The sequence below is a fragment of the Pseudomonas sp. genome (assembly GCF_051660785.1).
Lineage (GTDB): Bacteria > Pseudomonadota > Gammaproteobacteria > Pseudomonadales > Pseudomonadaceae > Aquipseudomonas.
In genome coordinates this window covers 1-54,570 of the sequence record NZ_JBOFQE010000087.1, presented here as the reverse complement: position 1 = coordinate 54,570, position 54,570 = coordinate 1, and the positions used below count along the sequence as shown (strand labels likewise).

Genomic DNA, 54,570 nt, shown 5'->3' with positions numbered 1-54,570 from the left:
TAGCGGATGCAGATGGCCGTGTGCGCCAAGCGGTGAATGGCTTGCTGGTGAATCAATCGGTAAAACAACGCCCCTGGTTTCAGGCCGGGTTGCGCGGTGCCTACACCGGTGATCCACACGAGGCAGTCTTACTGGCCAAACTGTTGCCGGGCACCGCCAGTGGCGAGCCTTTGCGCTTCATCGATTTCGCCGCACCGATCCGCAATGCCGAAGGCCAGGTTGTCGGCGTGCTGGGCGCTCATGCCCATTGGAGCTGGGTGACGCGCATCGTTGACGCGGCAGTGCTGCGAAAGGACATGACGCCTGAAGTGGAAGCGCTGATCGTCGACCACGACGGTAAAGTCCTCTACCCGGAACCGCTCATGGGGCAACTCGTGCCGAACATGCCGGTGGCCCGGGAAAACCATTCCGATACCTCTGGCTGGTCCGTGGGCAACGGTTACCTGACCAGCGTTGTCGCGGTGCCGACGCCATCGAGCACCGACCTTGCGTGGTACATCGCAGTGCGGCAACCCCTGGACATCGCGCTTCAGCCCGCACGCATCCTGTTTTACAAGTTGCTGGTATTGGGCGTGATTGCCGCGATCGTGTTTGGTCTGGTGGCTTACTACCTGGCGCTCTACCTCAGCCGCCCGATCGAGCAGTTGGCAAAGTCGGCCAAACAAGTGCAGAACCAACAACCCGGCGTGACCTTCCCCCGCGATCATTCGGTGCGAGAAATTGCCCAGTTGGGCCAATCCCTCCAGGGCATGACGCAGTCCTTGCTCGGCAAGGAGCGCGAGTTGCAGGAGGCCAATGCGTCGCTGGAAGCCACCGTCGCACAACGCACCGCCGCCCTCACCCGGGCCAATGCCGATCTGTTGAAACTGGCCACCCACGACGCGCTGACCGGCGTGTACAACCGGCGGCGATTCGACGAGAAGCTGGACGAGTGCAACCTGCTGTTTCAACGCACCGGACGGCCGTTTGCTTTGCTGTTCATCGACGCCGACCATTTCAAGCAAATCAATGACACCCATGGCCACGCGGTTGGTGACGAAGTGCTGCACCAACTCGCCCGGCTGATTCAGGACAACACCCGCGCCACTGACTTTGTGGCCCGTTACGGGGGTGAGGAATTTGCGGTGCTGTTACCGGAAGTCGAAGAGCCAGAGAGTCCCGGGGTCGTTGCCGAGAAGATCCGCGCTGCGATTGCAGAGGCCTCGTTTACCACGGTCGGACACGTCACCGTGAGTATCGGCATCGGGCTCGCCGAGTCATCGGACAGCAATACGACCGCGCTGATCAAACGCGCCGATCAGCAGCTCTATCAAGCGAAATGGTCGGGAAGGAATCGGGTAGTGCAGCAGGCTCGTATGACGGAACGCCACTGACCAAGCAACTCCCTCGCCACAATGACGTGCCCGTCGACAAGACCGGGTATAGCGCTTACTGAACGTTTTTCAGCTTGACCACATCACCGGAGATCTTGGTGGTGTAACCGGTCAGGACCCAGGCCCAGAACCAGTTTTCCTGCACCTGGGTGTTGATCATCGCGTCGCCGCCCTTGGCTTTGATCGCTGCATTCTGCGCGCGAACAAAACGGTTGTTCTGCTGGATTGGAATCACGCCGAACAGCAGCAGACCAGTGGCGCTTGCTTCGCTGTGACCCAGGACGGTGTATTGGCTGCTTTCATAATGCTGGGTGTTCATCGGCGTGCCGGTGCAACCCGCCAGAACCAGACCGAACAGGGCGACGGCAACTGCTTTACTGAGGTACTTCACTGAAAAACTCCATGAGATGTTGCCCGGGATCCGTTTCTCGGGCGGCGCACACTCTAACGGATGAGGTGGCCAATTGGTATCGTCAGCCACCGCGGCTCAGCGGCGGCTTTCGACAAGCCTTAGCCACCCTTCAGTCAATCGTGCACAACCACCATCTTCCCACCCGCCTCATTCGCTTCCATGACCCGATGTGCCTCACGAATCTCCTCGAACTTGAAGACCCGTGACGGCCTGACATCCAATCGCCCCGCCACTACATCTTCAGCAATGGACTGCAATGGAACGTCCGCCAAAGGGAAACCCGGGGTTCCGAAAACAAAGCTGCCAAAAAAGGTGAGGTAGACCCCACTTGCCATTTGCAGCAATGGATTAAACTCGGCGATCGGTTCCAGGCCGCCCAACCACCCCGCCAGGCACACCTTGCCACCGCGGCGAACCATCGAAAGCGAATCCAGTATTGTGCTGTTGCCCACCAGATCCAGCACCGCATCGAACTGCCCCGCTCCGGTGATTCGGCTCGACAGCTGCGGCCCTTCCCGTTCGACACTCACAGCGCCCAAAGCCTTCAGCTGTTCAAACCGCTCAGGGCTCCTGGACGTTGCGACAACCTGTGCGCCGGCATTCACCGCCAGCTTCACCGCAGCCTGGCCAAACGAAGACGTGGCGCCTCTGATCAGCACCCTCTGCCCCTCTTCAATTTGCAGATTGCGGAAAAGGCAGGTCCAGGCCGTTGCGTACGTTTCAGGTATTGCGGCGAGTTCTGCCCAAGGCAGATCAGCCTCGATCAACGCCACATTCGACACCGGCGCACGGGTGTACTGCGCATAACTGCCATTGATGGTGCGGCCCAGCCCACCCATGAGTGCAGCGACTTTGGCCCCTACCGGAAATTCGCCACCCGGGCATGACTTGACCAGCCCTACACACTCGATGCCTGAGACCGGAGCGGCTTCTGCCCACTCGCCACGACGCATGTGCATCTCCGCGTGATTGATTCCGAAGGCCTTGATCTCAATCACCACATGCCCGGGCATCGCCTCGGGTTCAGGAAGATCCTTGTAGACGAGGCTGTCGAGTCCACCGAATTTTTCAAGAACGATCGCTTTCATGATGTCTGTCCCGGGGAGGGAGATCCTGAACGAACCCGACCTCACCCTTAGCAAGTGGATTATTAGCGTTATCGCCGCCGGCAGGCCGTAACCACACCGAAGACATTTAAGAGGTTATGTCCATCCTCGTAACTTGTCAAATGAGTTTTGAGTGGTTACGCTGACCATTCATCCATCAACGTCTTCAGGACATTCCCATGAGCACGACTCCCCGCGGCCCGGCCATCTTTGTCGCCGATGCCGCAGCCCTCGATTTCCTGAATTCGATAGCGACTCCAGTCGATCAACCCGTTGACTGGATCGACGACGGTGCTGGCTGGCTGGAATGGCTGCAACAATCAGGCTGGGTAGAGGAATCGATACTCAAACGTCTTCAAGCGCAAGCGATGCCGGGAGAACTGGAGACGGTTGCTGCGCAGGCCAGGTCCTTGAGGGAGTGGTTTCGCAGTTTTGTCTTGAAATACAAAGGCAAACCGCTGGAGGCGTCGGCTCTCAAGGAGCTCGAGTCGTTGAATCGCCTGCTCGAACGGGACGAAAAGTTCACGGCGATCACTGTGCAGGAAGGCGATACACCGAAGCTGTCCTGGCAGCTTCAGCGCCGCTGGCGCGGCCCGGACTCCCTGCTTCTGCCGCTCGGCGAAGTGCTGGCGGAGTTCGTGTGCAAGGAAGATTTTTCCGATGTGAAATGCTGTGAGGGACCCGGTTGCACCCTGATGTTCGTCGACCACACCCGGGGCAGAAAACGTCGCTGGTGCAGCATGGCAGTCTGCGGAAACCGAGCGAAAGCCGCCGCACACCGCGAGAGACAAAAGAAAAACCTGGACGTCTGAAGTGTTTGCCCCCTACAAATAAATAACCTGTTTAAATTGATTTGACAGGTTATTAAAAGACTGCAAAAGTGAATCCTGCAAACCGGTTAAAACTCATCTGACCAGTTACGAGGGCACTCATCATGACTTTTTCCACGCCTGTCACGACCCCGATCAACTACACGTTTGCCGACGCCGACGGCATCCGCGTCTTCTACCGAGAGGCCGGCAACCCCGCGCATCCGACCCTTCTCTTGCTCCATGGCTTTCCGAGCTCTTCGCATCAGTTCCGGCAACTCATTCCATTGCTCGCGGAACACTTCCATATCATCGCGCCTGACCTGCCCGGCTTCGGCTTCACCGAAGTACCGGCCGAGCGTGAATACGTTTACACCTTCGATGCGCTGGCAGAATCGCTCGGCCACTTCGTAGACGTGCTGGGACTGAAGCGGTACGCCATGTATGTGTTCGATTACGGCGCGCCGACGGGTCTGCGGTTGGCGGTGAAGCATCCTGAACGGATGACCGCGCTGATCTCGCAAAATGGCAATGCGTATCTGGAAGGACTGGGTGATGCCTGGGCGCCCATCAGGACCTATTGGGCGGAACCTTCGGCCGAGAATCGCCAGGCCATCGCCGATGCGGTTCTTCATCTGGAGGGGACGCGTTGGCAATACGAACACGGTGTCAGCACGCCGGAAAAAATCGCACCCGAGTCGTACACGCTCGACGCCTTGTTGATGGAGCGGCCGGGGAACAAGGACATTCAGCTCGACCTGTTTCTGGACTACGCCAACAACCTCAAGTGCTATCCAGCGTTCCAGGATTTTTTCCGGGAAACGAAACTGCCGACGCTGGCGATCTGGGGTAAAAATGACCCGTTCTTCATACCGCCCGGCGCCGAAGCCTTCAAACGCGATAACCCCAATGCCGTTGTCGAGTTGCTGGACACCGGGCACTTCGCGCTGGAAACCCATGCGGACCACATCGCGAAGCGAATTATCGAAGTCATTCATAGCGCTGTTTAGCGGCGTGACAGGCGGACGCCAGCGTGTGTCCGCCTCTCGCTTTACGACTGAGTTACAGCGGCTTGTGAATGCGCAGATGAAACAGGCTCGGGCGCAGGTTCATCGTCCAGTTTGATAAACATTGCCAGCACCGGCCCCATCAAAACCACGACGATGGAAGCGCCGAACGCCACCGCCCAGTTGTTCCCCGTGATGTCCAGCAACCAACCGATCACCACCGGCGACACCGCGCCGGCCAGGGCCATACCCGTAAACGTGCAGGCACTGGAGGTCGCGGAGTGTTCGTGGGACACCTCGGTGCCTATGACCCAAAGCGGCGAGTCGGCCAGTTCCGAGCAGAAGAACGAGAAGCTCAGGCCGCAGGCGCAGATCATCAGGTCGTGGGTGAACATCAGCGGAATCAAGCCAATGATCGAGGCCAGGAAGCCGAAAATGATCAGGTCGCGACGTGAGCGCAGACGGTTGCCGGTGACCTTGAAACGCCAGTCAGAGAGCATGCCGCCCACCGCGGTGCCGACGGTTCCGCCCAGCAGCACAAAGGTTGAAAACAGCGCGGTGTGGGTCAGGTCCATGCCGTAGCGCTGGGTGAAGAACGACGGAATCCAGTTGAGGAAAAACCACAGCACCCAACCATGGCAAAAACAGGTGGCAGCGGCCGGCCAGACTTTGCGCAGCATCTGCGGCCAGTTGACCGGTTTGGCCGCCACGGGTGGCAGTGGCACGGCGGCGGTGGATTCGACCAGTTTCTTCGATTCGCTCAGGCTGAAGTACATGATGAACATGTAGATCAGCGTCACCACGCCGAGGATGACGAACGTCAGGCGCCACGAGAACTGGATGATCATGAACGTCACGATCAACGGCGCCAGTGCGTTGGCCAGGCGTCCTGACGCATGCATCATGCCCTGGGCCGTGCCGCGCTGGGTGATGGGGATGGCGCGGGCGATCATGCGCGCCGCTGTCGGGTAGATCGGCGCTTCGCCGATACCGACCACGAAGCGTGCAATCACCAGCACCACCAGACCACTGACCAGCCCCGTGGCAATGGTCGCCGCCGACCAGATAATGCCGTAGAGCAGCATCGCCTTGCGTGAGCCGATACGGTCACTGAACCAGCCGCCGGGAATCATGAAGCAGCTGTAGGCGATGGCGAAGGCGGAAAACATCATGCCCAGGTTGGTGTTGCTGAAACCCAGCTCCTTGCTGATCGTCGGTGCCGCGACGGCCAGGTTGGTGCGGTCCACGTACATGATGAAAGCCATGATGCAAAGCAACACGAACGTCAGCGTTGCCCTGCGTTTTTGCGCAAGCGTAGTCGGAATCATTTTCTCCACCTTTTTTTATAGTTGTAGTGGGCAGGCGGTCATCCCGGACCGCCTGTCATTGCGTTACTTGAAGAAGCCGTGCAACACCTCGTAGGTCTCGTCCGGACATTCTTCCTGCAGGTAGTGGCCCGAGGGCACAGTGGCGGTCTGCACGATGTTGGTGGCGTAGCGGCTCCAGATTTCTGCAGCGTTATGGTTGCGGCCAACGCCGCCCTTTTCGCCCCAGAGAATCAGCGCCGGGTTGTCGATCCGGCGGCCCGCATCGAAGTCGGCGGTGTCCATGTCCAGGTCGATGCCGAAGGTCGCGCGATAGTCTTCGCACATCGCATGGGTGGTGGCCGGGTTCTTGATGCAGCGGATGTAATCGGCCAGTGCTTCGGGTCCGAAGAAACTGGTGCCTTGATCAGTCTTCGACAGTTTGCGGCGGATGAAGAACTCCGGATCGGCGTTCATCATGCGCTCAGGTGTCGGCGCGTCCTGGGTCATGAAGAACCAGTGCCAGGAGAATTTGCCCCACTGGCGTGTCACGTTGTTCAGCAAATAATGCTGCGGCAACATGTCGACGAAACCCGCCTTGAGCACTTTGTCGCCGTGGTCCAGGCACATGCGATGCAGCACCCGTGCACCACGGTCATGACCAGCGGCATAGAACTGCTCGAAACCCAGCGATTGCATGACTTCAACCTGATCCTGGGCCATGGCGCGGAAGGAATAATCCGAATGATCGCCACCGCCTTCCGGTTTGGAGCTGTCGCCGTATCCGCGCAAGTCGGTGCACACCACAGTGAAATCTCTGGCCAGGCGCGGCGCAATTTTGTGCCAGGACAGGTGATTGAATGGGTTGCCATGCATCAACAGCAACGGCGGGCCTTCGCCACCGACGACGGTAACAATCTCGGCACCGCTGGTTTTGGTGATGGTCTTGGTGAAATTCTCGAACATGGTGTCAGCCTCGATTCTTTTCTCGATCACTTAGCGTTTGGATTTGCGCGCGGCCGCGTTATCAGCAGCGACACGGAACGCGGCAGCCATGGCACCGACATCTGCAATGCCTTTGCCGACGATGTCGTAAGCCACGCCGTGCGCCGGGGTCGCGTACACAGTCTTCAAACCACCGGTCAGCGTCACGCCTGAAGAGAAGCCCAGCAACTTGGTCGCGATCTGGCCCTGGTCGTGATACATGATCACCACCGCGTCGAAATCGCCGTTGCGCGCTTTGATGAACACCGTGTCCGACGGGAACGGCCCTTCGCAGGCCAGGCCTTTGAGGCGCAAGGCTTCGAGCGTCGGGCGGATGATCGTGATCTCTTCGTCGCCGAACAGACCGTTCTCGCCGCCATGGGGATTGAGTGCCGCGACGCCGATCCGCGGCGCGTTATTGCCCAATGCACGCAACGTGTCGTGGGCCAGTTGCAGCGCACCTTCGATGCGGTCCGGTTGCACCATGTCGACGGCTTTGCGCAGCGCCACATGGGAGGTCACGCGGAAAGTCGAGAACTGCGGGATGATGTTCACTTCGCCGAAGTAACCGACGTGCTCGGTCCAGGCGGCAAACATCTGGTGTTCGTCATGGTACTTCCAGCCACCGCGATGCAGGCCGGCCTTGTTGAGCGGCGCGAAGCAGATGCCATCGAGTTCGCCGGCCAGGGCCATGTCGGTCATGATCTTCAGGGTTTCGCCCGTTAGACGGCCCGACTCCGCATTGACCAGGCCACGCTCATACAGCGCAGGGTCCACGTTGTGTAAATCGATCAAGGGAACGGCGGCCTGGGAATGGTCGGCTTCGCGCAGGTGCACAATCTTCTGGTACGGAATGCGCTGACCCGCGTCACGCATGCCGAGCTCGAGCACACGCTCGTCCCCAATGATCACCACATCCGCCCGCTCACGTGCCTCAGGCGTCGACAACAGCTTGACGACCAACTCAGGGCCAATGCCGGTGACATCGCCCAGCATAAGTCCAATCAGGGGTTTCATCAGTTTTTCTCCTGTCCAGGCAAGGTGGGTTTTTTATTGTTATGGGGAGCGCCGATGGCGTAACGCAGGCCGAATATCCGGTGCAACCACTGAGGCCCATCCTAGGCCGACGGGCTGGGGCTTCAAGGTGCGAAACGTGGGGTGGGGGTTCACAGAATGTGGTTTGAGAAGGGTGTGGCCGGGAAGATCTTCGGATAGCTCTTACGGATAGCGACGAAGCACCCTACACGCGCCTGAAAACAAAACGAGAAATATCCTACTTATGACAGCTTATTAGCGACAAAAAAAACCCGTCCCAGCCGAAACTGAAACGGGCTTTTCCCCACATCAACGACCGTTACTTCAGGTCGTCAAAGTGGTCTCGCAGGAATTCGTAAAAGCGAAACGCTTTCAACAATCTCCATACGAGGCTCAGCGTACGCAGCAATAGCTTCATACGTTTTGGCCTCCAGGTAGGGGCCAAACCTCCAGCGCACTTACCGGATCACGCGAGCCTTAGGGACGACACGCTAGTATCTCCCATGAGGCGGCCGGTTGAGTTCCCTCCGAACCATCATCCCGGCACGGGTGCAAAACCGTGTCAGAGGGCGTGAAACTGTTATGTCACCGGCCAAACCTCACAGCCGCACCAGCCTGTGAGCGCCGGCATATTAACCTAGAAACTCAAGCGCAGCGGCTGGTCTTTAGCGTTTCAAGGCAAAGGGACGACGTGTTTTTGTAAAACGTTATTTCTGTCAGGTTCTTGCTATCGCATTGAACACCATAAGTCACTACTGGTGCCTTCAGATGACGTAAATCAACCGAAGTAAAATAACGTTGCAGGGATAAGCAAAGCTCAATATTATGCCCCCACGCTAGTGTCTCCCATGAGAAGCACCAAGTCCCAGCCGCAAACTGAGGCTTACAAAAGAACCGCCCCGCAAAGGCGGTTTTTTTTCGTCTGCCGTTTGCCAGCGCTGCGACCTCGCCGAGCAGCGGGCCGTCTTCGTCGCTGGCGGTGCTCTTTTCAGAATATTGAGTGGCTACATGTCGGAGTTGTAGGCAAAATCCGAGAGCTGCGTAAGGGGGTACGCTTTGTGCTCTTTTTGCCTTGCTGCCGCCTTGTTGGTCCTCTCTTTGTCGGGATACTCTCCAGACGTCGCTGCACATTCAGCGACCGGGCGTGAGACCCCGGAGACAATCAAGGCGCAAAGCGCCACAGAACCAATTGCGGCGTTTTTTTTCGTCAGCGATCAGGTTTTATGGCGGCTGTGCGTGGAAGGCTTTCGGGCCTACCGGTTACCTTGATTGCCGGGTCTCACACCACGCACGGCTGCCACCCACGCTTTTGAGACAGCTAAGTGGCAGTTCCTCCAATCAAGGGAACTGATAATGAACAAAATAAATCCGTCCGAAATACGTCTTCTCACCCACCTGCCTTCTGCGCGGTGCTGTTCGTCACCTATTCACCTTTGCGTCTATGGAGGTGATCAATGACCGAACCAACAGAAGCAAAAACCATTGGCTTCACCCCCTGCATCTATTGCGTCGACCGCCCACTGTTCCACGTCAGCGCCGGCGTTCCTGTCGATGCAGCACTGGCAATGGCTTCAGATCTACTGTTCTTGGCCAAGGCGCTAACAAAAGACGCCGCCTATGACAGAGAAACGGACCGTTTTTCGTGGGCTGCGCACTATTTGACGGCAATGGGGAAAGCGGTAATTGATGATGTGGTCAAAGCGGTTACGCCACGACCTGATAGAGCGAGTCTGAAAGTCGCAAAATAGCGGCTAATCACTCCAGATGTTTGCCCCGACTTCGTCGGGGCCTCTGATCAATTGCCGCAGTATGAGCAACGACCCTACCTGCAAAGACAAACCTACATTTTTGCGCACATCTCGACGTCAGCCTGTGTCTTCACTTCCGTTTCAATGCCCAATCTGTATTTGCAGTAGTCAATGATGTCCTGGCGTAACTCATCGCTCAGCTTCTCTACCTTCCGGTAGTCACCGTCGTTGGCGTGAATGTTGAAGAATTTCATTCTCAACGTAGGCGTCTTTTTCACAAAGAAGATGGTGTTGACCTCACCATCTGAAACTTCGTTGTAGTAGCCAATGTTTAGCACCACCAGCAATGCAAGCACGCCTGCTAATAGAAAGTACTTCATTCTACGGCCGGCCGAGGCGGTGGCAGAAGCTGCGTTTTAGTGCGGATATTCCTTACCAGCTCCATGCCAATATTCCCCGGACAAATCTTGCCGTCTCTGTCTTGACCTGGAAACTCTCGATGCCCGCCAAACCGCTCAATGACAAATACACTTTTCAGGGCTTCCACTAGGTGCAGCAGAGCGTCTATTTGCGTCGCAGGTATGACATTCGTTGTGCTATAGCCCAAGTACTCAAGGGTTTCACGCCCTTTGGCAACGATGTCTCCGCCCTCTTCTGCGGTCGTTAGATTTTCCAGAAGGACGATGCCAATAACGCCTGTGTTAAATAGCTTGACACTGGATGCCTGTAACCGGATATCACGCCCTTCTAAAACGGTACCGTCACAGGCGATGCCATAGTGATAGCCGATGTCGTCGTATTTGTTACCCATGTGGTGTGCTTGAACGCCCTGCATCTGTTTGACTCCACCAGGCGTGCATTCATATGACCGGCCAGCATGGTGCAAGGCGATCATTGTGTAGTCCCAGTCTTTCACCATATCCGGTTTTCCTTTCAAAGCCCCCCATTCTGAGCGCTCAGTGAAAGTGTGCCCAAGCGATTGGACCTTTTTGATGATTGCCTCGCGAGTGGCAGCACGGTCATTAATGGTGATCGGCACCGGGCACATGAACTCGCCAGGCTTGATCTCCTTAGCGGTCGCCTCGGTAGCAAATTTGGCGCCCATTCAAACGCCCTCCGACATTTCATGGAGAGTACGCGCGGGCGCGCTGAATTTAATATGCAGGGAGATTATAGAATCGGGGGACGGCGCCTTGACATGTGCGACCCCGTTCGCATCGGTCACTCCCGGGGTTTGCACACCATCAACGGTGGCGACAAACTCCCGTAAAGCCAAAGGCTGCCCAGTTTCGCTATCGCTAACGCTGAATGATTGCCCGAATACTTTTTGAAAGGACAACGGGAGTGGCGCAATGAATGGGGCTGGGGTGTGAGAGCTTCCAATGATGATGGTTCCGGATCCCGCTGTGACGGAGTTCCCATGAGTTCCAGTGCTCCCCACAGTCGCGGCATTTAACCCGTTAATGAAAACAGTAGCGGAGACATCACCAACCAACGCGCTTCCGCACGCGCTCGTGTCCGATTTTCTGGCTGCAGCCAGTCCATCAAAAAAAACATCGGGGGAGCCGGAAACGATCGGATTTGTATTATGCCCAGGCAAGGGGCACGCGGTAGGATCATTGATGCGGGCGGCAGGCTTTGCCATCTCAGATTCCTTTCTGGTTGCTCTTAATGAGGGCAGCAATGTACCACCGGGCGTTCCGAAAGGCTCGCCAGCTGCAATTGCCCCCTCGGCCCCTGGCGAGGGTCTCGCCCCGCCAATCACTCAGCTCCTTGATTCTCGCGTCTATCAGCGAAGAGGCATCTTCCCCTTCTCCTTCCTTTGCGCGAAGGCTTCCTTCTTCATGGGGTTGCCACCTCTGTCAGGATGGTTTCGCCCGCTCCAGGATAGTTGCCGTTTTCCCGCCGCTTGAGTCTCGCTGACTGACGGTTTGCGCCTAGGTAACGCCAGGCGTGCAGCACCCAGTCAGTGCCTGGCCATCAACCCATGCAACACCCCAAGTCTCAACCCGGCTTCAGAAGGTGTCATCTGCGCGATACCAAATACCTTGAACGCGGCCAGCATGACCACCAGACCGCCCGGCAAGGTACTCAGGCGATGAGTTTGCAAACCCGCCAACCTGAGTTGATTGACATGCCCCGCTTCAAGCAGGCGCAACGACAGGCGCAGCAGGCCGCCGTAAGTGATTCCGCTGTGGCCATCGTCATTCAAGCCGTTGGCCTTGAGGACTTTGGCGAGCATCCGCGCGGTGCCTGAAGAGCCGATGGCCTGCTGCCAACCCAATGCCCGATAACGTCGTGCAATCTTTTCAAACTGCACCGTGGCGACACGCTCGGCTTCCAGAAGAGCCTGAGTCGTAATGCACCCGCCCTGAAAGTAACGTGTACCAAAAGTGCCGCTGCCAATGGCGATGCTTTCGGTCAACAGCGGCTGAGTGCCCTGCCCCAGAATCAACTCGGTTGACCCGCCGCCAATGTCCACGACGAGTCGCATACTCGCGGCACTCGGTATTGTATGGGCAACGCCGGCATACACCAGCCGGGCTTCTTCATGCCCGGAGATCACGTCAATCCGAAAACCCAGGTGGCGCTCGGCACTGGTCAGAAACAGTTGGGCATTGTCGGCCTCGCGCACCGCGCTGGTGGCCACGGCGCGCACCCGCCCGGCCTCGAAGCCGCGCAGTTTTTTGCCGAATCGCGCGAGTGCCTGCCATCCCCGATCCAGCGCCAGCTCATCCAGTGCGCCGCCCTGAAAACCTTCCGACAAACGGACCGGCTCGCGCAGGGTTTTGACTTCCTGGATCACGATCTGCTGGTTGCGTCTGACCGACTGGCCAATCATCAGGCGAAACGCATTGGAGCCCAGGTCAATGGCCGCAAACAGGGAGGCGTCTCCTTTCATGGTGGGGCATCCTGGCAAATTCACGGGTGTTCAAGACGGTTTGTGATGATCCTGCCACGCCTTACGTGACACCAGGATGACACCGCACTTTATTGGCCCCGCCCCGTCATCGTCACCTCTCCGTCATATCCCCCGGCCTAGCATGGCCACTTCCACCTTCGTCAGGAGTTCCAGCCATGCTTCTAACCAATGACACCCTGGTGCAACGCATCCATCGCGAGCTGCTCGATCACAGCGATGAAGAACTGGAACTGGAACTGCTCGAGGACGGACACGACCTGAACGCGCTGTTTGACGAACACCTGAGCGACAACAACGAAAAGGAAGAAAGACGCCGCTACTTCAGCGAACTGTTCCGCCTGCAAGGCGAGCTGGTGAAGCTGCAGAGCTGGGTGGTCAAGACCGGGCACAAAGTGGTGATTCTGTTTGAAGGACGTGATGCGGCGGGTAAAGGTGGAGTGATCAAACGCATCACCCAACGACTCAATCCCCGGGTCTGCCGGGTAGCCGCCCTGCCCGCGCCCAATGACCGCGAACGCACGCAATGGTATTTCCAGCGCTACGTCTCGCACCTGCCGGCCGCGGGTGAAATCGTCCTGTTCGACCGAAGCTGGTACAACCGCGCCGGTGTCGAGCAGGTCATGGGGTTTTGCAACGCCGACCAATATGAAGAGTTCTTCCGCACCGTGCCGGAGTTCGAACGGATGCTCGCCCGCTCCGGTATTCAGTTGATCAAATACTGGTTCTCCATCTCCGACCAGGAACAGCACCTGCGCTTTCTCAGTCGGATTCATGACCCGCTCAAACAATGGAAACTCAGCCCCATGGACCTCGAGTCCCGTCGACGCTGGGAGGCCTACACCAAGGCCAAGGAAATCATGCTCGAACGCACCCACATCGCCGAAGCACCGTGGTGGGTGGTGCAGGCCGACGACAAGAAGAAAGCCCGGCTCAACTGCATCAATCACCTGCTCAAGCAGATGCCTTATGAAGAGGTGGAACAGGCGGTGATCCAGTTACCGGAACGCGAGCGCCAGGAAGACTATTCGCGCAATCCGACGCCACCGGAAATCATTGTGCCTCAGGTTTATTGAGGCCGGCTAGACGGGGTAGTTTGCGCTTGCGGCAGTCTCAATAGAGACTGCCGCCTCCATACCCGTGGGACGCGATCAGGCTTGAGTGGTGTCTGGTGGCGCAACGCCAGCCTCTGCGCTTGAAGGGCGAGTCTTTACAGTGACGAACATTTTGACGCGATCGTGAATTTCCTGGAGCGCATGACGAAAGGGCTCGTGCCGCTCACTGCTTGCCGGATCCTCAAAGTTCCACGTTATCACCTCGCCGGGAAACGACATCCTGCCTGCCTCTGCTGATGACTTGTCACACAACGTGATGACATAGTCGAACGCCTGCCCCTCAAACTCTTCGATTGATTTGCTGCGCAACCCGCTTATATCGATGCCGATATGGTCGAGCGAATCCCACGTACGCGGGTCGACCTCGCTGCTCTCCAGGCCTGCGCTGAACGCTTCAAAGTGATCGGAGTCGGTATGCTTGAGCAAGGCTTCCGCCATCAATGAACGAATGTCATTTTTTGCGCAGACGAACAGAACACGGCGTTTGTCGGTCATGGTCATTTCCCCTTTTTATTCGGTGGTAAGAGTGAACTGGAAGAGGGTTGCGCTGATTAGAGTAGAGCAGCGTTTCTGCTTGTGGGGAGACTTGTCCGATAGGACGCACTTTCACATGCACCACACTGACAGGCTAATGTGACAGGCAATCCGAAAAGACTTTCGGCCAGACACGCGGGTATGATCCGGGATCCCCCCCTTACAGCCCCCTACCTATGCCAGCGTCCAGAACCCGCCCCTCTCCCGCGCCCTTACTCCAGCCAGGCGAAACCGTGGTCTTGTTCGACGGCGTGTGCAAGCTCTGCAATGGCTGGGCGAGGTTCTTGATCCGTCATGATCGCCATCGACGCGTGCGTCTCGCGGCAGTGCAATCGCCCGAGGGGCAAGCGCTGCTGGCGTGGGCAGGTTTGCCCCTGGATCAATTCGACACCATGGCCGTGATCCGCGACCGGCACTACTGGGTGCGTTCGGATGCCGTGGTCGAAATCATCGCCCAATTGCCGCGTGCCTGGCGTCCACTGGGACTGTTGCGCGTCTGCCCACGCACGCTGCGCGATTGGGCCTACGATCGCATTGCACTGAATCGCTATCGGCTTTTTGGAAAATACGACACGTGCCTGTTGCCCAGTCCCGACCATGAACGTCGATTCTTGAAAACGCCCACGTGAGCGCCTTGAAACGCACCCACTGGATCGCCCGGGGAAGCCTGGCGTTCATGTTTGCCTACCACGGTCTGGTGCCCAAGCTGCTGTGGCTGAGTACTGGCGAGCGGACCATGATTCAAGCCCATGGTATCGATCAGGTGGAGTTGTTTGCCTATGCCGCCGGGGTCGTGGAAATTGCCCTGGCCTTATGGCTATTGCTCGCGTCGCGCATTGCCTGGCCGCTGATTGTCGCCTCGACGGCACTGGCTGGCCTGCTGCTGGATGTCGCGATTTTTAACCCGTCCATGCTCAGGGATGCCTTCAATCCCGTCACCCTCAATGTGGCCGGCCTGGCGCTCTGTGCGGTGACCTGGAACACCAGGGCTTGAGTGAAAGTGGCGCCGGACGCCAGGTCGTACAGGTGGCATAATCGCAAACTGTTTATAACAGGGGCGTATTAATGACCGCTGACAGTTACGACCAACTTGCGATCTTTTCGGCCGTGGCACAGGAGCGCAGTTTCACCCGCGCCGCTGCCAGACTGGGCATGTCGCAACCCGCCTTGAGCCGGGCCATGCGGCAGTTGGAGGAGCGACTGGGTGTTCGTTTGCTGTCTCGCACCACCCGCAGCGTCTCCCCCACGGAAGCGGGCGAACATCTGCTGCGAGTGATCGCCCCACGCTTCGAAGAGATCGACAACGAGCTGGCCTTGCTCAGCGAATTCCGCGACAAGCCGGCGGGCAAACTGCGTATCACCGCTGGCGAGCATTGCGCGATCACGGTCCTGCAACCTGTGCTCGCGAAGCTGCTGCCTGACAATCCCGACCTCAACATCGAAATCATCGTCGACTACGGCCTGACCGACATCGTGGCGCAAGGCTTCGACGCCGGGGTGCGGTTAGGCCAACAGGTGGCCAAGGACATGATCGCGATGCGCATCGGGCCCGACATGCGCATGGCGGTGGTCGGCTCCCCGACGTATTTCGCACGGTACTCGAAACCGAAAATCCCCAGCGATCTGATGCAGCACAATTGCATCAACCTGCGCATGCCGACTCACGGCGGCCTGTTCCTCTGGGAGTTCGAGAAGAAAGGGGAGGAATTGAAAGTACGCGTCGAAGGCCAAATGGTGTTCAACAACATCGCCATGCGCCTGGAGGCCGCGCTCCAGGGGTTGGGCCTGGCCTACATGCCGGAAAACGTGGTGCAGGAGCATGTCGCGCAGGGCCGGTTGATTCGCGTACTCGCCGATTGGTGCGAGCCGTTCTCCGGATACCACCTCTACTACCCGAGCTGGCGACAAAGTTCACCGGCCTTTACGTTGCTGCGCGAAGCCCTGCGCTACACCTGACTCAGGGCCGCCCCGCCGCCGCAGCCAGATGCTTGTCCAGCGCCTCGCCAGCCCGTCTGGCCGCCTCGGCATCGCCATGGTCGGCCAGTCCCTGGATCAGTTGACGCAATTGCCCGACGCTCAAACCGACCCGCAGGCTGGCGGCCATGTGTGAACGCAGTTGCGCCTCTACGCCGGGGGTGGCGGCCAGGGCTGCGACGGTGGCCAGCTCACGGCTTTGCCAGTCCAGGTTGTCGCGCTCGAAGATGTCGCCAAACAAATGCGCCTGCAAATATTGGTTGATGACCGGTGCGAAATCGAACAGCGGGCCCTGCACCGGCGCTCCGGAAATGCGCGTCTGGTTGGCCTTGCCCACGGCGAGCAATTCGTTGCCGGTGGGAATGACACGACCGGGCTCGCGTCCCGGGTCGTCCTGAATCCCGCGTTGCTTGCGCGCCTCCACCACCTTCATCAACTCGCCGAGGGCGTTGAGGCTGCGCGGAAAACCGCTGTAGGCATAGAGTTGCACCAGGATTTCCCTGGCCTCGCTGACGGTGAGGCCCGCATCCAGCCCCTGGTTCAAGGCCGCATTGAGTTTGGGCATGTTGCTCGTGGCCATTGAAGCGGCAATCAACGGGATCGCCCGTTGCCTGGCTGACAGCACTTCGGAAACTTTGTGTTCGGCGGACGTTGCTGGCAGCGTTACCGGACCTGGTGCGCTGCTGGGGTAGTCGGTGACTTTCTCCAGCCACTGCACGCTCTTGCCTTCCACCACGCCGGTCACGGCCAGATGAGTCATGGCGCTAGCCGGTGCGGCACCGTGCCAATGCTTGACGCCCGGCGGGCAGACGATCACATCCCCCGCACGGATTTCCTGCACGGGCTTGCCCCACTCCTGAACCAAACCCACACCGGCGGTCACCACCAATCGCTGGCCTGCGGGATGGGTGTGCCAGGCCGAGTGCGCACCGGGCTCAAAGGTGACGTAAGCACCGGATGCGTTGATTTCATTCGTGACGGTAAACAAGGGATCGACGCGTACCCGCCCGGTGAAATAATCCGCCAGCCCCGCTGCCGAAGCCTGAGTGCCTGCACGGCGGATCTGCTGGGAAGTCAGGGATTCACTGGCGTTGTCGGCTGATCCGGCGGCGCTGGCGAAGGGCGCCGCGGCGCACATCGCGATCCCGAAAAGGGTTTTGTTCATGATGACGGCTCCTTGAAGTCAGAGCGTTCTGGCGTAGAACGCGGTCAGTTGGTCCATGGCGACGTCGACGTAGGCAGGCACCCAATAGGTTTCGATATGGGTCGCGCCATCGATCTTGAACAACGATTTGTCCTTGGTGCCGGTGGCCTTGGAAAAGGCTTGCTCCGACATGTACAGGCTGTCGGCCTTGCTGCCGGCGATCATCAGCAACGGCTTGTCGATCAGTTCGATCTGGTCCGTTGCATCGAAGCTCATCAGGTCCAGCAAACTGCTCAGGGTGTATCTGAACGTCGAGTTAGGGTGAGCATGGGTTTTGCCGTAATACTCGAAACCCTGTCGATACAGATCAAACGGCAACTTGGCGATTTGCTCATCGGTCAGCTTGGCATCCCCGGTGTACAGAATCTCGCCGCCGGCCGCTTCCTGCGCACGGGCAGCGGACGCTTGCTGCAAGCGTTCCTGAACCGTGGACAGTTGCGAATCCCGGTAGCCATTTCGGCGAACCAGACCTGAATTGAACATGCTCAAGGTCGCGATCGACTGGAAACGCTTGTCGCTTTGCGCCGCCTTCAACGAATAGCCGCCACCGCCGCAGATGCCGAGCAGGCCCAGACGCGTGCTGTCGACGCCAGGATAGCCGGCGATGAAGTCTGCCATGCCGTGGATGTCCTCGACGCGATACGCGGGTTTGTCGACATTGCGCGGCTCACCGCCACTGGCGCCCTGATACGCCGCGTCCGCGGTGATCGTGATGTAGCCCTGATCAGCCAGACGCTGGGCATACAAACCGGCGACTTGCTCCTTCACCCCGCCATTGGGATGCGCCACCACGACCACCGGATATTGCTTCGCCGAGTCATAGTTCGCGGGCGTGTAGACGTTGGCGGTAATGTCCAGGCCATTGAGCTTGTAGGTGACCGGATGAATGTTGACCTTGCCCGGCTCGTTCTTGGTCAGCGCGCCGCCGTAGGTCAAGGTGAATGGATTCTGCTTGTAGTCAGCGGCCTCGGACTCGGCTGCTGACAGTCCGATCATGGCGGCCAGAACGGTGGCCTTCAGGGTGGTTCGTGTCATCTGAATAATCCTGCGAATTCGACTTCTGAGGGGCACGGCGACGCTCGCCGCGCGTGTTCAATCCAGGTCATTTTCTGCGAGAAACTTCGAAACGAGATCTGCGATCTCGACGTTGTTGAGGTCCGAAAAAGGAAAGTGGGAATTGCCCTTGATCCCGATCTCCGGCAAGTGAATGAGCCTGACGTCACCGCCATGCCGATTGACGGTATCTCGCCACAGACGCGCCATCTCGAGCCGGGCTCGCCAGCTGTCTTGCGCGGGCAGACGCACAGGTTTTTCGGGGATGTTGTCGCCATAGAAAATGACGATGGGAAGGCGAGTCAGCGCTTCGAACTGCGCCTTTGAGACGACCTGGGCCGAGAGCGTGTCGAACGCGCTGGGAATCGGCTTGGGGGCTTCGCCCTCGGGAAACACAAAGCTGCTGCCCGGCTCGAACGCCACAATGGCGCGCACATTGCGGCTCTTGATCGCCGTCAGCCAACCGGGGCCGCCACCCTGCGAATGGGTGAACAAAATGGCCGGCCCGGTCTTTTCCAGCAGCGCGGAGACGCCATTGGAAATCACCTCAATGTCATAAGGACCGGTGTTGGGCGCCATCGAACGGAAGAATTGTTCCTGCGCCTCCTGCCCAAGTGGAAACTGACTGCCCTCGAAGTGGTTTGGCCACACACCAATGCGAAACTGGTTGAACCACAGCTGCTCGTCCGGCACCGGTTTGATCGTCGTTCCAACCAGGCTGCGTCCCGCATCGCCACGGCGCGGCTGGTCGATCAGATAGGTGGCAAAGCCGCGCCGCAGGAAGAGGTTCTGGAACCCTTCCCGACCATCGGCCGTCGTCTCCCAGGACTTCGCGGACTGCCCGGCACCATGCAGCATGACAATCGGCAGCGGCCGAGCGTCGACCGGCACCTGGTAGAATGCATACAGGTGATCGCCGTGGAAGGTCTGGCCGTCGGGCTTCATCGGTGTGTACGGATCGAAGACACCCGGTTGGGTCATCACTGCGCCGCCGGCCGTCAGGCTGCCCTGCTCCTTGATGACCAACGGACTGCGCTCGCTCGCCTCCGCGACCGCGGCCGTGCACAGCGCGAAACACAGGGTGCCGGCCTTCGCCATGGCGGGCACACATTTGCGGATGAGGTGATGGGTCATAGGCTGCTCTCGGCTTGGAATCGCTGAGAGGCAACTTACCCTTCGAACATTGATGGATAAACAGCACCAATTGAATAGCACTGATACCAGAATCACATAAGTGTGAACCCGTTTGCGCGAAAGGCGTATCACGCCCAATGGACCTGTGTCCGCTGAGGGGAACGTCAGTCACGCCGATATTTAAAGGCACCAAAGACTGTGTATCAGAGTGTGTATGGCTATCCTCTTGATACATCAGTTTTCACCCGGCTTGCACTTCGACACAGGCCAGATACGTCACCGCGCTCAAATGTATCCAAGGTTTCAAGGGGATCAGCCAGACCCCCTGGCCAACGGCTTGCAACGGAGACATCACAATGAAGATGGCAATGCATAACAACATCGGCAGCACTCGCCGCCGCTTGGTCAGCGCGTCGATCCTGGCGTTTGCCCTTTTTGGCGCTCTTGGGGCGGCCCACGCACAAACGCCCGCCGCCCCACAGCCGGCCACGATCAAGGCCGATGTCACTTATGCAGCGCCCTCCCCATTCGGCCCGCTGAAACATGTCAATGCCGGGTTGCTGAACGTGGCGTACGCCGAAACGGGCCCGGCCAACGGGCCTGTGGTGATTTTGCTGCACGGCTGGCCGTACGACATTCACAGCTATGACGAGGTCGCGCCCTTGCTTGCCGCGAAAGGCTATCGAGTGTTGATGCCGTATGCGCGTGGTTATGGCGATACGCATTTCCTGTCCGACAAAACCCTTCGCAATGGCCAACCGGCTGCGCTGGCCAGTGACGTCATCGACTTCATGGATGCGCTGAAGATCAAACAAGCCGTGCTCGGTGGCTATGACTGGGGCGCGCGCTCGGCCGGCATCGTCTCGGCGCTGTGGCCAGAACGGGTCAAGGCGCTGGTCTCGGTCAGCGGTTATTTGATCGGCAATCAGGCGGCCGGCAAAAACCCGCTGCCACCCAAGGCTGAATTGCAGTGGTGGTATCAGTTTTACTTCGCCACCGACCGTGGTCGCGCCGGGTACGAGAAAAACACCCACGACTTCGCCAAGTTGATCTGGCAACTGGCCTCGCCGAAATGGGCGTTCGACGATGCCACGTTCGACCGTAGCGCCAAGGCGCTGGATAACCCCGACCACGTCGAGATCACCGTCTTCAACTACCGTTGGCGTCTGGGCATGGTGCAGGGCGAACCCCAATACGAAGCGCTTGAGCAGAAACTGGCCACGGCGCCGTCCATCAGCGTGCCGACCATCACCCTCGAAGGCGATGCCAACGGCGCGCCGCACCCTAAGCCTGAGGATTACGCCAAGCGTTTCACCGGCAAATACGAGTTCCGGCTGATCAGCGGCGGCATCGGCCACAACCTGCCGCAGGAAGATCCAAAGGCGTTTGCCAAAGCGGTGATTGACGCGGATCACCTCTGACGCCGATCTGAAACAGCACGTTCACAACGACGGCTCGTTTTATTAACGAGCCGTTTTTTTGTGAAGATGCGCTGGTGACCCACGCACTTTTAAATCACTCCAGCAGCGAGACCAGGCGCGGTTCCATGGAAGTCCCGAGCACCTCCAGCACAGCCAGCGTTACCGGCAACTTGAACCGCCTCCGTCCCGCGCTGCCAGGATTTAGATAAAGCTGATCGCCGCGCCACTCGATGCGTGGCTTGTGCGAGTGACCGGTGATGACGAGCTTGATGGCGGAGTCGAGCGCGACCGGCACATCGGCGATGTCATGCACCAGCAGCGTTTCCCATCCGTTGAGATCGAAACGAAGCAGGTCGGGGATCTTTTCTGCCCACGGGGCGCTGAGGTCATTGTTCCCCCGCACGACGTACAGCGGGGCAATTGCCTGTAGTTGATCGAGAATGTCGGCGTTGCCGATGTCACCCGCGTGAATGATCCGCTCACAACCCGCCAGGGCCGCAAGGGCTTCAGCGCGGAGCAAGCCATGGGTATCGGAAATCACGCCAACTTTCATGTTCGGCTCCGCAGCAGCTTCAGGAATCGGAACAGCGTGTAACCCGGTGAGGACAAGCAGCTTTGACGTGGCGGGCCGCTGCACCCGGCATTAACCGGGTTGATCGACGACCCTGATCCGCGTCAGCCCCAGCCGCTCAGCCTGTTCCAGAATCTGCTCCGGTGTCGCGTCCGCAGTGGGCATGATCAGGCTGTTTTCAGCATCCCCAAAATGCAGCTGTAGCAAGTGCATCGCTGCTTCATGGACAGGCAGCTGAGCCTGCTCCACTTCGAACAGGTGGCTGCGGGGCTCATCGTGGAACAGGTAGTCCAGGGTGCATTTATGCATGGGGAATCCTCTGCGAAAAAACAGTACGGCTTATTATCCCGACTCAACGGTCAGCGCTTGGTTCAACTGTTCGGTCAGGAAACAGCCATACCAGCCCCCTTCTAATTCTGAGATTGCCGTCGTTACCATGGACACCGGTTCGACAGGAGAAATGCAATGGAGCTGAAATTCAGTCACGTCGACGTACTGGTCATGAATCTCGAAGAAGCCTGTGCGTACTACGCACAGATACTCAAAGCCAGAATCTCTAAAACGCTCGTATGGGAACGTGGTGGTCTGCACGTGCGCTACGCGATTGCGTTGATCGGTCAGGAGCGTTTCATGCTGGTGCAACCACTGGCGGGAAACCTGAAGGAGCTCCTGGACGCCTCGGGCGAAGGCATGATTTACCGCCACTGCTACTCCACACCGGACATCGAGAAAGCCTACGACGAACTGATGGCCGCGGGTGTTCAGCCCGAGGACGAAAATGGAGAACCACTCGCCCGCGCGAACCTGCAATCCCCGTCCGGGGCCCGCATCATCTGGTTGCCCAAGCGCTTCGGACACTTCTCCATCGAGATATTGGAAGACAAGGCGCTGGAAGCCTTTATCGAGGATGCGTTTGCGTGAGATGAGCGGTGCTCTTCTACATCACATCGTTGAAAACCGCTTCCAATAATCCTTTACTTTTTTTCGTTTTCAAGACCAATGGGCCAGCTGCCAACTACTGGCAAAGACAGGGTTGGCAGCTCAGGTCTGATATCGATCGCTATTCGTTTACCCGGTCGGACAATGAGAACGTATGACCGAGTGACTACATTCATTCCCATGGTGTGGCCGCCTCACCTGTAAGCCTTTAACTGCCCATCCAAAACCTGCACAATCGCCGGCTTTTTTCGCGACAGGAAGTCCCCCCATGCAACGGATTGTCATTCTGGGCAATGCCGGTAGCGGCAAATCTACCTTGGCCCGCGCCCTCGGCAAGCGCCTGAACCTGCCCGTGGTCCACCTGGACACGCTGTTCTGGGAGCCTGGTTGGGTCGAGCCTGATGCTGAGCAATTCCGCGCACGGGTCCGCGCAGCGATCGCACCGAATGCCTGGATTTGTGAAGGCAACTATGCGCGGCGAACCTTCGACCTTCGCCTGCCCCATTCCGACCTGATCATCTGGCTCGATACGTCGCGCCTCACCTGTTTCACCCGGGTGATCATGCGCAGCGTAATGAATCGCCCTCGCGCTGACCTTCCAGCAGGCTGTACAGAGAAGCTCGATCGGGCGTTCCTGACCTTTCTGAACTTCGTGTGGAATTTCGATCGTGGCTATCGCCCAGGTATCGAGGCGGTGCGCCAGGCCATAGGCCCGCACATTCCTACACTGCACTTGCGCGGCACGCGGCAGATTGCCGCGTTTCTCGATAGCTTGCCCGCAACGACTGAAACCTCCGTCCAGCCTACATCCCCTGCGCGAGCGGGCTGCCTTGGCCTGGACGGAGGCCCGGACCGAACAACCGGTCAGTAGTCCCAGTAGGCCGCTACCCAGCGAAACGCATCACCGTCGATTGCCACTCGGCCAACGGAGGGAAACGGCAGGTGAGTGGCCACAAACAGCTCGCCGCTCGCCGCCGCCTCTTGCATAAGGCGCACCCGGACACGCACCGATTCCTCAGGGTCATGTTCAAAGCCGTTATGCCAATCGGGGTGTTCGAAGGCGACCGGGAACAGCGCGTCGCCGGCGAATGTCAGCCGCTCGCCGCCGGACGTCACGTAGACCACGCTGTGCCCCGGGGTGTGGCCGCCGGTGAGTTTGACGAGCACTCCCGGCGCCACCTCATATTCGTCTTCGAACGTGCACAGCTTGCTGTGGAATTCGTTGATGAACTGTTCGGCGGTTGAGCGCAAGACGTCCGGCACCGGTGACGGCATGGTAGTGAGCGAGAAGTCGGGGGACGCCCAGAACGCGACCTCGGTTGCCGAAACGTGGATTCGCACGTCCGCACGCAATCGGCTCTTCACGTCGTCGACGAGCAGCCCGCCAATGTGGTCCATGTGCATGTGGGTTATCACCACGTCGGTCACGGACCCAAGATCGATGCCGGCAGCCTCCAGTCGCTTGGGAAACATCCCGGCCCGCGGAAAGCCAGGGAACTGCCCTCCCAGTCCGGCGTCGACGAGTATGGTCTGGTCGCCGCTACGCAGCACCAGCACGTTCAGTGGCCAATCGAACGCGTCCGGTCCCAGGTACTGGTCCTTGAACCAGGCCGCGCGATCGGCAGGGTCGACATTGGTGGACATCGTCGAGGTCGGCAACGGTAGTACCCCATCACTGATCACGATGACGTCAATCTCACCGACCCGCAGTGCATAGCGCGAAGAAACCAGTTCCTCGACGCCTGATCCGCCGGCGTATGAGGTGCTGTCGTGCTGACCGATCCTTTCCTGGTGCGATCCATCCTTTGGGATGGGGAAGTTCAGATGCGTCGTCATGCTCATTCTCCGATTGCCTGGTTCAAGGAATCTTGAGCGAAAGCCGCGCTCTCGGTGCGAGAGGACGGATCGCCTGGAGCCTGAGTCTGCATCGCGACGCACCGCGCCAGCTACCATACCTGGGTATGGTGGGCATGCACTTTAGCGTGATCGCTTCATGCAAAAGGGTGTGAGAAGCCTGACCCTGAACCCGGCTCAAGCCAACAGTTCGGTGATCCAGCGGGCCTGCCGCGCGAGGTCCTGCACCTTTTCCTCGGGCACGGCCTGCCGCGCCCGGGCGAAGTGGGACAGGGTCTGCTGCTTGTGGCGCAGTATGCGCCGCCACTTGCCCAGGAATGCCGGGCTGCGCGCCTGCATCTGCAACGGGCCGAAGTACAACTCCTCGGCGGTATACAGGACCGGCCCGGCGCGCTCGGCGACGATGATTTCGTAGTCGAAGCGGTTTTCCCGCAGTACTTCCTCGCAGAGGATGCGGTAGCCATTTTCCATCAACCATTGGCGCAATGGCTGCTCGCCGCCGTTGGGCTGCAAGATCAGGCGTTCCTGCCCGCCAAGGCGCGCTTTGCCGCTGTCGAGAATGTCGCGGATCGTCTCGCCGCCCATGCCGCAGATGCTGATCGCCGTGATCCCGTCTTCCGGCTCGATCGCCGCCAGGCCATTGGCCAGGCGCACGGTGATGCGCTGGTCCAGGCCGTTCTCGCGCACGGTACGTTGTGCCGAATGGAACGGTGTCAATGCCACCTCGCCGGCCACCGCTGTCGCGATGATGCCACGGCGCATCAATGCCACCGGCAGGTAGCCGTGGTCCGAGCCGATATCGGCCAGGCGCGCACCGGCTGGCATGTGGGCTGCCACGCGCTCCAGGCGCATGGACAATGTCTGTTCGTTCAACTGCAGTTCCTTTTCACCACGATGTCCGGCACGCCTGGCATGGGTGCGGGGGCCCATGATGCTTGGTGAGGGAGGCAGGGTAAAGCACCCGCGTGGGCTGCGCCCGTATTCATTCGCAGACAAAAAAAGCCCCGCGACCGAAATGCGGTGCGGGGCAGAAAATTGGTTGGTTGCGGCCAACCAAAGGAGCGCTTGAAAAACGTTTACGGGCCGGTGTCAGATGCAATCCTGTGCGGCGCGTCCAAAACTCGAAGGCAGAAAGCTTGAAGCCAGCAACTGCCGCTCGTAGATAAACACCTTGCCACCACTGCCAGTCTTGTAGGCTTCCAGCACGTTGTCCGCGGAGACTTTGCTCGGCACCACGATCCGGTAGCTGCGCTGGGTCTGCGAGACGGTCGGGTTCAACGCACTGCCCTGCAATTTCGGTACGACGCAGTCGGCGTATTGAGCGGGTGTCTTGCTGGTCTGCAAGGTCAGCGTCGGGTCGTTCGGCGCAGAGGCGCAACCGGCGAGCAACAAAGAGGCAAACGCCATGGCAGGCACAAATAACGGGCGCATGGATGTCATCCTGAAAATAAAAAGTCCGGTTCAGCCAGTGACGAGACAGCGTCAGGGCCGGTGTTCGATGGGGGCGATTCTCCGGTGATTGCCGACAAAGCAGAACTTGTGTTTGGTGATTGTCACTATTACTTCACGCAATAGTTGCGCGCCGTGCAGACTCGTACACACTCCATCACAACCGAAAAATACTGATGAGGCCTCTCCTTGAGAACGTTTGACCTGATCCGCGACGCCGTCCTGCCCGATTTCCGCGACCGGGTGAGCGAGTATTTGATCGAGTACGAAAGCGTACTGATGAGCGAAAACGCGCCCGACCCGGAGCGAACGCGTGCCACTGCCAATCAGTTGCGCGGCTATCTGCGTGGGTTGAACACTACGCGGGTGTTGGGCATGGCGGATTGGGAGGAGCTGGATCGGCGGGTGGTGAGTACGTGGCTTTTAGCGCCTGACCAATGACGGGTTCGGCTTGTGGTGGCTGTGCGCGGGACACCTTCAGGTGTGCCGGATTCCTTCATTTCCGGTCGGTCAACCCGCGAACAGCTGCCACCGTTTCGTTTGACCGCGAAGGGTGGCGGCTCCGTTAAGTAGACGTTGGCCACAGACGCCCACTTTGTGGCGAGGGGAATTATCCCCTCGCCACACAAGCTCACTCGTACTCAACTGAAGATAGTTTTCAAGCGAATAGCATCAGCCTCAACCGGACTTAATCGGGGCTGAAGCAATAGGCCGCCAGTTTGTTACCGTCCAGATCACGGGCATACGCCGCGTAGGCGTTCGGTGCCCAGCCGCGCGGTCCCGGGAGGCCTTCACAGGTACCACCAGCAGCCAATGCGGCGGCATGAAACGCGTCGATGGCGGCACGGGTCGGTGCCTCGAAACTCACGGTCACCCCATTGCCAACGCTGGCAGGTGCACCGTTCGCCGGCTTCAGAACAAAGAAAGCCGGCGAGTTCTCGCCCCAGATAGAACCGTTGTCGCCGAGGTCGGCGATACGTTTCTGGCCAAGTTCGCCCAGTACGTTGTCGTAGAAACCGCGGGCCTTGCTCAAGTCATTGGTGCCGACTGTAACGTGAGTGAATACGCTCATTTTTATAGCTCTTCGTCAGGTTGAGAAAGACGCGCAGTACGGCGTCGGGGTTCGGCAAAGAATGTGCCCCGGTCCTTTGAAAGAACAGTGATGAATCGGTATTAATCCGATGCGAAGAGCGCATAGACACAGCGGTGCCCTTCACAACAGCTGACATTGACTGACGGGGCGGAACTGACGCTGTTCATCTGGCGTGAATTTGGAGAGAGCCCGGAACCGCCGGCAGTGCAAGGGCCGTCAATCGACCGGGTTATAGATGATTTACGTAAAGCATTCAGATAGGGGCAGCGAGTTTGTTTGCTCTGCTCGTAGCGTTCACTTGCCAACCCGGTACCGCGCAGCTACTGTCAGCTCTATGAATCAACCACTAATTATCTTGACCACGACTACCACGACCGCCAAGGGCGGGTCGTGAGAGGTGTCGTGAGCCAATAACGCACGAACTTCAAAGGCCCGCCAGCGATGGATAGGGCCTTTTCTTTTGCCCTTGTGTCGCTGGCCAAAACGCATGGAAAAGCACTATGTATGCACTGTTGATTCTCGATATGCAGGTTGGATTGTTTCATGGCGCGGATAAACCGTGGGCTGGCGACGCGCTGGTAGACACGTTGAACAATCTGTTGAATAAAGCCCGGAGTGCGGGCGCCCCCATTTTTCTCGCCCGCCACATTGGTCCACCTGGTTCGCCAATCGAGCCTGGGAGCCCGTTGACGCAGCTGGTGCAGGAACTGGTGCTGCAGGGCGACGAAGTGATTTTCGAAAAAAGTCGACCCAACGCCTTCACCGAGACAGTTCTGGCCGATCAGCTACGGGCTTGTGGTACTCAGGGTGTGGTCATTGCCGGAATGAAGACCCAATACTGTGTCGACAGCACCTGCCGCGCCGCACGAGACAATGGTTTCGATGCGGTGCTGATCGCCGATGGTCATTCCTGCACGGACACCTCTTTGCTGAAGGCCGAAGAAATTGTCGCTCATCACAATGCGACCCTCGCGGGTCCATTCTGTCGTGTTGTAAACGCTGAGGGCTGGTGTTTCTAACCGCCATCGACGGACCTGTCCGAGTCAGAGCCGATCCGTCCGCATTGTGTCGATTGCCACCCCTCACGACACATATTGATCAGGTCAAAAGCGTTTAATATCGCTGCGCTTCGTCTACCCTCACAAAGCGCCAGGCAGCAATCAGCTGTGCGCGGCGCATCGATATTCTTTTTGTTCATTTCACCGGAGAGCTTCCATGCTCAAGCGTACCCTGGCATTGGCCGTCGGCTTTACCCTGTCCTTTGGCAGCCTGTTGGTGCAAGCCGCCGACACCCTGAAAGTCAGCGCGATTCCCGATGAAGCCCCTACCGAACTGCTGCGCAAGTTCAAGCCGCTTGGCGCCTATCTGGAGCAAAAACTGGGCATGAAGGTCGAGTTCGTACCGGTGAGTGACTACCCGGCCGTGGTCGAGGCGCTCGCCACTGACCGCATCGACATGGCCTGGCTGGGCGGCTTCACGTTCGTGCAGGCGCGGCTGAAAACCGGCAATGCGATCCCGCTGGTACAGCGCGAACAGGACGCCCAGTTCACCAGCAAATTCATCACCGCTGACCCTAACGTCAAGTCCCTCGCCGACCTCAAGGGCAAGACCTTTGCCTTCGGCTCGGTGTCCTCGACGTCGGGCAGTCTGATGCCGCGTTATTTCATGTTGAAGGACGGCATCAAGCCGGAAACCTACTTCAGCCGCGTGGGCTACTCCGGCGCTCATGACGCCACCGTTGCCTGGGTCCAGGCTGGCAAGGTTGACGCCGGGGTGCTGAACGCCAGCGTGTGGGAAAAACTGGTCGCGGCCGGCAAGGTCGACACCAACAAGGTCAAAGTGTTTGCGACCACCCCGGCCTACTTCGATTACAACTGGACGGTGCGCGGGACCCTCGACCCGGCGCTCGCAGCGAAAATAAAAGCAGCCTTCCTCGCACTCGATCCGGCGAACCCGAAGGACAAGGAAATTCTCGATTTGCAGGCTGCCAGCCGGTTCATCGAAACCAGTCCTGACAATTACAAAGGCATCGAGGAAGCCGCCCGCGCCGCCGAACTGCTGAAATGACATTGCGTCTGACCCAGGCCAGCCTGACCCACGTCAACGGCGTCCAGGCGTTGCGCGGCGTGGACCTGCACATCGGCGCAGGCGAACAGGTTGCCATCATCGGCCCGTCCGGCGCCGGCAAGTCGAGCCTGCTCAACCTGCTGGCCACCGCCCTGCGACCTGACAACGGCGAACTGCAGGTGCTTGGCGAGCACGCGTGGCAACTGTCTGCCCGGCAGCGTCAGCGGCTGCGCGCACGCATCGGCCTGATCCACCAATCGCCGCCCCTGCCTCCGCGTCAGCGCGTGGTCACGGCGGTGCTGGCCGGGAAGCTGGGGCAATGGGGTTTGGGCAAGAGCTTATTGAACCTGCTGCATCCGCTGGATATTCCGGGCGCTCGCGCGGCATTGGCCAGGCTGGACCTTGGCGACAAATTGTTCGCGCAATGCCAGCAACTGTCCGGCGGACAGCTTCAACGCGTGGGCATTGCCCGCGTGTTGTATCAAGCGCCCGAAGTGTTGCTGGCGGATGAGCCGGTTTCGGCGATGGACCCGGTGTTGGCCGAGCACACGCTTTCGGTACTTTGCCGCCATGCCCGGGAGCACAGCGTCACTCTGGTCGCCAGCCTGCATGCGGTGGAGCTGGCGCTGGCGCACTTTTCGCGGATCATCGGCTTGCGTGACGGGCAGATCCTGTTCGACCTTGCGGCTAACGAGGTCGACCGCGAGCTGCTCGACAAGCTCTACGCCAACGAACAACTGCAATCCTCGCCGGTACCTCCCGTTTTCTTGAGTGTGCAGATTCCCCGATGCTGACGTCTGCCACCCGCGATCCTGCCACCCTGCCCCGTCTGCTGCTCAGCCTGCTGGCGATCGCCCTGCTGTGGCCGGGCATCCACTACAGCGAACTGGACCTCAGCGTTCTGGTGGCGAGTGACAGTCAGAGCGAGATGGGCCGGTTTGTATCGGCCTTCTGGCCACCGGCCCATGACGGGGAGTTCATTGAACTGCTGTTGCAAGCCACCTTGCAGACCCTGGCCATCGCCACGGCCGGCATGGCCCTGGCGTTGTTGTTGGCTGTTCCCGCCAGCCTGCTGGCCAGTCGCGCCCTGTCGCTGTCGGCGGCCTCCCGCGCCGGTCGCCCAAGCTTCGGCGGCCAACTGCTGCGCTGGCCGGTACGCGGGTTGCTGATCTTCCTGCGCAGCGTGCCGGAAATCGTCTGGGCGCTGCTGTTCGTGCGCGCCGTCGGCCTCGGCCCGACGGCCGGGGTGCTGGCGATTGCGATTACCTACAGTGGCATGTTGGGCAAGGTCTATGCGGAAATTTTCGAGTCGGTGGACCAGCGTCCAGCCCACGCGTTGCTGCGTTCAGGCAGCGGGCGGCTTGCCGCGTTTTGCTACGGCATCCTGCCCAATGTCGCGGCGGAGTTGATGTCGTACACGGTGTACCGCTGGGAGTGCGCGATCCGCGCCTCGGTGGTGATGGGCTTTGTCGGTGCTGGCGGTCTGGGTCAGCAAATGGACCTGTCGTTGCGCATGTTCGCTGGCGGTGAAGTGGCCAGTCTGTTGCTGACGTTTCTCTTGCTGGTGCTGCTCGCCGATCAACTCAGCCGCCTGCTGCGCTGGAGGCTGGCATGAATCGCCTGATCAACCTGGGCCTGATCCTGGGCATCGGTGCAGCCGTGCTCGCCTCGTTCATCTACCTTGGCATCGACCTCGGCGAACTGGGCGGCGCCGGCAACCTGAAACAGATGGGTGCCTATGCGCAGCGTTTTCTCAGTCCGGACCTGAGCGCGGGTCATCTGCAAGCCATTGGCCACGGCGCGCTGGAAACCATTGCCATGTCCGCCCTCGGCACTCTGCTCGCGGCGGTGTTCGGTCTGCTATTGGCATTGCCTGCGGCCGGGCGTTTCGGCTGGCCTTTTCAGAGTGCGTCGCGTCTGGTCCTCAATGCCTTGCGCGCAGTTCCGGAGCTGGTATGGGCCGCGCTGATGGTGCTTGCCGCCGGACTCGGCCCCAATGCCGGCACCCTGGCATTGGCCCTGCACACCACTGGCGTGCTCGGCCGGCTGTTTGCCGAAGCACTGGAAAACACCCCGCCCGAACCGGCCGAAGCCATCCGCTTGCAGGGCGGTAATGCCGTCTGGGCGTTCTGTTACGGCACGCTGCCCAACCTGTTGCCGCAACTACTGGCCTACATCCTGTACCGCTGGGAAAACAACATCCGCATGGCCAGTGTGCTTGGCTTCGTCGGCGCTGGTGGCTTGGGGCAAATGCTTTATGTCAGCCTCAGCCTGTTCCAGGAAGCTCAAGCCAGCACGGTGATACTGGCCATGCTGCTGCTGGTGTTCGCCGTCGATTCATTGAGCAGCTGGAGCCGTCAACGCTGGGTCAAGGCTTGATGGATGCCTGGGGGTCTACTCCTCAGAACGCCCCGTCCCCTCCCGATCGTGCTCGTAATGTCTGGCAAGCGGAAACGCTGGTAGCCAGCTTTCGCGACGCACGATCCAGCTTTCGTAAGTTGGCATCAGTTGGTCAGGTGCATCCAGAGATCCCAGGTTCACTTCGACTTCGTCGGCAGTGCGAGCGAAAACGGACGAGCCGCAGCGAGGACAAAAATGCCGTCCGGCGTAGTCGCGTGTTTCACCCACGATCTTCACCGCCTCTTGAGGAAATATCGCGCTGGCGTTGAAAAGGGCCCCGTGATGCTTGCGACAGTCGAGACAGTGGCAAAGACCAACCCGGTAGGGTCGCCCTGACGCCTCGATTCGTACATTGCCGCACACGCAGCCGCCGGTGAATCGGTCCATGTTGCGTCTCCTTTGAGTCCATCTTCGAAGGCTCGTGCAGTCCGCATCAAGCCGTTGACATGGCAAACGTGATGAACCCCGTCGTAATGGTGGTCAAGGTCAGTCCGAGCAAAAAAAGGCCGTCGGCAATTCGCTCCAATTGATAATTGCGCTTGGCCTTGCGCGTCCGTAGCGCCCAATAGGCAATCAGGCACGTCGTCAAATAAACGATCGCGTTGATCGCCAGCAGGTTCTGCCCGATAAGGTCCTCCTGGCGGACGTTGATCACCACCCGAAGAATCCCGACGACGGTGAGGCAGACACCCACCATCGCGCCGGATGAAGCGAATATGTGGACACAAATGTCGTCATCCAGCGTGGTGTTTCGTTCGGAAATCATCGAGTCACCTCGTCATTGCAGGTGCTGATTACTGCTGCACGCAGTGGGTCAGGTTCAGCGTAACCCAGATGTCAAAATCGGCATTCTGCGACCCGGGAAATCAGATAGTCGGCGCAATGACTCACGCCTGTTGAACAAGCGACCGGCGGGTTGGCAATAGCTGGCGATAACACCTATTTTTTCAGCTCCGATTTACACGACAGAGTTGACGAAAAGGAGCCATCAAATGCGATCCCTCAAAGCAATTCTCGTTACATCACTGCTAGGGGCTGGCCTGATTGTTCATATGGGCATCGCGAATGCCGAGGGTGACATTGCGAAAGACGTCAGAGAAGACGTTCGTGATGTGGATAAAGATGTCGACCGCGACGGAAAAGACATCGATAAAGAAGCAAAGGAGTTGGATAAAGAGCGACATAAAGAAGATCGTCATTTGGATAAAGAAGAAAAGAAACACCTCTGATGCTTGTCCAGACGTGCTGCTCATCACCTGGATGCTGTGCCTTGGATCCCAAAACTTGCGCGTAACGAGAATTGTTCTAAACTGCGAAAAGTTGCGCGCAAAACCCCTCAAAGCCACGCAGGACATGGCCTTGCGCATTTGCGCGGTGTCTTCTGATCACCCTTCGGCAACGCACAGGCGGACTGCGCACGCAGTTCCTCGCCAAGCCACCGAAGGTCGCGATCATGCCCAGAGCTTTCAGCGTCCGCCCCTTTGCACTCTGCGCGAGTGTATTTGCGCTTGCACTGACCGGTTGTGCGACACAGCAATCCACTGAACCTGCGTCCCGACCGCTGCGCCAGAACCCCGAATTCTCCTACGATGCCAGCGGTGTGACCCACGCCACGCTGACGGCCGCCGAACAGCAGGTCAACGTCGGTAATGAGCGTTACGTGTCCCTGGTGTTCAACGGCGACTACGATTCGCCACTGATTCGAACGCGACCAGGCGGGACTATGGCGATCCGTCTGGATAACCGCATGGACGAAATCACCAACCTGCATTTTCACGGCATGCAGGTCTCGCCTCTGGACCAGGGCGACAATATTTTTCGCGTGACCCAGCCCCATCAGGTCGGCGAGTACAACGTCAAACTGCCGCTCAACCACAGCCCTGGCGCCTACTGGTATCACAGCCATTTCCACGGTGGCTCCCAGCGTCAGGTTTCCGCCGGGATCGCCGGACCGATCCTCGTCGACGGCATGCTCGACCCGTTTCCCGAACTCAAGGGCATCAAGGAACAGGTCCTGGTGCTGCGCAACTTTCAGAAAACCCTGACCGGCAAAGTCGCCAGCGAAATCATCACCAGCGCGCCGTCGATTCGTACGGTCAACGGCCAGGAAGTGCCAATCATCGACATCAAGCCTGGCGAAACCCAGCTCTGGCATTTCATCAATATTGCGGCGAACCAGTATTTCCGGATTCGCATCAACGGTCAGTCGGTGCAGGTGCTGTCCCGCGATGGCAATACCGTTACACGCAGAGTTGACGCCGATCAGGTACTGATCGGGCCGTCGGCGCGGTTCAGCGTGTTGGTGGTCGGGCCTGCGGCAGGCTCCTACGAAGTCGAAACAGGCTCCGGCAATACCGGTCCGGCCGGCGATGATTACCCGGCGGCCAAACTGGCGATCTTGCGCTCCAGTGGTGAGCGCGTTGCGACCCGGCAGATCACCAGCGCGTATCCGCCGGCAGAGGACTTCAGCAAGATCGCGGTGAACAAGACGCGTCAGTTCGCCTTTCAGGATTCGGACACCGACCCCAACGCGTTCTTGATCAACGGCACCCGCTTCGAACTGGACCGGGTCAACACCACGGTCAAGCTCGGCGACGTGGAAGAGTGGCGGCTGTTCAACCCGTCCCAGGAATTGCACCAGTTTCACATTCACCAGGTGGATTTCCAGGTCACCGAAATCAATGGCAAACCGGTGCAGTTCAGCGGCTATCGGGACAATGTGTTCATCCCCGCCACGGGTTCGATCACCGTGCGAATTCCGTTTCGCGATCCGGTGATCCTCGGCAAATTCGTCTACCACTGCCACATCCTCGAACACGAGGACGGCGGCATGATGCAGGCGATACAGGTGGTCAAGCCCGAGGACTACGAGCAGGCCGTCAAGCTCGAACCCCTGGGCGGGCTGTACGGTGAAAACAACCAGTTGTGCTCCTACCTGCGCAACACCGGACAGGACCCGAAAGCGTCCAGCCCTCTGATCAAGTAAAAGGGGCAATGCCATGTGCAACTATCGCTTGGCTGTTTTGCTTGTGGGATCGGTGTGTGCCGTTGAATCGACGCTGGCCGACGACGGGCAATACCCCAACGTCGGTATGGATTACGACGCGACCTTTCAGTTTGACCATGTGCATGCCGATTCGCCTCAGGGCGGCAATCGCAACAGTTCGGATGCTTACCCGGACATCAACAGCACGTTTTACTTCCGCTTCAGCCACGATCAGCAGATTCAGTTTTCCACCGAGATCAATCCCGTGGAAGGTCCGGAACCTGGACAGAAGCGTTTTTTCGAAGACGTGGGCCTGGTGATCAACGACCTCAACTATTACCAGAACAACGCCAACTCGGCCTTCATGGTCGGCAAATACCACGTGCCGTTCGGTCGCGCCCAGGACCAGGCGCCCGGTCTGTACACCGAAGACTTCGTCGCCACTTACGATCTGGACGGCATGCTCGGCGGCACGGTGGCGTACCGGTTTTTCGATCAGCGCCTGGGCATGATCGAACCCAATGTCAGTCTCTACACCGCCGACAATTCGTTCCTCGGCCGGCCTTACCTGCGCCATGGCGAGAAGCTCCAGCGCAGCGATGGCGGCCCGTCGAACACCGGCAAACTCGACTCCTATGCGCTGACGGTGAACTGGTTGGCCATTCCGGCAGTGCCCTATCTGGAAATGCAGGCCGGCTACATGTTCAACAAAAAGGCCGAGGACGAGACGCAAGCCAATCCGCCTGGCGAAGACGATGAAACCATCAAGATCGCCTCCGCCCGCTATATCTGGGCCTACTCGCCGAGCACCGACCTGGAGCCGACGCTGGCGGGGCGTTACTTTGATGTCGTGCCCTTCATCGAATTCGCCGATGTCGACAATGAAGATGGCATCAAAGGCAATGACACCCGCTACCTGACCACCTCGCTGACCTTCGATTTCGGTGACTGGGCGTTGGGCGCGACACGCACCGACAAGCATCGCGAATCCACGGGGGGCGCGGATCGACAGGATTACCTCAACGAGCTGAGCCTGACCTACAACATCACCGGCCAGCTCAAGATCGGCGTGTCCGCCGGCACGCAGAAACAGGATGGCCAGATGTCAGAACTGGTCGGGCTGGCGTTGACCTATTCGGGAGGGTATTGATCGATGAACAGGCTGCGCACGGCAGGCCTTCTGTTGCTGATGGGGTTGGCGGCCAATGTTACCGCGGCGACCCGTACCGACATCGGCGGGCCGTTTCAACTGACCAATCAGAATGGCCAGCGCGTCACTGAACGCAGTTTTGGCCAACCGGCGTTGCTGTATTTCGGGTTCATGACATGCCCGGCCATTTGCCCGACCGACCTGGCAAAAATGGCCCGTATCAGTCGGCAGCTACAGCAACAGCAAGGCATCACGGTGCGACCGATCTTCGTCACCATCGACCCCGAGCGCGACACGCCGAAAAAACTCAAGGAGTACGTGAGCTACTTTGCCAACGACTTCGTCGGTTTGACCGGCTCGGCGCAAGACATCGTGCGCATCACCGACGCTTATCACGTGTATTACAAGAAAGTGCCGTCCGGCGACACACCGGACCAATACATGATGGACCACTCGACGATCCTGTTTCTGCTCGACAGCCAGGGCCGCTACCTCAAGCATTTCGGTCGCGGCATGGATGAGAAGGACATCGAGAAACAGGTGGTCGCTGCACTGGCCGATGCAGCGGCCGCACGCTAGATAAACCTCCCGCTGCCGGATGTCAGTGTGGCCAGAGGTCGATCGGAAAGTACTTCTGGGAAATCTGCGTGTACTTGCCCGAGGCATGCAATTGCGTGAGCGCCACATCGATTCGCTCTTTGAGAGCGGTGTCACTCTTGCGCAGGCCCGCCCCGACACCCAGGCCATAGAGCAACGGGTCCATCTTGACGCTGCCGGTGCCCTTCTCCTCGTACGCCAAACCGTCCCTGGACTTCAGGAAATCGATGTCGCCCAGCTTGTCGAGGAACATGACGTCGATACGCCCCGCCAGCAAATCGGCGTTGCAATCGTCTTGCGTGGTGTAGATACGGATGTCCGAGGCCTTGCCGTAAGCGCTGCGGATGAACTCGGCGTTGGTGGTCGAGCCCTGCACACCGATGGATTTACCGGCCAGGCCTTCCGGTGTCAGCGTCAGGTTGACGTCCTTGGCGGCGACAAAGATCCCGGTCGTCTCGTAGTAGGGACGCGAGAAAGCGATGACTTTCTGCCGTTCCGGGCTGATGCCCATTGAGTTGAACAGTACGTCGAACTTGTTGGCGAGCAACGCCGGAATAATACCGTCCCAGGCCACTTCCTTGATTTCGCACTCGGCCTTCATCTGCTCGCAGAGCGCACGGATCAGGTCGGGCTCGAACCCGGTGTATTGCCCGGTGGGTGTCTTGACCAGAAACGGTGGATACGGCTCGGCGGCCACACCGAAACGCAGCTTGTCGTCTGCTGCGCTGGCCGGAGCCGTAAAGGAACTCAACGTCAAACCGATTGAGGCCAGTAAAACCAGATTGCGGAATATTCGTTTCATGGTCGATCCCTTTTTTTCAGGAGGATGGTTGCGAATAAAACGATTCAACAGCAGCACAAAAAAGCCTTTCTAAGCCCCGGGCACAGGCAACGGCAGCCATCCCTGGATCGCTTGCCAATCTGGTTCGAGCGCCGCAAAACGTGAGAGCGAGAACGTCGACAGGTCGGCGAAACTGCACTCACCGTCGACCACCAGATCGCGGATGGCATGACCGCTCGCCGGCGAGAGGCCGAAACCGACACCGGACATCGTCGCAACGGTGACGTTATCCAGCGCCGCAGGACGGTCGATGACGGGGCGACCGTCCGGGGTGTTTTCGATAAACCCGGCCCAACTGCGAATCACCCGCTTGTGCGCAATCTTGGGAAACAGTTCGGCCAGTCGCTTGGCGATATTGCATTGCAGGGGTGTCGACTGCGGACGTGTGCCGCGCAGATCGGCGAGATCGACCCATTCGTGCGGGCCGCCACCGTACGCAAGGTTGCCACGCAGGGTTTGCCGGCCATACAAACCATTGCCATCCACACCTCCGACCTCCAGTAACGGCAGCGGCTCGGTCACGATCATTTCGGCGCGCGCGGTGACCAGCGGAATGTCTACGCCCAGTTGCGCCGCCAATTCACCGGTATGCGGGCCGGCGGCAATCACCAGATGGTCGCAGGCGATCACACCTTGTGCCGTGCGCACACCCGTCACGCGGTCGCCCTGGCGTTCGATGCTGACGACCGGCGTGTGCTCGAGAATGCGGCCGCCCAGATTTTGCAGCGCCCATGCGTAGGCCTGCAGCGTGCGGTGCGGATTGGCGTGGCCGCCGAAATGGTAGTAGTAGCCCGCCAACACGTTATCGCCCGCGAAGGGCACGAGTTCCCGAACCTCCTGAGGGTCCAGGAGGTCAGCGCGCAACCCATAATACTTGGCTTCGTCGACGACTTTTTTGTCGAGTGACAACTGGTGTTCGGTGAGATCGATGCTGATGCGATCCGGGCGATATTCGGTCGGGTAACCGAGCAGTTCGTCCATCATCGGCCACAGCCGCTGTTCTTCCAGAAACAGCGGACTGTGGTGATGCGAACACCCGCCGCCGTTACGGCCCGAGGCGCCCCAGCCAATCAGATTGGCATCGAGGACCAGCACGTCGACGCCATCGCGGGCCAGCCACCAGGCGGCGCTCAGGCCGGTCACGCCGCCACCGACGATGACGACGGACGCACGGTTGGATGATCTTTTGACTGCGTGCATGGTGTCAGCCCTCGGTCTGCGACGGATTCAGGTGATCGGTGACATCCTGCGGGCGCCTGGCGACTGTGGGCTGCCCGGTACATAGCCAGAACGGCGTCCACTGTGACGGCATGTCAAACCAGGCATCCCAGCGACGATGCATCGACGAGGTTTCCTCGACCTGTCCGATCTGGTGCAGTGACAGCGGGCGGACTGGCGGACGAAACGAGGCCAGCGCAATCTCGCCGACGCTCAGTCCGGCGCCGATGCCGAGCAACGCCGCCACCTGTTCGCGGCAACGTCGTCCCTGGCAGGGCCCCATGCAGGCCCGAGTGAGACGCTTGGTCACATCCGGGTGGGGCGAGTCGTTGCTCATGGTGTTTTGCAAGGCTGGATCAGCGGGTGTCCAGTCGAGATAACGCGGCGGTTGCTGTCCGAGGATCTCGCTGGCCGTGACCTCTTCGCACAGGCAGACGAAGGGTTCGTTCTGCGCATGGACGGTGGACGCGCGCACCCAGGCCTCGCGATGGGCGGCAACGTCACAGACAGACGCGTCAGGCAACGAGACCCTGTCGTTCTGCGCAATGTCGACACCCAACGCAGCCAACGCGGTGTGCGCGGCGATCCGCCCTTCGCGTCGGGAGATCGTCTCTTCGAGGCTTTTCGAGGCCCAGACCCCGGCACAATCACCCGCCACCAGAATGAACGGCAACGACGTGCGCTGTGCAGAGTCCGCGTCGGGGACGTGGCCGCCTCGGTCGGCCTGAAATGCCGTGCGGCACCCGGCGGCCTCGACCAGTTCGATGGCGGGAATGGCCGCTATCCCCAACAACACCGTATCGCATTCGATCTCGGTCAGAGATCCGCCAACAGGGCTGCCCGCCGCATCGACCGTCACCGCCGTAATCCGCTTGACGCCCAAGGCATCTCCGGCGGCTTCGCGAACGACATGCCCGGTCAGCACCTGAGCGCCCTGCTCGACCAGTAGCCCGAGCAGCGCGGGATCGCCACTCACCTGCCCGGCCTGTTCAATGATTGCCGCAATCTGCACACCCTTGCTGATCAACGCATGGGCCGACACCAGCGCCTGCGTATCGCTGCCGATCAGCACGGCGCGCTTGCAGTCCAGCGCCTCGTAAACCGTCGCCAACCGATGCGCCGCGTTGACGCCCATGACGCCGGGGCGATGCCAGCCGTCGAAGGCGAGGCCCATGTCCCGTCTTCCGGCAGCCACGATCACCTGCTTGAAGCGCAGCAACCAAGCGTTTTCGTCATCCGCGAGGCCGGCGACGGCGCCCTCGATCCACGCCGTGGTGCGTTGCTGGGGAAACAGGCCCCAGACCGCCGTGCCGAGCCGCACGTCGACCCCGGCTTCGAGCGCCTCGGCGATCTCCGGACGGGCGTCGAGCAGCGTCTGTAGCACGCTGTTGCGGTTGGACACCGCTGCGCCCATTCGTCCGCCGAAATGCAGCGGCACCTCCTCGCCCATGGTTTCGAGGGGCACCGGATTTTCGTCCACCAGGGTCACGCGCAGCCCCTGTCCAGCGGCGGTCAATGCGGCCGCGAGCCCTGCCGGGCCGGCGCCGACAATGAGAATATCGGTCTCGTCGCTGATCGGCGGTGCTTTGCCGGCCACCGACGCGGGGTCGTAGTAGATGTTGGGTGAGATAGGTCGTTTCACGGTGTTTCCCCCGAAAGTCAGGCGCGTGAGCTCTGATGCATAGGTGCGGACTAAAACAACGAAGACGGCGGCTTGACGTCGCCCTCGGCAAAGCGCGACAGACGCAGCTGGCGCATGTCCAGTCCCGGGTTGCCAGAATGAATCCAGTCAGCCAGGGTCTTGCCGACGATGGGGCCCATGGCAAAGCCGTGGCCGCAGAATCCGGTAGCCACCGCCAGGCCGCGGGGCGAGGTGTGTGCGTCGATCACCGGAATGCCATCCGGCAACACGTCGATTGCGCCAGCCCATCGATCAGCGATCTGCGTATTCACTTGCCCGGGAAACGCGGCCTTGAGCGCCTGCATCGCGTTGCCCAGCCCCTTGTCATTGGGATGGACAAGCGGATTGCGCTGGTGAATACCCGCGCCGAGCCGCGACGCTTGCGACCACGGCATGCGCTGGTGCAGATCGGTCAGGCACGCACCGTTCAGATTGAAGCGAAACGATTTGCGCTGTGCCCACAGCGAAGGCAAATACCAGTGGAGTGCGCGCAGATGACCGAGTGTCATGTCGACGTCGACATGGGCGTCGTCGGCGATGTTGAAGCTGCCATCGAGCCGTTGCCGGAAGCCCACGCCGTTGGCGATGGTCGAGATGCCGCTCAGCGTCGGGCCGGACGTGGTCCGCGCCACCGTTCCCCTGACCAGTTGCTGCGGCAGGGAGATGCCGAGCATCTTCAGCAGGCGGAACGTCGTGACGCCGGCGGCGCACACCACTGTTTTCGCCTTCACGTAGCCGCGCTCGGTTTCAACGCCGACGACCTGGCCGGCGGCGACATCAATGCCTTTGGCGCCGCACTGTTCGACAATGTGGGCGCCCAGTTCACGCGCGCGCATCGCGAATGCGCGAGCCACCAGCGTGGGCTCCGCCTGACCGTCGCTGGCGGTAAACAAGCCACCCAGTTGCGGGACCGCGTAACCCGGCAGTTTCTTGGCCACCTCACGCGGCGACAGCATCACGGTATCGAGCGAAAAGCTGCGCGCGACCGACAGCCACGATTCGTATCCTTCACGCTCGACCTCATTGCCCGCAACGAACAGACAGCCGTCGTTGCGCCATCCCAGGTCGGTCTGGAGTTCCTGTTCCAGCGAACGCCAGATCTCGATGCTGGCTTGCATCAGCGGCACCTCGGCCTCATCCCGCGATTGCTGGCGAACAAAGCCCCAGGCGCGAGACGATTGCTGTCCCGCCAGCAGGCTTTTTTCGAGGACCAGAACCTTGGCGCCCGCTTTGCTAAGGTAGTACGCGCACGCACACCCCATCAGCCCGCCGCCGATGATCGCCACGTCGACTTCGCGAGGCAGGAGGTCGTCCCTGGAGGCCGGGACTTTGGTGAATGCGGCTGCTGGAGTGTTCATATGGGTAACCGTCAGGTTGAGAATGACGCGTAGCGCGGCATCGGTGTTTCGGCTAAGAATGTGCCTCGATCATCTGAAGTTACAGTGATGTATCTGCATTAATCCCATGCGAGGAGCGCATAGAAACATGAGCCGCCAACTGCCATCCATCGAGCTTTTGCAGGCCTTCCTGACGGTTGCGAAGACCGGCAACTTTGGCAAGGCCGGTGAGCAGCTCAACCTGAGCCAGAGCGCGGTGAGCCGGCAGATTGCGCAATTGGAGGCGCGGCTGGATAACCGGCTGTTCGAGCGGCACACGCGCAAGATCGTGCTCACCGCCGAAGGCCGATCGCTGGTGCCGGTGGCGGAGCAGGTCATCGGTTTGCTGTCGGATGCCTCGCACATGCTCGCCACGGTGGGACGAAGTGTCAGCCTGCGGGCACACCCGACCATGGCCGCGCGCTGGCTGATTCCTCGGTTGACGGCGTTTTATGCCTTGCACCCACAAGTGACTGTCAGTGTCGACACGGTGTACCACCGCTTTCCCGACTTTGCGTTCGAATCGATCGACGCCATGATCGCCTACGGCACTGCCACCTGGCCTGACTTCGAAGCGCTGGAGTTATGGGAAGAGGAACTGATTCCGGTGTGCTCGCCGGCACTGCTTGCCGGGACAACTGCGCAAGAAGTCCTCAGGACCGGGCGGCTGGTGGACTCGAGCATGGATCGCCTGGACTGGCGTCGCTGGGAAGAGTATTACCCGGGCTCGACCGGGGTCGATAACGCGCATCTGACATTCGATACGCTGGAGTCCGCCATCGTCGCCGTGAAATGTGGCCAGGGCATCGCGCTCGTCGACGCCGTGCTCACCCGCGATGAATTGCTCAGCGGGCAACTGATGCGCGTGCATGCGGGCCGCATCGTCACGGGCGGGCGTTACACGCTGGTCTATCCAAAGCGGGTGAAGCGCTCCAGCGGCTTTTCCGAGTTCCTCGACTGGCTGGAACAGGAAGCGACCGGCCACACCCACAACAGCGCCTAAACCGTTTCACCGTTTCCTTCTGCGCCCGCCTTGGTGCTAAATAGGACGCCCAGGTGACAAGCCCAGACCCTGTCGCGTATTGCCGTGCAACGAGAAACCGATATGAACACCCATTTTGAGACAACAGCATGATCGAAGTCACCGAAGTTTCCATTGCCCGACTGCGGGCTGCGCTGGAGTCTGGCCAGACCACTGCGGTTGAACTGGTCCAGGCCTACCTTGCCAGGATCGACGCCTACGACGGCCCCGACACGCCGACTGCGCTCAACGCGGTGGTGGTTCGCAATCCCGAGGCGCTCAAGGAAGCGCAGGCCTCCGATGCCCGTCGGGCCAAGGGCGAAACGCTCGGTCCGCTGGACGGCATTCCCTACACCGCCAAGGACAGTTATCTGGTGAAGGGCCTCACTGCGGCCTCTGGAAGCCCGGCCTTCAAGAACCTGGTGGCCTATCGCGATGCGTTCACCATCGAACGGCTTCGCGGCGCCGGGGCGATTTGCCTGGGCAAGACCAATATGCCGCCGATGGCCAATGGCGGCATGCAGCGCGGGGTCTATGGCCGTGCCGAGAGCCCGTACAACGCTGACTACCTGACAGCGCCTTTTGCCTCGGGCTCCTCGAACGGCGCCGGGACTGCCACCGCCGCCAGTTTCGCGGCGTTCGGCCTTGCTGAAGAAACCTGGTCGAGCGGACGCGGTCCGGCCTCGAACAACGGGCTGTGCGCCTATACGCCTTCGCGCGGGGTGATCTCCGTGCGCGGCAACTGGCCGCTGACGCCGACGATGGACGTGGTCGTGCCGTACGCCCGAACCATGGCCGACCTGCTCGAAGTGCTCGACGTGGTAGTGGCGGATGATCCCGACACCCGCGGCGATCTGTGGCGCATGCAACCGTGGGTGCCGATTCCGAGCGTCGCTTCGGTGCGCCCCGCGTCCTATGCCGAGCTGGCCGCGAAGGCCGATTCGCTCGCGGGGAAACGCTTCGGCGTGCCGCGCATGTACATCAACGCAGACCCCGAAGCCGGCACCAGCGACGCGCCAGGCATCGGTGGCCCGACGGGGCAGAAAATCAACACCCGCCCTAGCGTGATCAATCTCTGGGAAGATGCGCGCAAGGCACTCGAAGCCGCGGGCGCCGAGGTGATCGAAGTCGATTTCCCGCTGGTCTCCAATTGCGAGGGTGATCGTCCGGGCGCGCCGACCGTGTTCACCCGAGGCCTGGTGTCCAAGGAGTTCCTGCACCATGAGTTGTGGGACCTGTCGGCCTGGGCGTTCGATGATTTCCTGCGGGCCAACGGTGATCCGAAACTGAACCGTCTGGCCGATGTCGACGGGCCGCTGATTTTTCCGCACGACCCGGGCACCTTGCCCAATCGCGAAGACGATCTCGCTGCGGGCATGGACGAATACGTGAAGATGGCCGAACGCGGCATCACGCCATGGGACCAGATCGTCACGGTGCCTGACGGCCTGCGCGGGCTGGAAGAGACCCGTCGAATCGACCTTGAAGACTGGATGGATCAGCTGAATCTTGATGCGGTGCTGTTCCCTACAGTGGCCGACGTCGGCCCGGCGAATGCCGATGTCGATCTGCAGTCGGCGGACATCGCGTGGAGTAACGGCATCTGGGTCGCCAACGGCAACCTCGCCATCCGCCACCTCGGGGTTCCGACGGTGACGGTGCCAATGGGTATCATGCCGGACATCGGCATGCCGGCCGGGCTGACCTTTGCCGGGCGTGCCTATGACGATTCAGCGCTGCTGCGCTTTGCTTCGGCGTTTGAGTCGGTTGGCTCCAAACGATTGGTCCCGCCTCGGACCCCGCCGTTGTCGAGCTGAAAAACTACGAGCGGAACGTCAACCGAGCAAGCCCCCCTGTGGTGAGGGGGGGGTATCCCCATTGGGTCGCGAAACAGCCCCTGTGGCGAGGGGATTTATCCCCGTTCGGCTGCGAAGCAGTCGTAAATCCGGACAACTCGATTTGTCTAGGCGGACGCTGGGGCTGCTCCGCAACCCAACGGGGCGGTGCGATGTTTCGCTAAATCCCCTCACCACAAAAGCTCCCTCGCCACAAAAACTGGTGCCCGCGCTTACGTGAGCGCCATTTCGCTGGTGCACGGCACTTGCGACGTTTCCATCAGCAAATGATCCACGACTTGCGACAGCGCGGCGTCAACATCCTCTCCCCCGCGCAAGGCTCGCGCATAGACCTCCCGCTGCCGATCTGCACTGGTCCCGCCCCGGAGAATCCGCCGGGCCTGGGCAAACACGTTCTCCACATCCATCTTCTTCGCGGTATCACCCAGAATCTGTTGTGCCCTGAACAGCCATTGCCCGGCAGAGAACGGCCGGTCGTAGCCTTCCATGATGAATGCTGCATGGATGCCGGAGCGTTTCGCCCGCCACCGGTTTTCCTTGAGGATCCATTGCGACGCTTGCGAATAGCTCGACCCCGGACGGGGTTGTTCAATGGCATGGGCCACCAGTAAGCGAAACAGAGAGGCAATGCACAAGGCGTCATCCAGGCGTGGACAGGCGTCTGTCATCCGCATCTCCAGCGTTGGGTACTTCGCGGCAGGTCGCAGGCCCCACCAGCAATCGCCCGCCTGCTTGATCGTACCGGTGCGGATCAGCAAGGCGACGTAGGCGTCATAGGCGCTTTGATCCTCGAAAAACTCCGGAATACCCATCCGTGGCCACTCGTCACAGGCGGTCTGGCGATAGCTCATGAAGCCGCTGTCGGCGCCGCCCCAAAACGGTGAGGACGTACTCAGTGAAAGCAACAACGGCATCCACGGCAGGACTTCGTTCATCACCTGAATACGATCCAGTTGTGCTGGTACTTCAACATGCACGTGCAGGCCGGATAGCACGCTGCGGCTTGCCACGCGCTGGTAGTTTTCAAACAACTGAAGAAAATGAGACTGGTCCGTGGCCTGCTGCTGACGCCAATCAGCCAACGGGTGGCTCGCGGCACTGAGCAGTCCCAGGCCATACCCTTCGAGCGATTGCCGCAACCTTGTGCGAGCTGAAAACAGGTACTCCGTTGCTTGCGCGACACTGGTGAAGATGGGAGAAGCGACTTCGATTTGCCCACGGAACATCTCATGCGCGAAACATTCGCCCAGCACTTCCTGGCACGCCTCAATGGCAGAAGTGGGAGGTTTCTCGGCCATCCGCCGGGTGCCCAGGTCCGTGATGAAGTATTCCTCTTCAATGCCAAACTTCAGGTGTCTGTCCATCGCTTCACCCCTCGCCTTGCGCCTTGACTACAAGCCTAGCCTAAGGCGGTATCGAGAAACATCATGAGCCCGAATCCCAGCATCAGGCCCAGGGTCGCCGGGGTTTCGTGGCCATTACGGTGCGTCTCGGGAATCACTTCATGCGAGACCACGAAGATCATCGCGCCAGCCGCCAGGCCCAATGCCACCGGGTAACCCAGCGCGAAGCTCGCGGAAACGCCAAGGCCCACGACAGCGCCCAAGGGCTCCATCAGCCCTGAGCCGACCGCGATCAGCGCCGCCCGCAACGTCGAGATACCTGTCACTCGCAGCGCCAGTGCAACGGCCAGTCCTTCGGGAATGTCCTGGATGGCAATTGCCGTGGTCAGCGGCAAACCGACCTTCATGTCGCCATTGGCGAAACTGACGCCGATGGCCATGCCTTCCGGCAAGTTATGCAGCGTGATGGCCAACACGAAAAGCCAGACCCGATTGATGCGCTGTGCATGCGGCCCTTTGCGCCCAATCTTCTGGTGCTCATGGGGAACAAAGCGATCCAGGCCGATCATCAACGCCACGCCCAAACCCAACCCCAGCACCACCACACACGCCGCCAGCAATTTGTTATCGCAAATGGCCTGCGCCGCCGCGATGCCAGGGAGGATGAGAGAGAAAGAACTGGCCGCGAGCATCATGCCAGCGGCGAAACCCAGCATGATGTCCTGAGTCCGTGCGGCGATGTCGCGCAAGACCACGGCGAGCACCGCGCCGAGCGCGGTCGCGGCGAATCCCGAGACACCGCCCAGGAACGCATACTGCAAGTTGACCCTGTCCGCCCCCGCCAAGGCGCTGTACCCGCTGACCAGCAGCAGAACAGTCACGCCCACCAGGGTCGACCAGAACAGAATGCTCTGCCAACTGCCGTTTTTTCCCCGGTCAAACCAGGCACGCCATGGGGCTCTTACGGGGGAAGAATGTTCCGACATAAGGCCACCTATTTCCCGTTGGAGCGCTTACGGTTCGCTCTCGGTGCGGCCACCTTGATCTGTCTGGATATGCGCAAAGCGTCTTGTTCGAACGCCATTGCAGTGGCATTGAACAGACGGGAAAAGTCCCGTGTGGTCTCTGCGAAAAAAGCGTCTGGATTGGAATTCATGTGACTCACCTCAACTCTCCATCAACACAAAAAAACCGCACGCCGGGTGGCGTGCGGTGCCCCTCATCACGCATCGGGTTTTCCTTGCACGCCAGCCCCCAGATCGGCGCCCGTAATCGGATCGCTTTGCGGGTCAGACATCGTGCGAGCTTTCATGGCCTGCAATAGCGCCTCGTCTTCAGCGCTAAGCTGGACACTCGCCGTGCCATCCCCGCCATCGACTGCCGGCTGTGGATCGTCCACGTAACTCCAGTCGTCACCCTGGTTCCACGGCCCGCGCGTGCTGCCTTCGCCCTGGGACAGATTGAAATAGACGTTAGTGAAGTCGGGCATGCCGGGAAGCTTGCCCTGTGGAAAGTTCGGCTGAATCGCGTGCAGCGCTTTTTCGAAGGAGAGTTGATGGGCGATCTCGCGAGTCATCAAAAACCCCAGCGCCTCTTTCACGCCGGGATCATCCGTGATGTTCATCAGGCGCTCGTAGACGATCTTGGCGCGAGCCTCGGCGGCGATGTTGGAGCGAAAATCGGCGGTAGGCTCGCCAATGGTATCGACGTATGCAGCCGACCACGGCACCCCGGCCGAGTTGGTCAGCGGTGCACCGGCGCCGTACAACAGGCTGGTGATGTGCGAGTCGTTGCCCGCTCCGTTAATGGCGCGGTACAGCTCGCCTTCTTCTTCCACGCCTTCTGCCAGTCGGCCCTTGGCGCCTTTGTTGAGCATCACGATGATCGACCCGACGATCTCGAGGTGACTGAGCTCTTCGGTGGCAATGTCCATCAGCAGATCCTTTCTTCCCGGATCATCCTCGGCCAGTGCCTGGGTGAAATACCTGGACGCCGCCGCCAACTCCCCTTGGGCACCGCCGAATTGTTCGAGTAAAAGGTTTGCCAACCCCGGGTTGGGTTGAGCCACACGAACCGTGTATTGAAGTCGCTTGTTATGTAGAAACATGACGAATCTCCTCAGGCCTTAAAGGCGGCGATACTCATTCGGTGAATGACCCAATGCGCCGCCCACAGTTATCTGAAGGTGCTAAGCCTGAGAAAATTTTAAAAAAATTGGCCGCTCGCGACAGGCGGCATTGGAGAGTGAATTTTGCGCGGTTTTATCACCAGTCGTCGGCGATCGATCAATCGATTCAAACTTTTATCCGCCTGCCGATCTCCACCGCATTCACCAAAGTTTGCATAGTGCGAGGGTCCGCGAAAATCGTTTAAAAAAACGGGAGGCCTGTGTCAGACCTCCCGCTCTTTTTGCAGCCCTTTATGAAAAGCCTGATTACGAAGTACCCAAACCCCGGGACAGATCGGCTGGCGTATCGGATGCTGCGCGGTACTCCCCTTGCGGCTTCTCTTCTACGTCCGAGTGATCGGTGGTTTTGGTCACGGTGTCGCGCACGGCTTCGTATCCCTCCTTCGCCTGCTGCTTTACTTTGTCGGCGAGGCCTGCGCTGGTTTTACCCATGAAGCGTTGCTCGGTCGCTGTCGAAGGCAGTGCCGCGCCCAGCATGGCGCCCAAGGCGATGCCCGCAGCGGCGACCATCAGCGGTTGATCCTTCAATAACTGACTGAACTGATTGCCCAGCACCTGTGTATTACGCACCAATCGGTCACTGGCGTCATGCACGGCATGGCTGATGTTGTCGGTAGCAGCACCCAGGTTGTCGCCCAGGTGTGCGGCCTTGCCCTTGACGCTCTGATAACCCTCCTTGAGCGTGTCAGCCGTCTGGTGCAAATGGTCACGGGCACTGTCGATGCCGTCAGCCAGGCCGTCCGCCCACTCGCCGACTTTGTCCTGATCCGGGCCCACGCGATAGCCTGGACGGGGTGACGGTGGGCGATTCTGGCTCATCATCAACCACAGCAATCCGACGGATGTCAGGACGGCGGGAACGGGGTTATTGCGAACGCTGGTGCCAAGGTTGCTCAGGAATGTCGTGCCGTTGCTTTGCATCAGCGTCAGCGCCTGATCGAACATCTGGCCAGGGGTGAACTTGCTTTCCAGCGCATCGACGATGTTGCCGATACTCGCCCGTTGAGCGTCAATTTCACGCTCGATGGTTTCGGGACTTTTTGCCGCTTCGGTGTCGAATTCACTGTTCATGAGACTTTCCTCCGCAGCGCTTCCTGGTCTTTGTTCAAGGCATCCAGCGTGCGATCAGGCTTGAAGTGGGACGGCTCGAATTGTTTTTTTCCGGACTGCAGCATGGCGAACCCGACGATCATCACCACAACGCCGACAATCAGTGCTGCCAGCCACGGCGCCATTACGGTGCTGAGGCCATAGACCGCGGACATCAACAAAATGATGAACCCCGCCAGCAGGACGATTGCACCTCCCGCAACCCCGGCAATGCCGGCTTTGAGCGTCGTGAGACTGGCTTGCAACTCGGCCTTGGCCAGCGCCAGTTCCTTGGTGAACAACGCGGGCACTTCACGGGATAACTGGCGTAACAGGCCGACGACCGAGGCATCATCTGGCGCGGGTGCCACCGGTCTTGTCCCCGGAAAATCTGGATCTTCTCTGTTCATCACAGTGCTCCATTGAAGTTGGCCGAACCCGGTGTCGAGGTCGTCGCGAAGTTCGAAGGATGGTCTTGATCGTTCGGCGAGGCCGGTGTGACACCGGGGCTTTGCTCGGTACGGGACGCCACGGAGGTTTCATAGGGACGTTGCGCACCAAAGCCGCCTGACGGTGGCATCGAGTTGCTTGCTGCGGGGTTGTTGGCATCAGTGAATGTTGCCGCCGGAGCACTGCCCGCCTTGAGAAACCGCGACAGACCAAAGCCCAGCGCAATGCTCCCGGCAATGAACAGCCCAGGATTGCTGCGGGCCAGGTCGGCACCGTCGTGGAGCAACTGCTCGGCGCTTTTCCCGCGCAGATTGCCGGCCAGGCCACTCATCGATTCCGCCATGTCAGCGAGGTAGTCGGACATGCCGAGCGTGTCCTTGCTTTCCAGCTCGGAAACAACCGATTTCGCCCCTTGGGCCAACGCCTCGATCTGATCGGCCGCGGTGTCGCGGTATTGCCCGAATTGGGCGTCCGCCTGTTGTCGGGCGCCCTCAAGGGCCTCTGTCACGTCCTCCTTCAAGTGGTCAAAGCGCTGCTCCGCCCCTGCAGTATCGGGTTTATCTGGCTGACTCCCGGTCGTGTTGTCTGAAGTATTCATGTCTTCCCTCGCCTTCTGTCGGTAAACAAGCGTTCCGGGAGTTCGCAGTGAGTGCAGCCTCCCTCACTGCAGATGACGAAGGCGGGTGACGGGGAGTTCCAACAGAATGATGAGTGATGCGTTCAGCTCGTCGCTTAGGGGTGGTTACTGCGTTTCGGGGGGTATCGAAGTGGGGGGCATATCCGTTTCTGCGAGAAAGCCCTGTCAGTCCATTTCGATGTGGGATGTCAGGCCGCCTTGCGTGAAAGCCTGCGTTTGGCCTTTCAATCCAGCTGATTAAGTACCCTCCCCCAAACGTCCCCAAGATTTCGGACTTACCCTACAAGTTTTACTGAATCCCCCGACATCAACCCTTCAGCCCCATCGCCAAAGTGCCCCGTTTCCAAGGACCGGGCATAACGCGTGACCAAACTCATCCCCCAGCACCAACTCGCCAGCGAGCGCGGCCCGAAACTCGACAACCATCAAGCTGCCGACGCGCTTCGCCAAGCCCTCAACTACCCATACGACGTGCAAGGCTTCGACGACCTGCTCAATGCCGTGGGCGCCAACCGCTCCAACTACATGCAGGCCGCCCACCAGCAGAAACTGATCAACGCCGTGAGCAGCGGCGATTGGGCAGTAGTCACGCCTCGCGTCAATCCGGATAACGGGGGCGGCTCATGGAATGGATTCAAGACCCAAACCGAACCACCCCCGGCGCAACATCTGGTCGAAGATCACGCCTTCACCCAGCCCAAACCGGCCGAGTCGGGGTTTCACATTGTTGAAAGACCATGAGCCTCGAGTCCCTGGAACGCTCGCTGTATGAGAACTCGCCAAGCGATGCATTACGCCGCGAATTCCGTTCGCTCAACCGCCATCTGGGTGAACACGTTAAGCCGGGGCAAATGGTGATCTTCAGCGATTCACGGCATTACATGTGCCGGCGTGAAGAGGCGCAGATGATGATTGCTGCGCAGAAGGTTAACGAGGCGCTCAGGGATTTGAGTGATGAAGAGGCTTCGTTCATGGTTGAGCACCATGAGGTGATTGAGCCGTTTTTGGGAGTTGGCTCGGGTGGATTGGGCGTAGCGTCGTTCATGGTTGGCCAGCACCTGGAAACGCTGAAAGGGACCCTCAAAGAACTTGAGCGTTTACATTCGGAACAATATCGTGAATACGGCCACCTTAAATCTCCCGATTTTTTTGCAAAGCGTAAGCGACTCATGACGAAACTGGATGCCGGTTTGGGGCCTTTGGTTCGCAAAGGCACAGGGATCCCGGATCATCCCAAACTAAAACGTGCCTTGGGGCTTTCTACGCGTCGCGTAGTTCACCATTGGAACAAGGCTGGCGCGCCTAGTCAGTTGCCCGGCTATGCCACCCATATCGATGGCGTGGCGCGAGCCTCCAAATACATAAAAGCAGGTGGTTATGTAGCGATAGGTTTTGGCGCTGGTTCAGCAGCGATGAAAATTTACGAAACGTGCCGAGTCGGGCGAGAAGATGAATGCCAAAAGGTCAAGTTTGTACAGGGCGGGAAACTCTTGGGGAATGTCACTGGAGGCGTTCTTGCGGGGGCCATTGGAGCAACAGTCGCTGAGGGCACTTGTTTAGCCATTGGCGCAGAGACTTATGGATTGGGCGGGATGGTTTGCCTACTAGTGGTAAGCGGAATGCTAGCTGCGCAAATGGGAGACAGTGGAGGTCAAGCCGGCGAATACATCGGTGAGAAGTTACATGAGATTATTGAGTGATGAGTCTTGACCAGGTTATTGGCTTGTCCGGCATTCCACTCTTTACGCTATTTATTATGAATTGCGCATTTATGGCTTATGTAGTGACGTATAAATTCAAAGAGATACAAAATCACTTTGCAAACTCCCGCCTGGTTAACTCCCACCGAAGTGACACCAGTACCCCGATCATTTTCCGGGCCGGAAGCTTGGTGTTGATATGGTCGCTGTTGATGTTCAAGTTCTTCCGAGAAATGGATCCTGACGCAATCGAGGAAGTTAAGCTATTCCCTGGACATTTGAGGCCTTGGGTCATTGTTCCCGGCCATATCAATGCGTTTTGCCTCGTCTGGGGCGGCGGTATCTTGATATGGATTAATGTTAAGGATTACCTGTGATGACTCCCTCCCTGAATCCCATCCCCCTCGCTTTATGGAGGGTTGTTTTTCTACTAATTCATCAGTCAGGCAATCACTTTGCCGCCTTGAGCCCGGCGCTTAAATAGATTCTCGATAGGGATGTTCGAAAGTCGCTTGGGCCGCTCATACGCAAAGGCACTGGCATTGCGGATCACCCGAAACTCAAGCGAGCCTTGAGGTTGTCAACTCGCAGAGTGATTCATCGGTGGGACAAGGCTGGGGCGCCGACACAGGTGCCTGGGTATGCAACGAACATTGAGGGTGTCTCGCGAGCGGCAAAATATATGAAAGCCGCTGGTTACGTCGGAATTGGTTTGGCGACGGCAGCGGCCAGTATGCGGATCAATGAAGTCTGTCGGGCAGGAGCTGATGAGCCCTGCCGGAAGGTGAAATATATCGAAGGAGCAAAACTGACGGGCAACGTTGGTGGGGCGGCCATCGCGACGACCTACACGGCACCGATTACGATGGAGTACCGCGCAGGTGTGGCACTGAAAACGCGTGGTATCGGTGGAGTGATTTGCGTCTTGGTCATAAGCGGTGCGGCAGCGTCGCTTGGAGGTAACGCAGGTTCGAAAGGCGTCGAGTCAACCGCTGAAGTTTTATACGAATCGAGTACCCATGACTGAAACAAGACTGCTCTACGCTGCCGTCGTGATCTCTTTGTTCACTGTGGCGATCATCAACTTGGTGATGATGGTTTATGTAGGACTTTTCAAGCTCAAGGAAATGGAATCACTTCTTGAAAATTGTTATCTCATCCAGGCTAACCGTCGGGAAAACGGATACGGTTTCTTCAGCCGTAGATACAGCCTCAACTTAATTACGGCCATGCTAAGCAAACCACCTTCTTTACTCTTACTGGACGATCCTCGTGCACTTGATGATATTCGTTGCTTTCCTCTGCACTTGCGACGCTGGATCGAGATCCCCTATCGCATGAATGCGTGTTCGTTCGTTGGGTTGGTTGTTGTATTCGGGTGGGGCAAATATATCGGCCTTCTGGATTGAGTTCTATATCGGTACCAAGTTGGCTGCCAGGTCGCCATCGCTGGCAAGCCAGCTCCCACAGGGGTTTGGGGTGCATCAGCAAGAGAATGGTCGGCTGTCAGGTCGCCATCGCTGGCGGGTCAGCTTCCACAGGGGTTGGTGTACATCAGCAAGAAACTGGTCGGCCGTCAGGCCGCCATCGCTGGCAAGCCAGCTCCCACAGGTTTGGTGTACATCAGCAAGAAAATGGTCGGTTGTCAGGCCGCCATCGCTGGCAGGCCAGCTCCCACAGGTTTGGTGTACATCAGCAAGAGACTGGTCGGCTGTCAGGCCGCCTTCGCTGGCGGGCCAGCTCCCACAGGTTTGGTGTACATCAGCTAAAAAATGGTCGGTTGTCAGGCCGCCATCGCTGGCAGGCCAGCTCCCACAGGTTTGGTGTACATCAGCAAGAAATTGGACGGCTGTCAGGCCGCCATCGCTGGCGGGCCAGCTTCCACAGGTTTGGTGTACATCAGCAAGAGACTGGTCGGCTGTCAGGCCGCCATCGCTGGCAGGCCAGCTCCCACAGGTTTGGTGTACATCAGCTAGAAAATGGTCGGTTGTCAGGACGCCATCGCTGGCGGGCCAGCTCCCACAGGTTTGGTGTATATCAGCAAGAGACTGGTCGGCCGTCAGGCCGCCATCGCTGGCAGGCCAGCTCCCACAGGTTTGGTGTACATCAGCAAGAGACTGGTCGGCTGTCAGGCCGCCATCGCTGGCGGGCCAGCTCCCACAGGTTTGGTGTACATCAGCTAGAAAATGGTCGGTTGTCAGGCCGCCATCGCTGGCAAGCCAGCTCCCACAGGTTTGGTGTACATCAGCAAGAAATTGGTCGGTTGTCAGGACGCCATCGCTGGCAGGCCAGCGTCCACAGGTTTGGTGTACATCAGCAAGAGACTGGTCGGTTGTCAGGCCGCCATCGCTGGCAAGCCAGCTCCCACAGGTTTGGTGTACATCAGCTAGAAACTGGTCGGTTGTCAGGCCGCCATCGCTGGCAGGCCAGCTCCCACAAGGGTTCGGGGTACATCTGCAAGTTAGTGGTCGGCTGGCAGGCCGCCATCGCTGGCAGGCCAGCTCCTACAGGGGTTCGGTGAACATCTGCTAGAGATTGGTCGGCTGGCAGGCCGCCATCGCTGGCAGGCCAGCTCCCACAGGTTCGGTGAACATCTGCTAGAGATTGGTCGGCTGGCAGGCCGCCATCGCTGGCAGGCCAGCTCCTACAGGGGTTCGGTGAGCATCTGCTAGAGATTGGTCGGCTGTCAGGCCGCCATCGCTGGCAAGCCAGCTCCCACAGGGTTCGTGTACATCTGCAAGATGTTGGTCGGCTGTCAGGCCGCCATCGCTGGCAGGCCAGCTCCCACAATGGATCGGCGTACGGCTTTTGCTTCTCACCACTCATCAGGCCGAGCGTTAGCTCGCCTTCAGCTTTTGATCTTGCTTTTGATGTTGATCTGCCCGCCCCGTTCGGGAGGCTGAGTGGAGGTGTTCATCCGGGGATTGGCGC

Annotated in this window: 59 protein-coding genes and 3 pseudogenes (1 of these 62 only partly in view); 30 read left to right on the top strand and 32 right to left on the bottom strand. The window is 59.4% G+C overall.

Going from position 1 to position 54,570, the window contains the following annotated elements:
- Positions 1-1,373, top strand: the 3' portion of a protein-coding gene (locus ACRC4F_RS23310) for a sensor domain-containing diguanylate cyclase (protein ID WP_438661471.1). The gene continues 313 nt to the left of window position 1, outside the view; 1,373 of the gene's 1,686 nt are visible here — the last part of the coding sequence; its start codon lies off the left edge, out of view; the stop codon is at positions 1,371-1,373.
- A gap of 55 nt (positions 1,374-1,428) precedes the next feature.
- Here ACRC4F_RS23310 and ACRC4F_RS23305 read toward each other — a convergent pair whose 3' ends face one another.
- Both ACRC4F_RS23305 and ACRC4F_RS23300 read right to left on the bottom strand, forming a co-directional pair.
- Complete coding sequence (locus tag ACRC4F_RS23305; protein ID WP_438661470.1) at positions 1,429-1,764, bottom strand: hypothetical protein; 336 nt, start codon at positions 1,762-1,764, stop codon at positions 1,429-1,431.
- Between the two features lie 134 nt (positions 1,765-1,898).
- Positions 1,899-2,873 carry a zinc-binding alcohol dehydrogenase family protein gene (locus ACRC4F_RS23300; protein WP_438661469.1) on the bottom strand — a complete coding sequence of 325 codons (975 nt, stop codon included), beginning with the start codon at positions 2,871-2,873 and terminating at the stop codon, positions 1,899-1,901.
- A 197-nt stretch (positions 2,874-3,070) separates the two neighbouring features.
- On the opposite strand from ACRC4F_RS23300, the gene ACRC4F_RS23295 reads away from it, so the two are divergent.
- Together ACRC4F_RS23295 and ACRC4F_RS23290 are read left to right on the top strand one after the other, a co-directional pair.
- The gene (locus ACRC4F_RS23295; RefSeq protein ID WP_438661468.1) at positions 3,071-3,703 is read left to right on the top strand and encodes a CGNR zinc finger domain-containing protein; all 633 of its coding nucleotides are present in this window, start codon (positions 3,071-3,073) and stop codon (positions 3,701-3,703) included.
- A gap of 122 nt (positions 3,704-3,825) precedes the next feature.
- Positions 3,826-4,710, top strand: coding sequence for an alpha/beta fold hydrolase (locus ACRC4F_RS23290; RefSeq protein WP_438661467.1), 885 nt, complete (start codon positions 3,826-3,828; stop codon positions 4,708-4,710).
- A 41-nt stretch (positions 4,711-4,751) separates the two neighbouring features.
- On the opposite strand, the gene ACRC4F_RS23285 is transcribed toward ACRC4F_RS23290, so the two are convergent.
- The 3 genes from ACRC4F_RS23285 to ACRC4F_RS23275 form a co-directional block, all read right to left on the bottom strand.
- Positions 4,752-6,035, bottom strand: coding sequence for an MFS transporter (locus ACRC4F_RS23285; RefSeq protein ID WP_438661466.1), 1,284 nt, complete (start codon positions 6,033-6,035; stop codon positions 4,752-4,754).
- A 63-nt stretch (positions 6,036-6,098) separates the two neighbouring features.
- Positions 6,099-6,977, bottom strand: coding sequence for an alpha/beta fold hydrolase (locus ACRC4F_RS23280; protein WP_438661465.1), 879 nt, complete (start codon positions 6,975-6,977; stop codon positions 6,099-6,101).
- A 30-nt stretch (positions 6,978-7,007) separates the two neighbouring features.
- On the bottom strand, positions 7,008-8,012 hold the full coding sequence (locus ACRC4F_RS23275; protein WP_010459116.1) for a PdxA family dehydrogenase: 1,005 nt from the start codon (positions 8,010-8,012) through the stop codon (positions 7,008-7,010).
- A 1,472-nt stretch (positions 8,013-9,484) separates the two neighbouring features.
- Here ACRC4F_RS23275 and ACRC4F_RS23270 point away from each other — a divergent pair.
- Positions 9,485-9,778, top strand: a complete 294-nt coding sequence (locus ACRC4F_RS23270) for a DUF3077 domain-containing protein (RefSeq protein WP_438661464.1) — start codon at positions 9,485-9,487, stop codon at positions 9,776-9,778.
- 92 nt (positions 9,779-9,870) lie between these two features.
- Here ACRC4F_RS23270 and ACRC4F_RS23265 read toward each other — a convergent pair whose 3' ends face one another.
- From ACRC4F_RS23265 to ACRC4F_RS23245, 5 genes and pseudogenes are all read right to left on the bottom strand, one after another.
- Positions 9,871-10,158: a hypothetical protein gene (locus tag ACRC4F_RS23265; protein WP_438661463.1), complete on the bottom strand. Its 288-nt coding sequence runs from the start codon at positions 10,156-10,158 to the stop codon at positions 9,871-9,873.
- On the bottom strand, positions 10,155-10,883 hold the full coding sequence (locus ACRC4F_RS23260; RefSeq protein WP_438661462.1) for a peptidoglycan recognition protein family protein: 729 nt from the start codon (positions 10,881-10,883) through the stop codon (positions 10,155-10,157). The genes ACRC4F_RS23265 and ACRC4F_RS23260 overlap by 4 nt, the downstream gene beginning before the upstream one ends.
- Positions 10,884-11,423, bottom strand: a complete 540-nt coding sequence (locus ACRC4F_RS23255; protein WP_438661461.1) for a PAAR domain-containing protein — start codon at positions 11,421-11,423, stop codon at positions 10,884-10,886.
- An 85-nt stretch (positions 11,424-11,508) separates the two neighbouring features.
- Positions 11,509-11,592, bottom strand: a pseudogene (locus ACRC4F_RS23250) (DUF1801 domain-containing protein); the annotation flags it as partial.
- A 152-nt stretch (positions 11,593-11,744) separates the two neighbouring features.
- Positions 11,745-12,680, bottom strand: coding sequence for a Ppx/GppA phosphatase family protein (locus ACRC4F_RS23245; protein ID WP_438661460.1), 936 nt, complete (start codon positions 12,678-12,680; stop codon positions 11,745-11,747).
- Positions 12,681-12,856: 176 nt separating this feature from the next.
- On the opposite strand from ACRC4F_RS23245, the gene ppk2 reads away from it, so the two are divergent.
- Positions 12,857-13,774, top strand: a complete 918-nt coding sequence (gene ppk2, locus ACRC4F_RS23240; RefSeq protein WP_438661459.1) for a polyphosphate kinase 2 — start codon at positions 12,857-12,859, stop codon at positions 13,772-13,774.
- 75 nt (positions 13,775-13,849) lie between these two features.
- Here the strand turns inward: ppk2 and ACRC4F_RS23235 are convergent, their stop codons facing one another.
- Positions 13,850-14,308 carry an arsenate reductase ArsC gene (locus ACRC4F_RS23235; protein WP_438661458.1) on the bottom strand — a complete coding sequence of 153 codons (459 nt, stop codon included), beginning with the start codon at positions 14,306-14,308 and terminating at the stop codon, positions 13,850-13,852.
- Between the two features lie 215 nt (positions 14,309-14,523).
- Here ACRC4F_RS23235 and ACRC4F_RS23230 point away from each other — a divergent pair, with 215 nt between their 5' ends.
- From ACRC4F_RS23230 to ACRC4F_RS23220, 3 genes are all read left to right on the top strand, one after another.
- Positions 14,524-14,976, top strand: coding sequence for a thiol-disulfide oxidoreductase DCC family protein (locus tag ACRC4F_RS23230; protein WP_438661457.1), 453 nt, complete (start codon positions 14,524-14,526; stop codon positions 14,974-14,976).
- Positions 14,973-15,341 (top strand): DoxX-like family protein, encoded by a 369-nt coding sequence (locus ACRC4F_RS23225; RefSeq protein ID WP_438661456.1) that lies wholly within the window; start codon positions 14,973-14,975, stop codon positions 15,339-15,341. The genes ACRC4F_RS23230 and ACRC4F_RS23225 overlap by 4 nt, the downstream gene beginning before the upstream one ends.
- Before the next feature lie 71 nt (positions 15,342-15,412).
- A complete protein-coding gene (locus ACRC4F_RS23220; protein WP_438661455.1) occupies positions 15,413-16,303 on the top strand; it encodes a LysR family transcriptional regulator in 891 nt (296 codons plus the stop codon).
- A 1-nt stretch (position 16,304) separates the two neighbouring features.
- On the opposite strand, the gene ACRC4F_RS23215 is transcribed toward ACRC4F_RS23220, so the two are convergent.
- The 3 genes from ACRC4F_RS23215 to ACRC4F_RS23205 are packed head-to-tail and all read right to left on the bottom strand — an operon-like array spanning position 16,305 to position 19,712.
- The gene (locus tag ACRC4F_RS23215; RefSeq protein WP_438661454.1) at positions 16,305-17,486 is read right to left on the bottom strand and encodes a (R)-mandelonitrile lyase; all 1,182 of its coding nucleotides are present in this window, start codon (positions 17,484-17,486) and stop codon (positions 16,305-16,307) included.
- 18 nt (positions 17,487-17,504) lie between these two features.
- The gene (locus tag ACRC4F_RS23210; RefSeq protein ID WP_438661453.1) at positions 17,505-18,560 is read right to left on the bottom strand and encodes an alpha/beta hydrolase; all 1,056 of its coding nucleotides are present in this window, start codon (positions 18,558-18,560) and stop codon (positions 17,505-17,507) included.
- A 57-nt stretch (positions 18,561-18,617) separates the two neighbouring features.
- Positions 18,618-19,712, bottom strand: coding sequence for an alpha/beta hydrolase (locus tag ACRC4F_RS23205; RefSeq protein WP_438661452.1), 1,095 nt, complete (start codon positions 19,710-19,712; stop codon positions 18,618-18,620).
- Between the two features lie 356 nt (positions 19,713-20,068).
- Here ACRC4F_RS23205 and ACRC4F_RS23200 point away from each other — a divergent pair, with 356 nt between their 5' ends.
- Positions 20,069-21,133: an alpha/beta fold hydrolase gene (locus ACRC4F_RS23200; RefSeq protein WP_438661451.1), complete on the top strand. Its 1,065-nt coding sequence runs from the start codon at positions 20,069-20,071 to the stop codon at positions 21,131-21,133.
- A gap of 94 nt (positions 21,134-21,227) precedes the next feature.
- On the opposite strand, the gene ACRC4F_RS23195 is transcribed toward ACRC4F_RS23200, so the two are convergent.
- Both ACRC4F_RS23195 and ACRC4F_RS23190 read right to left on the bottom strand, forming a co-directional pair.
- A complete protein-coding gene (locus ACRC4F_RS23195) occupies positions 21,228-21,686 on the bottom strand; it encodes a metallophosphoesterase family protein (protein WP_438661450.1) in 459 nt (152 codons plus the stop codon).
- Between the two features lie 90 nt (positions 21,687-21,776).
- The gene (locus tag ACRC4F_RS23190) at positions 21,777-22,013 is read right to left on the bottom strand and encodes a hypothetical protein (RefSeq protein WP_438661449.1); all 237 of its coding nucleotides are present in this window, start codon (positions 22,011-22,013) and stop codon (positions 21,777-21,779) included.
- Positions 22,014-22,169: 156 nt separating this feature from the next.
- Here ACRC4F_RS23190 and ACRC4F_RS23185 point away from each other — a divergent pair, with 156 nt between their 5' ends.
- From ACRC4F_RS23185 to ACRC4F_RS23175, 3 genes and pseudogenes are all read left to right on the top strand, one after another.
- A complete protein-coding gene (locus tag ACRC4F_RS23185) occupies positions 22,170-22,625 on the top strand; it encodes a VOC family protein (protein WP_438661448.1) in 456 nt (151 codons plus the stop codon).
- 62 nt (positions 22,626-22,687) lie between these two features.
- Positions 22,688-22,801: pseudogene (locus ACRC4F_RS23180) on the top strand (GNAT family N-acetyltransferase); the annotation flags it as partial.
- Positions 22,802-22,911: 110 nt separating this feature from the next.
- Positions 22,912-23,514, top strand: coding sequence for an AAA family ATPase (locus ACRC4F_RS23175; protein ID WP_438661447.1), 603 nt, complete (start codon positions 22,912-22,914; stop codon positions 23,512-23,514).
- Here the strand turns inward: ACRC4F_RS23175 and ACRC4F_RS23170 are convergent.
- The 3 genes from ACRC4F_RS23170 to ACRC4F_RS23160 all read right to left on the bottom strand — a co-directional run bounded on the left by ACRC4F_RS23170 (position 23,508) and on the right by ACRC4F_RS23160 (position 25,928).
- Positions 23,508-24,479 (bottom strand): MBL fold metallo-hydrolase, encoded by a 972-nt coding sequence (locus ACRC4F_RS23170; RefSeq protein WP_438661446.1) that lies wholly within the window; start codon positions 24,477-24,479, stop codon positions 23,508-23,510. The genes ACRC4F_RS23175 and ACRC4F_RS23170 overlap by 7 nt on opposite strands.
- 195 nt (positions 24,480-24,674) lie before the next feature.
- Positions 24,675-25,370 carry a tRNA (adenine(22)-N(1))-methyltransferase gene (locus tag ACRC4F_RS23165; RefSeq protein ID WP_438661445.1) on the bottom strand — a complete coding sequence of 232 codons (696 nt, stop codon included), beginning with the start codon at positions 25,368-25,370 and terminating at the stop codon, positions 24,675-24,677.
- A 216-nt stretch (positions 25,371-25,586) separates the two neighbouring features.
- On the bottom strand, positions 25,587-25,928 hold the full coding sequence (locus tag ACRC4F_RS23160; RefSeq protein ID WP_438661444.1) for a hypothetical protein: 342 nt from the start codon (positions 25,926-25,928) through the stop codon (positions 25,587-25,589).
- A gap of 207 nt (positions 25,929-26,135) precedes the next feature.
- Between ACRC4F_RS23160 and ACRC4F_RS23155 the strand changes: the two genes are divergently transcribed.
- Positions 26,136-26,387, top strand: coding sequence for a hypothetical protein (locus ACRC4F_RS23155; RefSeq protein ID WP_438661443.1), 252 nt, complete (start codon positions 26,136-26,138; stop codon positions 26,385-26,387).
- A 247-nt stretch (positions 26,388-26,634) separates the two neighbouring features.
- Here ACRC4F_RS23155 and ACRC4F_RS23150 read toward each other — a convergent pair whose 3' ends face one another.
- Positions 26,635-27,018 (bottom strand): VOC family protein, encoded by a 384-nt coding sequence (locus tag ACRC4F_RS23150; RefSeq protein WP_438661442.1) that lies wholly within the window; start codon positions 27,016-27,018, stop codon positions 26,635-26,637.
- A 153-nt stretch (positions 27,019-27,171) separates the two neighbouring features.
- Here ACRC4F_RS23150 and ACRC4F_RS23145 point away from each other — a divergent pair.
- The 6 genes and pseudogenes from ACRC4F_RS23145 to phnE all read left to right on the top strand — a co-directional run.
- Positions 27,172-27,300 (top strand): annotated as a pseudogene (locus tag ACRC4F_RS23145) (HIT family protein); the annotation flags it as partial.
- Between the two features lie 239 nt (positions 27,301-27,539).
- Positions 27,540-28,058 (top strand): cysteine hydrolase family protein, encoded by a 519-nt coding sequence (locus ACRC4F_RS23140; RefSeq protein WP_438661441.1) that lies wholly within the window; start codon positions 27,540-27,542, stop codon positions 28,056-28,058.
- A 196-nt stretch (positions 28,059-28,254) separates the two neighbouring features.
- On the top strand, positions 28,255-29,106 hold the full coding sequence (locus ACRC4F_RS23135) for a putative selenate ABC transporter substrate-binding protein (protein ID WP_438661440.1): 852 nt from the start codon (positions 28,255-28,257) through the stop codon (positions 29,104-29,106).
- The gene (locus ACRC4F_RS23130) at positions 29,103-29,900 is read left to right on the top strand and encodes a phosphonate ABC transporter ATP-binding protein (protein WP_438661439.1); all 798 of its coding nucleotides are present in this window, start codon (positions 29,103-29,105) and stop codon (positions 29,898-29,900) included. Before ACRC4F_RS23135 ends, ACRC4F_RS23130 begins: the two co-directional genes overlap by 4 nt.
- On the top strand, positions 29,894-30,721 hold the full coding sequence (locus ACRC4F_RS23125) for a PhnE/PtxC family ABC transporter permease (RefSeq protein ID WP_438661438.1): 828 nt from the start codon (positions 29,894-29,896) through the stop codon (positions 30,719-30,721). The genes ACRC4F_RS23130 and ACRC4F_RS23125 overlap by 7 nt, the downstream gene beginning before the upstream one ends.
- On the top strand, positions 30,718-31,485 hold the full coding sequence (gene phnE / locus ACRC4F_RS23120) for a phosphonate ABC transporter, permease protein PhnE (RefSeq protein ID WP_438661437.1): 768 nt from the start codon (positions 30,718-30,720) through the stop codon (positions 31,483-31,485). Before ACRC4F_RS23125 ends, phnE begins: the two co-directional genes overlap by 4 nt.
- A 15-nt stretch (positions 31,486-31,500) precedes the next feature.
- Here phnE and ACRC4F_RS23115 read toward each other — a convergent pair whose 3' ends face one another.
- Both ACRC4F_RS23115 and ACRC4F_RS23110 read right to left on the bottom strand, forming a co-directional pair.
- The gene (locus ACRC4F_RS23115) at positions 31,501-31,893 is read right to left on the bottom strand and encodes a GFA family protein (RefSeq protein ID WP_438661436.1); all 393 of its coding nucleotides are present in this window, start codon (positions 31,891-31,893) and stop codon (positions 31,501-31,503) included.
- A 46-nt stretch (positions 31,894-31,939) separates the two neighbouring features.
- The gene (locus ACRC4F_RS23110; RefSeq protein WP_438661435.1) at positions 31,940-32,272 is read right to left on the bottom strand and encodes a hypothetical protein; all 333 of its coding nucleotides are present in this window, start codon (positions 32,270-32,272) and stop codon (positions 31,940-31,942) included.
- 226 nt (positions 32,273-32,498) lie between these two features.
- On the opposite strand from ACRC4F_RS23110, the gene ACRC4F_RS23105 reads away from it, so the two are divergent.
- From ACRC4F_RS23105 to ACRC4F_RS23090, 4 genes are all read left to right on the top strand, one after another.
- Positions 32,499-32,735 (top strand): hypothetical protein, encoded by a 237-nt coding sequence (locus tag ACRC4F_RS23105; protein WP_438661434.1) that lies wholly within the window; start codon positions 32,499-32,501, stop codon positions 32,733-32,735.
- Between the two features lie 224 nt (positions 32,736-32,959).
- A complete protein-coding gene (locus ACRC4F_RS23100) occupies positions 32,960-34,492 on the top strand; it encodes a multicopper oxidase family protein (protein ID WP_438661433.1) in 1,533 nt (510 codons plus the stop codon).
- A 13-nt stretch (positions 34,493-34,505) separates the two neighbouring features.
- Complete coding sequence (locus tag ACRC4F_RS23095) at positions 34,506-35,642, top strand: hypothetical protein (RefSeq protein WP_438661432.1); 1,137 nt, start codon at positions 34,506-34,508, stop codon at positions 35,640-35,642.
- A gap of 3 nt (positions 35,643-35,645) precedes the next feature.
- Positions 35,646-36,221, top strand: a complete 576-nt coding sequence (locus tag ACRC4F_RS23090; protein ID WP_438661431.1) for an SCO family protein — start codon at positions 35,646-35,648, stop codon at positions 36,219-36,221.
- 22 nt (positions 36,222-36,243) lie between these two features.
- Here the strand turns inward: ACRC4F_RS23090 and ACRC4F_RS23085 are convergent, their stop codons facing one another.
- The 4 genes from ACRC4F_RS23085 to ACRC4F_RS23070 form a co-directional block, all read right to left on the bottom strand.
- Entirely contained in the window at positions 36,244-37,041 is a 798-nt protein-coding gene (locus ACRC4F_RS23085) for a transporter substrate-binding domain-containing protein (protein WP_438661430.1), read from the bottom strand.
- A 69-nt stretch (positions 37,042-37,110) separates the two neighbouring features.
- Entirely contained in the window at positions 37,111-38,280 is a 1,170-nt protein-coding gene (locus ACRC4F_RS23080; RefSeq protein ID WP_438661429.1) for an NAD(P)/FAD-dependent oxidoreductase, read from the bottom strand.
- Between the two features lie 4 nt (positions 38,281-38,284).
- Positions 38,285-39,940 (bottom strand): FAD-dependent oxidoreductase, encoded by a 1,656-nt coding sequence (locus ACRC4F_RS23075; protein ID WP_438661428.1) that lies wholly within the window; start codon positions 39,938-39,940, stop codon positions 38,285-38,287.
- A 50-nt stretch (positions 39,941-39,990) separates the two neighbouring features.
- The gene (locus ACRC4F_RS23070; protein WP_438661427.1) at positions 39,991-41,337 is read right to left on the bottom strand and encodes an NAD(P)/FAD-dependent oxidoreductase; all 1,347 of its coding nucleotides are present in this window, start codon (positions 41,335-41,337) and stop codon (positions 39,991-39,993) included.
- A gap of 127 nt (positions 41,338-41,464) precedes the next feature.
- On the opposite strand from ACRC4F_RS23070, the gene ACRC4F_RS23065 reads away from it, so the two are divergent.
- On the top strand, positions 41,465-42,358 hold the full coding sequence (locus ACRC4F_RS23065; protein ID WP_438661426.1) for a LysR substrate-binding domain-containing protein: 894 nt from the start codon (positions 41,465-41,467) through the stop codon (positions 42,356-42,358).
- Between the two features lie 128 nt (positions 42,359-42,486).
- Positions 42,487-44,193 carry an amidase gene (locus ACRC4F_RS23060; RefSeq protein ID WP_438661425.1) on the top strand — a complete coding sequence of 569 codons (1,707 nt, stop codon included), beginning with the start codon at positions 42,487-42,489 and terminating at the stop codon, positions 44,191-44,193.
- A 251-nt stretch (positions 44,194-44,444) separates the two neighbouring features.
- Here ACRC4F_RS23060 and ACRC4F_RS23055 read toward each other — a convergent pair whose 3' ends face one another.
- From ACRC4F_RS23055 to ACRC4F_RS23030, 6 genes are all read right to left on the bottom strand, one after another.
- On the bottom strand, positions 44,445-45,596 hold the full coding sequence (locus ACRC4F_RS23055; RefSeq protein ID WP_438661424.1) for a carboxylate-amine ligase: 1,152 nt from the start codon (positions 45,594-45,596) through the stop codon (positions 44,445-44,447).
- A 35-nt stretch (positions 45,597-45,631) separates the two neighbouring features.
- Complete coding sequence (locus tag ACRC4F_RS23050) at positions 45,632-46,561, bottom strand: ZIP family metal transporter (RefSeq protein WP_438661423.1); 930 nt, start codon at positions 46,559-46,561, stop codon at positions 45,632-45,634.
- 236 nt (positions 46,562-46,797) lie between these two features.
- Positions 46,798-47,682, bottom strand: coding sequence for a manganese catalase family protein (locus ACRC4F_RS23045; RefSeq protein ID WP_438661422.1), 885 nt, complete (start codon positions 47,680-47,682; stop codon positions 46,798-46,800).
- A gap of 327 nt (positions 47,683-48,009) precedes the next feature.
- Positions 48,010-48,834: a DUF3618 domain-containing protein gene (locus tag ACRC4F_RS23040; RefSeq protein WP_438661421.1), complete on the bottom strand. Its 825-nt coding sequence runs from the start codon at positions 48,832-48,834 to the stop codon at positions 48,010-48,012.
- On the bottom strand, positions 48,831-49,262 hold the full coding sequence (locus ACRC4F_RS23035; protein WP_438661420.1) for a phage holin family protein: 432 nt from the start codon (positions 49,260-49,262) through the stop codon (positions 48,831-48,833). Before ACRC4F_RS23035 ends, ACRC4F_RS23040 begins: the two co-directional genes overlap by 4 nt.
- Complete coding sequence (locus ACRC4F_RS23030; RefSeq protein ID WP_438661419.1) at positions 49,262-49,900, bottom strand: hypothetical protein; 639 nt, start codon at positions 49,898-49,900, stop codon at positions 49,262-49,264. Before ACRC4F_RS23030 ends, ACRC4F_RS23035 begins: the two co-directional genes overlap by 1 nt.
- A 402-nt stretch (positions 49,901-50,302) precedes the next feature.
- Here ACRC4F_RS23030 and ACRC4F_RS23025 point away from each other — a divergent pair, with 402 nt between their 5' ends.
- From ACRC4F_RS23025 to ACRC4F_RS23005, 5 genes are all read left to right on the top strand, one after another.
- Positions 50,303-50,680: a hypothetical protein gene (locus ACRC4F_RS23025; protein WP_438661418.1), complete on the top strand. Its 378-nt coding sequence runs from the start codon at positions 50,303-50,305 to the stop codon at positions 50,678-50,680.
- A complete protein-coding gene (locus ACRC4F_RS23020) occupies positions 50,677-51,639 on the top strand; it encodes a hypothetical protein (protein ID WP_438661417.1) in 963 nt (320 codons plus the stop codon). Before ACRC4F_RS23025 ends, ACRC4F_RS23020 begins: the two co-directional genes overlap by 4 nt.
- Complete coding sequence (locus tag ACRC4F_RS23015) at positions 51,639-52,016, top strand: hypothetical protein (RefSeq protein ID WP_438661416.1); 378 nt, start codon at positions 51,639-51,641, stop codon at positions 52,014-52,016. Before ACRC4F_RS23020 ends, ACRC4F_RS23015 begins: the two co-directional genes overlap by 1 nt.
- Positions 52,017-52,321: 305 nt before the next feature.
- Positions 52,322-52,666, top strand: coding sequence for a hypothetical protein (locus ACRC4F_RS23010; RefSeq protein ID WP_438661415.1), 345 nt, complete (start codon positions 52,322-52,324; stop codon positions 52,664-52,666).
- Positions 52,659-53,048 carry a hypothetical protein gene (locus tag ACRC4F_RS23005; RefSeq protein ID WP_438661414.1) on the top strand — a complete coding sequence of 130 codons (390 nt, stop codon included), beginning with the start codon at positions 52,659-52,661 and terminating at the stop codon, positions 53,046-53,048. Before ACRC4F_RS23010 ends, ACRC4F_RS23005 begins: the two co-directional genes overlap by 8 nt.
- The last annotated feature ends 1,522 nt before the right edge of the window (positions 53,049-54,570 follow it).

Bases quoted from the DNA above. Each gene is read 5' to 3' on its own strand.
- ACRC4F_RS23055 (WP_438661424.1), bottom strand. From the start codon at position 45,596: ATGGACAGACACCTGAAGTTTGGCATTGAAGAGGAATACTTCATCACG.
- ACRC4F_RS23275 (WP_010459116.1), bottom strand. From the start codon at position 8,012: ATGAAACCCCTGATTGGACTTATGCTGGGCGATGTCACCGGCATTGGC.
- ACRC4F_RS23255 (WP_438661461.1), bottom strand. From the start codon at position 11,423: ATGGCAAAGCCTGCCGCCCGCATCAATGATCCTACCGCGTGCCCCTTG.
- ACRC4F_RS23050 (WP_438661423.1), bottom strand. From the start codon at position 46,561: ATGTCGGAACATTCTTCCCCCGTAAGAGCCCCATGGCGTGCCTGGTTT.
- ACRC4F_RS23140 (WP_438661441.1), top strand. From the start codon at position 27,540: ATGTATGCACTGTTGATTCTCGATATGCAGGTTGGATTGTTTCATGGC.
- ACRC4F_RS23265 (WP_438661463.1), bottom strand. From the start codon at position 10,158: ATGAAGTACTTTCTATTAGCAGGCGTGCTTGCATTGCTGGTGGTGCTA.
- ACRC4F_RS23085 (WP_438661430.1), bottom strand. From the start codon at position 37,041: ATGAAACGAATATTCCGCAATCTGGTTTTACTGGCCTCAATCGGTTTG.
- ACRC4F_RS23195 (WP_438661450.1), bottom strand. From the start codon at position 21,686: ATGAAAGTTGGCGTGATTTCCGATACCCATGGCTTGCTCCGCGCTGAA.
- ACRC4F_RS23135 (WP_438661440.1), top strand. From the start codon at position 28,255: ATGCTCAAGCGTACCCTGGCATTGGCCGTCGGCTTTACCCTGTCCTTT.
- ACRC4F_RS23080 (WP_438661429.1), bottom strand. From the start codon at position 38,280: ATGCACGCAGTCAAAAGATCATCCAACCGTGCGTCCGTCGTCATCGTC.
- ACRC4F_RS23100 (WP_438661433.1), top strand. From the start codon at position 32,960: ATGCCCAGAGCTTTCAGCGTCCGCCCCTTTGCACTCTGCGCGAGTGTA.
- ACRC4F_RS23285 (WP_438661466.1), bottom strand. From the start codon at position 6,035: ATGATTCCGACTACGCTTGCGCAAAAACGCAGGGCAACGCTGACGTTC.
- ACRC4F_RS23105 (WP_438661434.1), top strand. From the start codon at position 32,499: ATGCGATCCCTCAAAGCAATTCTCGTTACATCACTGCTAGGGGCTGGC.
- ACRC4F_RS23015 (WP_438661416.1), top strand. From the start codon at position 51,639: ATGAGTCTTGACCAGGTTATTGGCTTGTCCGGCATTCCACTCTTTACG.
- ACRC4F_RS23040 (WP_438661421.1), bottom strand. From the start codon at position 48,834: ATGAACAGTGAATTCGACACCGAAGCGGCAAAAAGTCCCGAAACCATC.
- ACRC4F_RS23190 (WP_438661449.1), bottom strand. From the start codon at position 22,013: ATGCATAAATGCACCCTGGACTACCTGTTCCACGATGAGCCCCGCAGC.
- ACRC4F_RS23060 (WP_438661425.1), top strand. From the start codon at position 42,487: ATGATCGAAGTCACCGAAGTTTCCATTGCCCGACTGCGGGCTGCGCTG.
- ACRC4F_RS23095 (WP_438661432.1), top strand. From the start codon at position 34,506: ATGTGCAACTATCGCTTGGCTGTTTTGCTTGTGGGATCGGTGTGTGCC.
- ACRC4F_RS23175 (WP_438661447.1), top strand. From the start codon at position 22,912: ATGCAACGGATTGTCATTCTGGGCAATGCCGGTAGCGGCAAATCTACC.
- ACRC4F_RS23035 (WP_438661420.1), bottom strand. From the start codon at position 49,262: ATGAACAGAGAAGATCCAGATTTTCCGGGGACAAGACCGGTGGCACCC.
- ACRC4F_RS23090 (WP_438661431.1), top strand. From the start codon at position 35,646: ATGAACAGGCTGCGCACGGCAGGCCTTCTGTTGCTGATGGGGTTGGCG.
- ACRC4F_RS23270 (WP_438661464.1), top strand. From the start codon at position 9,485: ATGACCGAACCAACAGAAGCAAAAACCATTGGCTTCACCCCCTGCATC.
- ACRC4F_RS23130 (WP_438661439.1), top strand. From the start codon at position 29,103: ATGACATTGCGTCTGACCCAGGCCAGCCTGACCCACGTCAACGGCGTC.
- ACRC4F_RS23110 (WP_438661435.1), bottom strand. From the start codon at position 32,272: ATGATTTCCGAACGAAACACCACGCTGGATGACGACATTTGTGTCCAC.
- ACRC4F_RS23290 (WP_438661467.1), top strand. From the start codon at position 3,826: ATGACTTTTTCCACGCCTGTCACGACCCCGATCAACTACACGTTTGCC.
- ACRC4F_RS23220 (WP_438661455.1), top strand. From the start codon at position 15,413: ATGACCGCTGACAGTTACGACCAACTTGCGATCTTTTCGGCCGTGGCA.
- ACRC4F_RS23300 (WP_438661469.1), bottom strand. From the start codon at position 2,873: ATGAAAGCGATCGTTCTTGAAAAATTCGGTGGACTCGACAGCCTCGTC.
- ACRC4F_RS23215 (WP_438661454.1), bottom strand. From the start codon at position 17,486: ATGAACAAAACCCTTTTCGGGATCGCGATGTGCGCCGCGGCGCCCTTC.
- ACRC4F_RS23045 (WP_438661422.1), bottom strand. From the start codon at position 47,682: ATGTTTCTACATAACAAGCGACTTCAATACACGGTTCGTGTGGCTCAA.
- ACRC4F_RS23235 (WP_438661458.1), bottom strand. From the start codon at position 14,308: ATGACCGACAAACGCCGTGTTCTGTTCGTCTGCGCAAAAAATGACATT.
- ACRC4F_RS23260 (WP_438661462.1), bottom strand. From the start codon at position 10,883: ATGGGCGCCAAATTTGCTACCGAGGCGACCGCTAAGGAGATCAAGCCT.
- phnE (WP_438661437.1), top strand. From the start codon at position 30,718: ATGAATCGCCTGATCAACCTGGGCCTGATCCTGGGCATCGGTGCAGCC.
- ACRC4F_RS23185 (WP_438661448.1), top strand. From the start codon at position 22,170: ATGGAGCTGAAATTCAGTCACGTCGACGTACTGGTCATGAATCTCGAA.
- ACRC4F_RS23295 (WP_438661468.1), top strand. From the start codon at position 3,071: ATGAGCACGACTCCCCGCGGCCCGGCCATCTTTGTCGCCGATGCCGCA.
- ACRC4F_RS23020 (WP_438661417.1), top strand. From the start codon at position 50,677: ATGAGCCTCGAGTCCCTGGAACGCTCGCTGTATGAGAACTCGCCAAGC.
- ACRC4F_RS23115 (WP_438661436.1), bottom strand. From the start codon at position 31,893: ATGGACCGATTCACCGGCGGCTGCGTGTGCGGCAATGTACGAATCGAG.
- ACRC4F_RS23005 (WP_438661414.1), top strand. From the start codon at position 52,659: ATGACTGAAACAAGACTGCTCTACGCTGCCGTCGTGATCTCTTTGTTC.
- ACRC4F_RS23030 (WP_438661419.1), bottom strand. From the start codon at position 49,900: ATGAATACTTCAGACAACACGACCGGGAGTCAGCCAGATAAACCCGAT.
- ACRC4F_RS23160 (WP_438661444.1), bottom strand. From the start codon at position 25,928: ATGCGCCCGTTATTTGTGCCTGCCATGGCGTTTGCCTCTTTGTTGCTC.
- ACRC4F_RS23170 (WP_438661446.1), bottom strand. From the start codon at position 24,479: ATGACGACGCATCTGAACTTCCCCATCCCAAAGGATGGATCGCACCAG.
- ACRC4F_RS23230 (WP_438661457.1), top strand. From the start codon at position 14,524: ATGCCAGCGTCCAGAACCCGCCCCTCTCCCGCGCCCTTACTCCAGCCA.
- ACRC4F_RS23065 (WP_438661426.1), top strand. From the start codon at position 41,465: ATGAGCCGCCAACTGCCATCCATCGAGCTTTTGCAGGCCTTCCTGACG.
- ppk2 (WP_438661459.1), top strand. From the start codon at position 12,857: ATGCTTCTAACCAATGACACCCTGGTGCAACGCATCCATCGCGAGCTG.
- ACRC4F_RS23280 (WP_438661465.1), bottom strand. From the start codon at position 6,977: ATGTTCGAGAATTTCACCAAGACCATCACCAAAACCAGCGGTGCCGAG.
- ACRC4F_RS23010 (WP_438661415.1), top strand. From the start codon at position 52,322: ATGAAAGCCGCTGGTTACGTCGGAATTGGTTTGGCGACGGCAGCGGCC.
- ACRC4F_RS23070 (WP_438661427.1), bottom strand. From the start codon at position 41,337: ATGAACACTCCAGCAGCCGCATTCACCAAAGTCCCGGCCTCCAGGGAC.
- ACRC4F_RS23200 (WP_438661451.1), top strand. From the start codon at position 20,069: ATGAAGATGGCAATGCATAACAACATCGGCAGCACTCGCCGCCGCTTG.
- ACRC4F_RS23205 (WP_438661452.1), bottom strand. From the start codon at position 19,712: ATGACCCATCACCTCATCCGCAAATGTGTGCCCGCCATGGCGAAGGCC.
- ACRC4F_RS23245 (WP_438661460.1), bottom strand. From the start codon at position 12,680: ATGAAAGGAGACGCCTCCCTGTTTGCGGCCATTGACCTGGGCTCCAAT.
- ACRC4F_RS23150 (WP_438661442.1), bottom strand. From the start codon at position 27,018: ATGAGCGTATTCACTCACGTTACAGTCGGCACCAATGACTTGAGCAAG.
- ACRC4F_RS23210 (WP_438661453.1), bottom strand. From the start codon at position 18,560: ATGACACGAACCACCCTGAAGGCCACCGTTCTGGCCGCCATGATCGGA.
- ACRC4F_RS23125 (WP_438661438.1), top strand. From the start codon at position 29,894: ATGCTGACGTCTGCCACCCGCGATCCTGCCACCCTGCCCCGTCTGCTG.